We start from the raw sequence: 57671 nt of genomic DNA, 5'->3' as shown, positions 1-57671 counted from the left end.
GATTTTGTTCCCGAAGGAGAATTTGTGTAGACAATGTTGGAGGCTTGTATGCAGGATGAATTTTACCCGATTGAATTCTCTTGTTTGAGGCCAATGTATTGCCACTTTTGCATTCATATTTGATTCCATCTTGGCTATTGTGCCACAGTCCCTATTCTGAAATCTTCTGTGTTTGTCCATGAAAAAACTTTTAGGGTTAGTATTATTTAATTTCTTATTCACCTCCTCAGTTGCATTAGCACAAGAACCACTTTTAGTAGTTTTTCCCCCTACAAACTACCAAACCAGCACAGAAAAAATATTTTTTATCGGTACAGCCCCCCCCAAAGGTCAGGTTTTAATTAATGGTAAGCTGATTAACCTTAGCAAAGCTGGGCATTTTTCCCCTAGTTTTCCCTTGCAGTTAGGAGAAAATATATTTAAAGTTCGTTACCAAAATCAAGAACGAGAGATTAAGATCAGGAGGGTATCTACTCAACCTGAGTTACCCCAAGGTTTAGGCTTTGCTAAGGGTTCCTTGACTCCTGCTGCTGATATTGCCAGATTACCAGGAGAATTAATTTGTTTTAGTGCAGTTGCACCACCTCAAGCTACTGTCTGGGTGAATCTAGTAAATCAAAATATTGCCCTTTTACCCCAACCTTCCCAGGCACAATTACCTCCAAATTCAAGTGTTTTGACAGGGTTAAATCAGCCTAATCTTTCTAGTCTTACCAAATACCAAGGTTGTACAACAGTCGCAAATGCTGCTGATTTAGGAAAACCTCAATTTAATTTACAAATTAATGATCAAAGAATAACTCAAACTGGCTTGGGCAAAATCGAACTTCTGTCCCCGACACAGTTACCAGTTGCGGAAATTGCATCAGAATCGGGCGTTACTCGCACTGGATCTAGTAACGACTATTCAAGACTGACACCATTGCCAAAGGGAACTATGGCAACTGTTACGGGTAAGGACGGTGAATGGTTGCGCTTAGACTATGGAGCTTGGATTAATAGCAAGGAAACTAAAATTATATCAGGTGCGGTTGCACCACAGACGATAATTCGGAGTGTGGGCTATCGGCAATTAGCTGAAGCTACGGAGATTCGTTTCCCCTTAGAAACTGCTGTGCCGGTGAGTGTGGAACAGGGAAAAAATTCCTTTATGCTCACCCTTTACAATACCATTGCCCAAACAGATACTATTCGCCTAGATGATGACCCCCTGATTTCTCGCCTAAATTGGCAACAGGTAAGCCCTAAACAGGTCAAATATACTTTTAACCTCAAAAATATCCAACAGTGGGGCTATAAGCTGAGGTATGACAATACCACGTTGGTTTTAACTTTACGTCATCCACCAAAACTTAAAAATAGCAAACTTTTACCTTTATCTGGCATCAAAATTGTACTTGATCCAGGGCATGGTGGTAAAGAATCTGGTTCAAGTAGACCGACGGGATATTTAGCAAAAGATGTAAATTTGCTAGTTTCTAAGTTACTGCGGGATGAGTTGGCCAAGCGTGGTGCAACAGTGGTAATGACAAGGGATGATGATCAGGATGTTTCTTTGGTGCAACGTCAGGAGATAATTAATCAAGAAGAACCGACCATTTCTCTTTCCATTCATTACAACTTTTTACCTGATAATAGTAATACTGCCAATACTAGGGGTTTAGTCAGTTTTTGGTATCATCCCCAGGCACATAACCCCACAGTATTTTTACATAATTACCTAGTTAATAAACTTCCTCAACCGTCTTTTGGTGTATTTTGGAATAACTTAGCCCTGACTCGTCCTAGTGCGGCACCTGCGGTATTATTAGAATTTCGGTTTATGAAAAATGCTAATGAGTTGGAGGAGATAGTCAACCCTCAACAACAGCAAAAAATCGCCAAGATATTGGCTGATGGAGTGACTGAATGGTTTAAAATGGTGCAATAGTATATTAACTCAAGTTGTTAGTTATCTGGTTGAGCCTGGTAATGGGTAATTGGTAATGGGTAATTGGTGAGTAAATTTCTGTTTTCATCCTGTTAATCCTTTAATCCTGGACATTATCTCGACTTCGCTCGATAACCACCTGATTCTGACAATTTACGTTATTAGTCTTTTTATCTTTTTTGGTTATTTTTACCGTGAAAAAACTTTTAGGATTAGCAGTATTTAGCTTTATTTGTACTCCGTCCATTGCTGTGGCACAATCATCACTTTTAGTGGTTTATCCCCCAGCAAACCATCAAACCAGTACGGAAAAAATATTTTTTATCGGTACAGCACCCGCAACTGGACAAGTCTTGATTAATGGTAAACCTGTTAAACGTAGTAAGGCTGGACATTTTGCTCCTAGTTTTCCCTTACAGTTGGGGGAGAATGTGTTTAAGATACGTTACCAAAATCAAGAACGCGAAATTAAAGTCAACAGGATTTCTACTCAACCAGAATTTCCACAAGGTTTAGGCTTTGCTAAAGATTCTCTGACACCTGCGGCTGATATTACTAGATTACCAGGAGAACTGATTTGTTTTGACGCGATCGCACCTCCTCAAGCTAATGTCTCCGTCAAACTAGCTAATCAAACTGTTAATCTTTTACCTCAACCTTTAACAGCCGAATTACCAGCTAATTCTAGCATTTTAACCGGGCGTAATCAGGCTGCCATTTATAATATTACCAAATACCAAGGTTGTACAACAATTACCAATACTGGGGATTTAGGACAACCTCAATTTAGTTTGACATTGAATGGTCAGACAACAACTGAAACCGGTAAAGGCAAAATTCAAATTCTTGCACCTGTACAGTTACCAGTTGTCGAGGTAATAGCTGCTTCAGGTGTAGCCCGCACGGGTCCAAGTACAGATCATTCTCGACTGACACCTTTGCCTCAAGGAACAAGGGCAACAGCTACAGGTACAGAAGGCGATTGGTTACGCTTAGACTATGGGGCTTGGATTAATGGTAAAGAAACCAAAATTCTCCCTGGTGCAGTTCCCCCACAAACAGTAATTCGCAGTGTCGGATATCGTCAACTAGCTAGAGAAACAGAAATCCGTTTTCCCTTGCAAATGGCTGTACCGGTGAGTGTCGAACAGGGAAATAATTCCTTGGCGCTGACTCTCTACAATACCATCGCTCAAACAGATACTATTCGCCTAGATGATGACTCCTTAATTTCTCGCCTAGATTGGCAACAGGTGACTCCACAACAAGTCAAATACACATTTAACCTCAAAAAGCTCCAACAATGGGGCTATAAGCTGAAATACGACAATACAACTTTGGTATTGACTTTGCGCCATGCACCAAATATTGACAGCAGAAAAAGCCTACCTTTATCTGGTATTAAAATTTTACTTGATCCGGGACACGGTGGTAAAGAATCTGGTGCAACTGGTCCAACTGGGTATCCAGAAAAAGATGTAAACTTGGTAGTTTCTAAATTACTGCGGGATGAATTGGTGAAACGCGGTGCTAAAGTGGTGATGACTAGAGAAGATGATCGAGATGTTTCATTAGTCGAACGTCAGGAAATAATTAATAAAGAAGAACCTGCGATCGCTCTTTCTATTCATCATAACTCTTTACCGGATAATGGTGATGCGGAAAAAACCAAAGGCTTTGGTACTTTTTGGTATCATCCTCAATCACACAGCCTTGCGGTATTTTTACAAAATTACGTAGTTAAAAAACTTGGTAAACCTGCCTATGGTGTGTTTTGGAATAATTTAGCCCTGACTCGTCCCCATACTGCACCGGCGGTATTATTAGAGTTGGGTTTTATGAGTAATCCTGATGAATTTGAGGAAATAGTTAATCCCCAAGCACAGAAGAAAATGGCTAATACTTTAGCTGACGGGATAACTGAGTGGTTTAAAACAGTGAAAGAATAAGACCCCACCCCTAACCCCACCCCGCAAGCGAGGAGGGGGATTGGATTAAAAGCTTTTTTTTACTAAGTATCAAAATGTCGGCGAAAACGGTTATCAATGTTATTAGTTTTTTGCTGATTACAAGTTAAGCAGAGAGTTTGTAAGTTACTAATATCGTTTTTTCCCCCACGAGATAAGGGGATAATATGATCAATACTGAGTTGAGTTTCTTGGGAGATTTTACCGCAGCTTTGACATTGATATTTATCTCTTTGGAAAACGTAGGTTCTGACTTCTGGGGGTATGGGAATGCGTGGGGTTTTGTTCATAGATTAAAATTTCTGTCAGAATCAGGATATCCAGGATTTGAGGATGTAGAGGATGTGATTTGATATTTATATTTTTGAATTTCTTGATTTAATTATTTGTCTGAATCAGGATATCCAGGATTTAAGGTACAGGATGTGATTTAATATTTATATTTTGGGATTTCTGGACTTGATCATTTGAGAATAAAGTTTTTATTTTTCAGGATATTATCTAATTGTACTAATATGTTTTTAGTTAACTACCGATTATAACATAAATTAACTTTTTAGAAAATTATAATTTTGACAATTAATAATCCCATAAATCCTTAAATCCTGGATATCCTGATTTAGACAATTAAGTAAAATCGCATCCACACAAACAAATTCTATCTGCGTGGACTAATTAATTTATGATGTAGCTTCATTTATTTATCTGCGTCGTAAGTCGATCGAGGGGTGATTCTGGACAAAATTCTAAAGAAATTTTCATTCTTATTTTTCCTTTTTGCCAATTTTTACTAGGTTTTAAAATCTGACAATCTACACCTGCACTTGACCAATAAGATTCGTCATAAGATGGAAGTTTACCACTACCATGATCACGGAGTTTATTGTTCAATTCTTCCAGCTTTTTATTCAAAATGATTTCTGTCATTAGTGAAACTAACAGACTTAATTTGAAAGTTTTATTTCCAAAATCAATCACAACATCACCTTGTTCAGAATCTATAATTTTAAAATTATCTTCCATTTCTTTCTTCCTTTGCTTCTTTGCGCGAAACCTCAAAATTAGGTGAACACAGAAAAAACCTGCATTCACCAAAAACATTATACCTCTTCTTCGCCAATTATCGGCAGTAAATGTTCATATAACTGCATCGCTTGTAAACAGCCATTAATTCCCGCAACTGCTGTATTATATTCCTCAATTTTTCCCTCGACCTGACTCAACAAACGTTGATTATTAGCAATCTTTTCCTCTGCTTCTTGTTGCAATGTTTTCTCTAAATAAGCCCGCGCATAAGGATGTTGTTGTAATATCTCATCTGCTTGTTTTTCTCCCATTGGTAATAACTGAATTTTGATAGTTTGGTTGATGGTTTGACGGAAAGATTGACGAATAGTATGGGAAACTTTCGGTTCAAAATCTAACTTTAATAATTGTCTAATTGCAGGTTCAGCGTCAACAATACTTTCTGCATCATAACCTTGCGAAGTTTGTTCTAATACTTGTCGAAATTGATAGATAGAAAAAGTTCCTTCATTATAAAATCTGGGACTTTCGCGGACAAATCTATCACATTCAACACTAGCAACAGTTACCAAAGCTTGAGTAATCAATTTTTCTATCTCTTTTACCTGTAATTCAATTCCCCCATCATTACCCAACAAACGATATAATTGACGGTAATATTCTGCTTTTCTAATCTTTGTCATTAACTGTTGAAATAGATTAGCAATCACTTGTTGACAAGACTCTATTAAAATGTCTTCCAACTGATTTGATAAGTAATAAAAAGCCTCCACCAAAATAGCTAATAAAGGTGCGGTTGCATTGCGAGGATGACTTAAAGTTGCACGACGATAAGCTTCCGCAACGGAAAAGGTATCTAGTAATTCATCAAGACGACGAATCATCCGTGATTGTAATTGTCGAAAATCTGTTTCAAATTCTTCGCAATTATTATTAATTAATCTGTTAACTTCATCATGAATATGCTGATGAAAATCTCTGCCAACTTGCTGGAGTTGCTGATTTAATTTTTGCAACTCATATTCTTTCATACTTTCGATTTCTCGCGGTTGACTATCTAAATCAATTTGCACACTTTGATAGTGGTTCTTGAGTTTGATACAAATATCTTCTAAATCATCTGCGAGATTTTTGAATAATTGGGGACGTTTTTCTTCTGTGAGATAGCGGGTAATTGATGTCCGAAATTCTTCAATTCCACTATCTTGAATAAGTTGATTAATTAACGGTGTTCCCTGTTCGCTTAAAATTCTCACATAGTTGTGATTAGAAGTTTCATAATTATGGAGAGAAATTCTAAATTGACTGGGAGAAAGTTTACCTGAAGCAACGCAGTAGCGATTAAATTCATTTACAAATTGTGGTGTTTCTTCTTTACTATCTAAACCTTTAACACTTTCTGCAAAAATCGAATCTAATCCAAATCTATCTAATCGCGTTGTTTGTTTAACTTGACTTCCATAAAATCCTAACAAACCACTAGTTTTATAAACTCTAGTAGTATCTCGAAATTGACTGTTAATTAAATCTTCTAACCGTTGTCTAAGTTGGTTATTGTACCAAGTTTCATCAATGCGGTTAAAGATATAAAAAACTCTGTCTCTTATCCCCGCATTTTCCCGCATTGTTTCCAACAGTTGGGTTTCTTCCTTTGTCATATCTCCTGCTGAAGCAGGTTTGAGAACACAAACTACTGCTGACGTATCTGGGTGTTGAATTTTTGCATAAGCTAATTGTGCATCTTTTTCGACTGGTGCATCAATTCCTGGTGTGTCTATAATGACGTTACCATCTTCCAAAAGCGGATGATAACAATAATATTCAATTCGTTTCAAAACCGCGCTATTACTACCTCTGCGTGCATATCCCGCAGCTTCTTTGAGGTTCTTAAAATTAAACTGTTCCATGGAATAGGTTGCATTATTAAAGCTGTTAATTCTTTCTTTGTTTGCAACATATCCTTCTAACAATAAAATTAATGCTTTTGCTTGTTTTGCACGTTCTGATTTATTTTCTCCTCCTTCTTGTTGAATAATTGCTGTACAACCTTGATGCAATAAATCAACTACATCTTGTTTATGGATATTTTCTACGGTATTAAATCCCAATTGTTGACACAAAAATACCGCTTGTTCTTGAATTTCTGCTTCACTCAAAAAGGTTAAAACAACTCTTTCTGAATCTACAGGTGCATATTCAATTTTACATTCTGTACCAGTCGCGTGTCCTTCTGCACTATATAATAATTCCCTCTCTAATAGGGCATTAATCAACATTGATTTACCTGCGCTAAAAGCACCAGCAAATACAATTTCAAACTTAGGAGAAACTGCTTTATCCAAAGAAATTTGCACAGATGTAATATCTTGAGAACGCAAAGCTGCTTCTTGCTGTAGAAGTTGGAGAATAGATTCAATTTGTGCTTGCAATTGCTGACACTGAGGCATTAAACTGGACATAGAAAGTAATAAACAAGGTGCATAAATATTGTAATACTACTTATTGCTATTTAGCTAAATCATCCCCAATGCACCACGAGTCACACCTAATTGGTTTTGTAGCTGCAATTCTCTCCACAGTTGCGAACCGATGATTTCTCCTGCGAGTAATTTCTGATAGCTATGTATGGTTTTTTGCACTTGTTCCGGTGTCTCATTGACAAATTCAATCCGTAAGTGCTGTAAACCCAATGAAATCAGCCGTTGTACGTATTCTGCTCCAGTTTGTGCTGTGGCATTATATACTGTATTTCTACATCCTGCGTCAGCTTTGAGAATATGTTCACTACCTACTCTGTCTCTGATTGTAACTGCTTGTGTTTCACAAGGTCTACCACAATTTGTATAATCTGTTCCTTCAGATAAAAAAGCGCAAAATACACAATGTTCCATGTGAAACATTGGTATATGTTGATGAATTGTGACTTCAAAATTTTGTGCTGGGTAATTGGTAATTAGATCTTCCAGTTGATTAATATTTAAGTCGTAAGATGCTGTTAATCGTTCTAAATTAAAGCGGTTTTTAAAGTAATCTGCGGTTAAAGGGTTAGCAATATTTAAGGAAAAGTCACCAACACATCTTTCATTCACAAAATATTCTAATTGATCATAATTTCTAATTAAATAACCATCAGCTTGGGAAGCGAGAACTTGTTTTAAAATCCAGGTTTCTCCAGGTTTGGTTATCCGGGGTGATGCGACAAAAATACTAATTTCCTCCTGTTTTGATTCTCGTACTATTTTTACTACTTCTTTATAGTTGCGAGGATCTTCAAATTCACAATATATAGTTTTGATATCTGTTGTTAATACTGCTTTTAATTGTTCGATGTTTCTCACCAAAACAATCAGGGAAGGGGAAGCGGGAATTTGTGTAGATTTAGAACTAATTAGATCTTGCCATTTTCCATGATGATTTAATTCCCAAAGTTTAGGTCTACTTCTTAATTCCTCTAATTTGCTAACTATCTCCCGACGCATTCGATTTAACTCACTCACAGGTAACATAATATTACCGTTGAGATGATTTATAAAAGTATCTAAATGGAAAGCTGTATTTCCTAACCTGCCAAATTGTTCTTTTAATCTTTCTGTAGAGAGGGGTTTTGTATGTGCCTCAGCTATCAATATTTCTGATTCTACTTGAACTATATTCCAAAATTGATCACGGGATATAGCTATTAGTTTTTCGCCAATTTCTCCATGTAATTCGATATTAATTGGTCTGGTAAATTGGGGATGTTCTCCAGTATAACTTTGACGGATTTGTTTATCTAATTCTGGATCATTTGTCTTCCAAACTTTATCACCTATATGGATATTATGGAAATTTAAATCATTTCTGCCAAAAGTTAAGATGACATCCTGACCATTAGGAATAACTGCATATATTCTTCCCCCTTCTTCCTTCCTTTCTGGGTGTCCGCAATCAAAAACAATCCCATCTCCCGGTTTAACAGGTGCTTCTAACTTTATTGTTATTTCGGCATTTCTAATTCGGGTAACTTCTCCCAAATAAACACCACGTTTTTTACCAAATCTCCCATGTACCAATTCTTGATTATTAATTCCCTTAAACCAACCTGTATATAGTCCGCGAGAAAATGCCATTTCTAACTTATATTGGTCTTTCTCTCGACTAGAAAACGTCTCTACATTTGTTTCTAATAGTTGATTTAAAGCTTGACGATAAACGCGAGTTACATTAGCAACATATTCCGGTGCTTTCAACCGTCCTTCAATTTTCAAAGAAGTCACTCCAGATTTAACTAACTCTGGTAAAACGTCTAAACCTGCTAAATCTTGAGGACTTAATAAATATTTTCTATTACCTAAATTCACAACTTCCCCATCTGCAACTAAATCATAAGGCATTCTACAAGCTTGAGCGCATTCTCCCCGATTTGCAGAACGTCCTCCTAGTGATTCACTGGTTAAACATTGTCCAGAATATGCGACGCACAAAGCACCGTGAACAAAAACTTCTAAAGGTAAAGAAGTATTTTTTTGAGATATTTGTTGTTGAATTTTGTTAATTTCAGAAATCGAACATTCCCGCGCTAAAACTACTAATTGACAACCTAAAGATTTGGCAAATTCTACCCCCGCAGCACTGGTAATAGTCATTTGGGTAGAAGCATGAATCGGAAAGTCAGGGGAAAGATGACGAATCAGCCGACAAATCCCCACGTCTTGCACGATCACAGCATCAACACCAGCAGAAATGATAGTTTTGAGGTATTGCTGTGCTTCCCTTAGTTCCTGGGGGAAAATCAAGGTATTCAGCGTGATATAACCTTTGACTCCCCGCAGGTGCAAAAATTCCATTAATTCGGGTAAATCTGCTTCTGTGAAATTTTCAGCCCGCATTCTCGCGTTAAACTTTTCTAAACCAAAGTAAATCGCATCTGCACCATTTTCTACTGCTGCTTGGGCGCATTCCCAGTTACCCGCAGGTGCTAGGAGTTCGGGGATTTTGAGGGTAGGGGTGGAGATGCTTGTCATTTTGGTTAAGTCAAGGTTATGTCAGCTTATAGATTGTACCTAAATTGAGGGAAAGTTGCCTACAAACTAGAAGTTAGACCCACACGGAAAGTAAAACCAGGACTATATATCCGATTCACTCGTTCATATTGTTCACCCAGAAGATTTTCTAAGTAAAAAGTTAATCCCAAGTTTTTATTTACAGGAATCCGTCCACTCAAATCTAAATTAAAGAAAGACGGGGCAAAATCTGTACTTTTTTCTCCTGCTGCTGCATTATTAAAAACAGAACGACGAGTACCGCTATTATAAGTAGCATATAAATTACCTTGCCATCCATTCTTTTGATAACCAATTCCAGTTTGTAGCCAAGAATAGGGAATTAATCCTAATTGTAATCCCTTTTCTCTGCCAGTTTTGATTTGAGCATCTGTGTAAGTATAGTTGAGAAAAGCTGACCATGCACTGGCAATTTTTAATTGCAATGCTGCTTCTAAACCATTGGTATCTACTAACCCAATATTTTCCCATCTGCCACTAATTATGCCCAAACGATTATCTAAACTATTACCAAAATAAGTAAATTGTCCTAACAAATTTGCAGACAATCTCACATCTATTCCCGCTGTCCAAGTAGAACCTGTTTCTGGTTTTAAATCAGGGTTAGAATTCCAATTATGCACCGTATCAAAAACATATAATTGATCTAACCCTGGATTGCGTTGCGCCCCTGCCCAACTTCCCCGCACTGCAATAGCTGGATTGACTGCATAACGTAACCCCACACTAGGATTAAAATAACTCCCAAATTGACTATCAAAGTTTTGTCTTACCCCTAAATCTGCTTGCAAAGCATCGCTAAGTTGCCAAGTATTAACAGCAAATAAAGCCGTATTAAATGTACTTCTATCTTCTCTTTCGTTTTTAGCAATTAGGGCAGGATTCGTACTCAAAACATCGCCAATTAAATCAGTATTTTTTAAATCTAAACCCCAGCGCAATTGATTATTAGGGGTGATTTTCCATTCATGATCTATCCTAGCTTTTAATTGTTGTGTATCTAAAATTCCGGTTCGGTAAAATGTCACTGCCGTTGGTCCATAAGTGCTAAAATAATCTCGGTTGTAACCTAATGTAGTTGTTAAATTAGAATTGTCTCCCTTACCAAGTCGAGTTTTCCAAGATAACCCAATATTCAAACCATCATGATCTAATCGGTCTCTTTGTAAAGGAAAACCGAAATAAATCAACCCCCGACGACTACTCAGGGTAGTTACATCTAAGTTCAGGGAGTTTTTAGGATCTAAATCTACACCTATGCTACCAAAATAAGTGCTGGTAGCTGTATCTGCATTAAATAAATATCCTTGAGCATCACGATTTGCAGCACCAACAGGAACGCGGTAACGATTATCTATAAAGAACCTTTCAAAGCTAAAGTTGTATTTGACTTTATTCGTTGACCCACTATAAGTTACCTGTTGATTATTTAAGTTTAATGAGCCAAATTCAGCACTAGCATTTAGTTTTGGTTTGCCATAACCTTCTTTGGTAATGATATTGACAACTCCGCCAAAGGCTGAAGAACCATATAGAGAAGAAGCAGTACCGCTATATAATTCGACTCTTTCAATAGACTCTACTGGAATACTATTTAAATCAGTTGCACCATGATATGTACTGATATTACTATTAATTGGTCTACCATTAATCAAAAATACAGATTGATTAATTGAAGCTCCTCGATAGTATGTACCTGTGTGAATATCTGCACCATGTCCCACATCATTAATAGCAAAACCGGGCATTCTTTTTAAAACATCAGCAACACTTGTTGCACCCTGCTTTTGAATTTCTTCTTTTTCAATTACATAAGTGGGAGTAGATTCGGGAAGAACGTCTTTTTCCCCAATGGTTTCTATGGAAATATCTGCATCGTCTGTAGGAGTTAAATCTGGTTCTGGTGTAGATTCTGGCTTAACTTCGTTTACTGTTGGTTGTTGAGTTAATAATTGAGAATTTGTAGCAGGTAATTCAATTTCACTTAAATTAGGAATATCTAAATTTACTACATTTTGATTATTTTCATTATCAGCCGCTACAGCAGGAAATGTCAGCAGTAAACTTAGTAAAGAAACTGGTACAAAAAAACTCTTATTCATATTTTTGGACTCACACCCGGTAATAACAATCACTAATTTCGATTTTCCCCTATGAATAGAAATTCTGTCAAAAGACAAGCTGTCATATTTGTACTTCGGGTATATTGTCGTCTCAATTTTCTGAAATCTTTTGTTATTAGGCTGGTTTTTTTAATTTTCTATTTCAAATATTGTTTGAAAAGTCTAACTTTGTATACTTATATAGCCGGAGGGCGGGGAAACCCCGCCCCTACGGTAACTAAATTAATTTCTAAATTTCAGCTACTGCTCGTTCAATTAAACGTCGTGCTAAAGTCTGCGTTCCTGTGTGTTCATAGTAATTTGTAGACATATCTAGAAATGCTGCTAGATAGTCTAGTTTATCATCAGCAATTTGCGTAAAAGATTGCAAATTACCAATTACTTTTTGTGGGGTTAAATTATGGCTGTTCACAAGTCCACTCATCCAACCGCTAACTGATTGAAAACTGTTACCGATAAAGTCGAGTTTACCAGCATCGCCATTGCCAGGAATAGTATTTTTGATGGTTTGGAAAGTCGAGTTTTGGTTTAAATCTTGAGGATTCATTTGACTAATTCCAGATAAGGCTTTGTTAATAAAGTCGGGTCCCAGGGGAATTAAACCATCAACACAAACTAATGCCACCATGCGGATAAGTGACTCACCGCCATACTCACCTAAAGAGCCAACAAAATCGCCGATACTATCTCCAGGAATACCGTTAATTTGACAAAAGGCGACGACTTCAGCTACCAATTTCAGGGTTAAGTCAATGGTTTGAGCTTTGTCTGGTTTGGGAGTCAGAGAGTTTAAAAAACCGAGCATGGGAATTGATCCCCCAATTTTGTTAGCTAAAGCGGCTGCACCCAGAGCCTTATCTGCACCATCAACGGTTTGATAAAGCCAGAGGGCGGTTTGATATCCTTGGGATTTATCGTTAAATAAATAAATTGCTCTTTCACCAATTTGTTGAATTAAGTCTTCGTCAGTTTCCCCAGTAACGGTTTTAATGGTATTCACAAAACCAACTGTATTGTGCCATTCACCAGGAGTGACAAAATCTAAAGCGTTCAACATGGAAACAGTCAAGTTACTGGTTGGTAGTTCATCAACTAACTGCTGAATTGGTTTACTCACAAAATTCTCCTTATCTATGTTTTGTATTAACGTCGGTTGTTAGCTAGGGAAGCGATTAAACTATTTCAACTTTGCTAAACCATCAAGATTAAATTTTTCTATCCATGTTGCGCGATCGCTCTCAGTAAATGATGGACTTTTAGAAATTACCTTGACTTGGTACTTATCCACCAAAACCGAAGTTTGAGTGTTACCAACTTTTACCGCCGGATAACCGCCTATTTTTTCAGTGCTGTTAGCAAATTTAGCCGCTGCTCCTGGTATGCTACTAGTATCAGAAATAGCGAGTTGGGCAACTACTTTACCACCCTTTTTCAAGTTTGCCTCAGAAAAGCCTTTTTTCTCTTGGGTGTAGACTCGATCATAGCCATCTCCGCCACTGGGGAAGAATTTATTTAATTGACTACCCTGAGTTGCACTTTTAACTACTGCCTGTCCACTTCTTTGCTTTGTACTTTCCTGTTGTACTTGATCAAAACGACTAGGTGCTTTTGTCGCGCAAGCTGTAGTCAGTAGTACTATTGATAGCAGTACAGCAGCTAAAACTTTCCGCCCACGATTTATCACCATTTTTGGCTTCTCCTTGATACTTGAGCTTGTGAGGCAATTATCAACTATTTTGTCACCTACAAACTAGAAAACTCACTTATGAAATACCCACACTGATTAGTACAAAACTAAGCGAGACGTTGAGCTATCACGGCATAAAAAGGATCTCCACCTGCTACTCCCAACCACTGCAAAAAACTTGGTGCTATTGAGGTCGAACAAATCACTTCGGGGGTTGTGAATCCAGGAACTGAGGTAAAATATCCCTTGACCAATTCTACTCTAAAAGCTTCCGAACCATCTCGCCAAGCTTGAATTGCCTTTTGAAAAAACATCCGGTTAGAAAAACTAATAATTGCTATCCCACCGGGTTTCAGAATCCGGTGTATTTCCGAAAATATCGCCTCTGGGTATTGGATATATTGCACAGAAACACAGTTAATAACAGCATCAAAGTCTTGATCTGGAAAAGGTAACTGAAGATTTGTATTGATATTTTGGACAAAATAATGATTTAATCCAGTATTTCGGGCTAGTTCTTCAGCATTTAGTCCATGTCCTTCTACATGAGCAAAATCTATCTCTGTCGGTAGATGCGACACCCAGCTACTCATTATATCAAGAATACGCATATTTGCTTGAAGTCGCTGACGATATAAATCAGTTAATTGTTGAATAAAACCATCATCTACATGAGTGACAAAGCGAGGGTAATCATAGAATAACTGATCATCCGATTCGTCTAACTTAATCCGTTGATTTGGTTGCAGTAGCATAAATGTCTTTTTTACCTGATCTAAAAATTTTGGCTCGTATTTTAATTGGTAAGTTATTTTTGATAACTTCAATTATTTTACATGAAAAATACTATATTTTGCAATTCATAAATGTTTTTTAAATCACCACCAATTATCAATAATATCCAATTAATTCGGCTATTTTGGCAATCACCATATTGCAAATTATTAATTTGGCTACTCCCTTTATTATTATTTACTTCTGGGGAAACCAGTCTCATGGCTCATGATGAAACACTTTATGCTTTGAGAGCTAGACAAATGTTAGAAACAGGTGATTGGGTATCACCTTGGGGTCATCCTCATCATAAAACCCCTGGCTTTTATTGGTTAATTTCTATTTTTTATCATATATTTGGTATTAGTGATACAACCGCGAGAATACCGACAATAATTGCGGGAATTTTGAGCATATTTGTTATTTATAAAGTGGGAGAAATTCTCTTATCTCAAAAATTAGCATTTCTGGGCATTATTATTCTAAGTGTAGAGTTTTTGTGGATACAATATTGTCGGTTATCCACACCAGATTTACCAACTATATTATTAGTATTTATAGGAATTTTCTTCCTATTAAAATCTGACATAAACCCCCAAAAACGACATTTATATGGTTTTATCACCGGGTTAAGTTTTGGTCTAGGTTTCTTGATGAGAAGTTTGATGATTTTTCTGCCAATGTTCGCACTATTACCTTATTTAATCATAGATCATCGTCGTCATCGTCATTTAACTAACCCCATGTTGTATTTAGGGTTTTTAGTGGGTTTAACTCCCACCTTAATTTGGCTTTATTTTAGCTGGTTACGTTATGGTAGCGATAGTATTGGAGCTTTATTAGGATTTGTAATAGAACTAGGTAGTCATGAACAACATAAAAATGGCATTTTATTTTATGTATGGAATCTAGCTTTAAAATCTTTTCCTTGGTTATTTTTTAGTTTATTAGGCATAACATTAGTAATTCGGTATTCAATTTCTAAATATCCATTAATATTAATCGGTTTTCCCATTCTCTTATTTACTGAATTAAGTATATTTTCCACTCGTTTATCTCATTACAGTCTTTGCATTTATCCATTTATTGCTTTTTTATCTGCGGTGGGTTTAGATTGGTTAGGAAAAATTTACCAAAAAGGATTTGATGATCAACATTCATCTCATCAGATGATTTCTTTACCGAGAAATATTAGTTATACTTGGGGAATATTAGGCATTATTTTAGTTTTAGCCGGAATAAGTATTGTAGTTTGGGGTGAGGTAAATATTCACAAATATGCAATTTTAATGATATGTTCTGGTTTTAGTAGCCTAATTGTGCCGTTAGTCTGGATAGGTAAGTTTCATTATCATCGTAAGTTTCTAACTTCTAATTATTGGCTAGGTAGCTTATTAATTAGTTGTTGGTTATCTGTAGCTACAGCAGGTAATTTAGGTTTATTAGGTGATTTTAACCCAGATTTTAGAGTATTTTACAAACAAGAACCAATTAATAGAGTTTTGCAGAATCATCCGCTTAACTTTGTCAAAAGAACAGGATTTAATGATAAAGAATCTTTGTTAATTTACTTTTATACACCCCAGTATGGTAAGAGTGTAGATTCAGTTTCTCAGTTACCTATTTTTAGTTATGCTTGGATTTATCAACAAGGTTCTATTAAAGTACCAAATTATCGGGTTATTGGTAGTTTTAAAAATTATCAATTAATTCAAGTTTTATCTGCAAATAATTATGATAAGTAAAAATATAGGATAAATATGATTAAATCTGGGCTAAGTAGGTGAACGGAAAAAACAGAAATATGTAACGAAAAGTAAAGTTACCCAAAACCTCTTTTCCCTTGTTCCCCATTTCCTTGCCATAACAACAATTTTTAACGTCAACCTACTTAGTGTTAGAATATAGGAATATTCTCAACTATTGTAATTTCACCATGAAAAAATTAATTCCTACAATTTCTATAATCCTTAGCTGTATATCTCTGATAAGTTGCGGTATCACACCACAGGATAGAGTTCCAGAAGATTCGAGTGATACTGTAACACAAAGTCGAAGGGAAAGTTCTTCAGTAGCAGTAGAGGAAAAAGAGGATAACCAAGAATCTTCTCCAGTATCAGAAACTCAGGAAGATGAAACCAATCAGGAAGATGAGAAAAAACTGGTTCGTAAAAACCTAGACAATAATAAAAATACTAATAAAGATGCAAGTAAACAACCAAAGGTGGGAACAGTTACAAAATTAGTCAATGGTGATTTAATGTGTTACGTCACTTTAGTAGATAAAAAAGGAATTGAACACAATGTTGGTGCGACTTTTGAAATTTGCGCTGAGGAAGAAAAGGTTTTAAATAAAAAAATTAATGCCGTTTATGAAATCCAATCACTGAGTGATTGTCAAAGTGCCGAACCTTGTGGTAAAACTCGCAAAGAATCCATTATTACAAAAATGGAAATTGTGAATGAAGGTGCAGAGGAAAAATCACCCAGCGGTGATTCTAAAAATGGTAAATCACAAACTTTAAGCAATGGTAAATGGACAATTACTCTGAGTAATACTGATTCTTGGAATGGCGTTAATGGTACAGGAGATGTCAGTTACCAAGGATGTGATACTAATGGTAAATGTCTCCAGTTAACAGGTGGTAAAGTCTCCTGTCGAGATGGTAAATGTGTTACAGCTTGGCAAAATGGGGATTATGTCTACATTTTAGAACAACCTATAACCGAAGATGGTAATTCTACCTCTACTTTAATAGTAAGAAAAGATAATACTGAAATTTTAAACTCTCCGGGATTGAAAGTTGTCTCTAGTAATTAAGGCAAGAAATTTAAGCAAATCTAGGCAATCACGGGGGGGTTGCCCCTACTCTGGTGTAAAATTTTGATCTAGAAAATTCAGAGCATGATTGCGGAGTTCAAAATATTCTGTGGAGTTACGCATGGCTATTCTATCTCTGGGATGTTCAAAAGGAACTTTTAAAATTTCTCCTATTTTTGCAGATGGTCCATTAGTCATTAAAATAATGCGGTCTGACATATATATTGCTTCGTCCACATCGTGAGTAATCATCATCACCGCTTGCCGGTGATGCTCCCAAATATCTAATACTTGACGTTGTAATTTACCACGAGTTAAGGCATCTAAAGCCCCAAAAGGTTCATCCATTAATAACATTTTCGGACGAATTGCTAAAGCCCTGGCAATACCAACTCTTTGTTTCATTCCTCCAGAAATTTCATCAGGATATTTATCTGCTGCTGGGGTTAGGTTTACCATTGCCAAATGTTCATTAACAATGCTAATTTTTTCAGCCCGATTGGCATTTTTGAGAACTTCATCTACTGCTAAACGGATATTTTCGCGGACAGTCAACCAAGGTAATAATGAATAATTTTGAAATACCATCATTCTATCTGCCCCTGGTTTACGAATCTCTTTTCCATCTAAGCGAACCGAACCAGATGTAGCTTTTTCAAAACCACCAATTATTTTTAATAATGTGGATTTACCACAACCAGAATGACCAATTACAGAAATATATTCATCTTCATTAATAGTCAAATTAACATTATCTAAAACTGTGAATTGTCCTTTATCTTGGGTTGGATAAGATTTAACTAAATTTTCTACTTCTAAAAATCCGTTTCGCTGCAAAGTTTCTGTAAAAGTTTGATGTGGCAGAGCTGTATATTCCATGATTAATTACCTTTGATATAATTAACTATTTTTAAGATTGAAAAAATTGAGCAGGAGCGTTAGCACGGATATCAAAACTATGAAGATATCCTACAGGATCACTAGGATCAAATCCTTTTTTATCTATAAATGCTTCAGGAGGTTCAACTTTATAATCATCTTGGGGACATTCAATTCCCATTTCTGCGGCTATCTCTCGATATAAATCGGTTCTCCAACCTTTTGCGGCTACTTCTTCAGCATTTTTAGGAATTTCCTTGATTTGTCCCCAACGGGCTGCTTGAGTCATTAACCAAATGCTACTAGAACGCCATAAAAATGTGGAATGTTCTCCTATGGCATGGGGAATACTGTTAGGAAGATCATAAAAAATTGTCGTATCATCTGCTTTAATTGTGCGGTCTTTACCATCAAAACCACCATAGTTATAATTGCCAATAATTCCCGGTCCAGTAAACTTAGTAATAGGAACACCGGGCTTTTTAGGTTTTGCCCCGGTAAAAGAACGTTCTGTGAGTAATTCGGCTATTTCTTGGCGATTTTCAGGTTTGCTACAATATTGACAAGCTTCAATCATTGCTTTGACTAAAGATCGGTAAGTTTTGGGATTATTAACAATAAAAGATTCCATGACTCCCAGGAGTCTATCTGGGTGTCCATGCCAAATCTCCTTACCTTGGGCGAAGGTAAAACCGATACCTTCATTACCTGTAATTGCTCTAGTGTTCCAAGGTTCGGCGACCATGTAAGCTTGCATTGCGCCAATTCTCATGTTTGTTACCATTTGCGGAGGGGGAACAATGATCACCCGAAATTCTTTCAAAGGATCAATACCCGCAGCAGCAGAAAGATAGCGAGCAAAGTATTCATAAATGGCAGAACTGAGGACTACAGCCCAAACTTTCTTTTCTGGGGGTTGTTTGTCAAAATAGCCGCGAAAGTCCTTTCCAAATGCTTCTAAAGCCCCATCACCGTATTTTTGTTGATATTCATACCAGGGACGGATGCCATAGTCCCAGATATCCTTACTCATGGTCATAGCGTTACCATGCCGGTGGATGGTCATTGCTGCACATAAGGGAGCATGACGCGCACCTTCTGCACCTATTCTAGCGTTAGTAACAGCGCCAGAGACGACGGGGGAAGCATCGAGACGACCAAAAATTAAGCCGTCGCGGGAGGTAGCCCAACTGGCTTCGCGGTTGAGTGTAACATTTAAGCCATATTTGCGGAAAAATCCTTTTTTCCAAGCGATCGCAAATGGCGCACAATCATTAACAGGAACATAACCAACAGTAATGTCCGGTTTTTCTAAATCTTGGGACTTGACTACAGGTGTCACCGCTAAAGCTTCTTCTGTAAGTCTATTAGCAGACCTATCTCCCGAAACAGCACAGGATGATAATATTATTCCCGCAGTTGTCGCCCCTATTCCTGCAATAAAATCTCTGCGAGTTAAATAATTTTCAGTCATACCTTTTTATCATTTGGGATTTTATGAAAGTTGTTGGATAAATTTCCCAATCTTCTATCTATCATCTAAAAACTGAAGTACAAATTTATCTGCGTTTATCCGCGTTCATCATCTTATATCTGCGGTTACATTTTTAAACTTCCAGGACGGTGAGTAACTAATTCTTGAATTTTGCTTACACCGTAATCTAAAATCAACCCAGTTAACCCAATTACAAACACAGCTAAAAATACAGAACTTAGATTTAAACGACTCCATTCATCCCACACAAAAAAGCCAATTCCTATTCCACCAGTGAGCATTTCTACAGCCACAATTACCAACCAAGCTATCCCCAAACTAATTCGCAAACCTGTAAAAATATAAGGCAAACTTGCAGGTAAAATAATTTTAGTAATTTGTCGCCAACGAGGCATTTCTAGGACTTGTGCTACATCTAAATAATCTTTTGGTACACTAGAAACTCCCAAAGCCGTATTAATAATTGTCGGCCACAGCGACGTAATGAAAATCACAAAAATAGCCGAAGGATCTGCTAAATTGAACAAAGATAAAGAAATCGGCAACCAAGCCAGTGGTGATACAGGCTTGAAAATCTGAATAATGGGATTAAAAGCTAACATTGCCGGTCTAGAAATTCCGATCAAAAATCCCAAAGGAATTGCGACTAATGCACCTAAGCCAAATCCTAATATTACCCGCCGTAAACTTGCTAATAATAACCAACCAACGCCTAAATCACCCGGACCTCTTTCATAGAATGGATGTAATATATAGTCCCAATTAGCAATTAAAGCTTCTGGTGGTGTGGGCATTAATTCATGATTAGCAAGTGCTACCACCCACCACAATAAAATAATTCCTAAACAACCTAATGAGGGAAATAAGAAAGTATCTTGAAAAATTATAGGTTTGGCTTTTCTCCAAACAGTTTGCCCAGCAACTGCAACAATGGCAGCTAAATTTAGTTGCAATATCATTTATTTCACCTCAGCAGAGTTCAGCTTGGGTACGCAAATATTAACTAGTACCAACCTTGGACACTGATAAGATCAGAAAATAATTAAAATTCTGTCTCTTCAGTCTCCTCTCATTGCCTACGAAGTTAGCTGACGGGCTAGGGTTGAGAGATCCCCTTTCTTGCTCAATTTTGAATTATTTTTGAGTTTTAAACCTCAAATTCCTAAACTAATTAAGACAAAAATACGCCCCACAATTTGGTTCCTCCGTTCCAGCAATGTTGATTGTTATTTGCTGGACTAGGCTGACTTACTTGAAATTAATGATAGCATAATAACATTGATATCTAGTGATAACATCAGTATTGGGAATAAATATTGGTTACTTAATTACTACCGTTTTATGAGTATCCTATATTTTCAGTAGTAAATCTTATCTATAATTGTCCTCAGAAAAATCTGTATCTATAGGCATATATACAAGAGTAACTATTAAGAATTATAAAATTAATTCACTTGAGTAATTTTGTTTATTTCTTATTTTTAGGGGATTAATGAAACTTTAAAAGCTCTAGTACCGCAGGGCGTTCGTCAAAAGTCAAAACGAATATACAATGAGCTTTCCAGTAGTTTGGAATGGTCTCGCTACACAAGGCTTTGACTCAGAGGAAATTGCTAGGGAATTTTCCATTTCGCTAACGCATCTTCAGCAGCAGCTTTTTCGGCTTCTTTTTTATTCTTTCCTTTACCTTCTCCCTTTTCTTTACCTTCTACTAATACTTTAGCTCTAAATTCTGGCGCGTGAGATGGTCCCCCTATTTGTTCTGTTACATATTTAGGGGGATTTGTGATACCTTTAGCTTGTACCAATTCTTGAAACCTATTTTTTGAATCTACATTAGAACGGATTTCTACAATGTTTTCTGAGGCAGAATCAAATAATGGTTTAACAATGTCACGAAGTGGTGAAACATTCCGATCATTATCTAAATAGTAAGCGCCAATTACAGCCTCAAAGGTGCTACTTAGTAAGTTAGGATTTTGAAAACCGCCATCTCTAATTGTTCCTTTTCCTAATCTCATTCTAAAGTTTAAACCTACTTCTATCGCAAATTTTGCCAGTTGTTTTTCTTCTACTAATGCGGAACGCAGACGAGTTAATTCATCTTCTCCTTTTGCAGCAAACTTTTCATAAAGATATTCACCGCTTAAAAAATTGAGAATAGCATCACCGAGAAATTCTAAGCGCTCGTTATGTTCCCCTTCTCCGGGGTTTTCGTTAACATAGGAACGGTGGGTGAGTGCTTGACGTAGGAGTTTTTCGTTATTGAATGTGAGAAGTTTGTGCATTTTATTTTTTAGTTTTGTTGGTAAGATGAATTTTATTTAAACATGAAAAAACCGCAAGATGCGGTTATCATAAACCAGTTATTTTAATAAACTGGGATTGTAAAGTTTTTAAAACCGATTTCAAGAGGGTATTTTAGGCAGCTATTTGATTTAATTTAATTAAAAACAACTCCTGATTCTGTTTTCTAATTTTACCTTCCTTGACAACCATATCCACAAATTGTCCAAAGCTTTTTTTTAATTATCGTTTCGCATTAGAACAAAAAGAATCAGAAAGAGTTTTATATGAGTTTTATATTTAGCTGTTCCTTTGGGTGTTTATCACGCTTTCTTTCAATTGCAATTTATCAAAACAGTTGTGGAACATTATCAACTTAAAATTATTGTTTATGATCCGATTCAGGAGGAAATTGTAGTATGGAAAAACTAAAGCAATATCAAAATTATGTTCAACAAGTTATCAGAGAGTATGCTCAAATAGGTTCAAAGAAAGATGAGATTGAGCAACAACTGATTTTTGATCCTGTTGGCAATCATTATCAGCTAATGTATGTTGGTTGGAAAAACAGACGCAGACAGCATGGTTGTGTTTTACATCTTGATATTAAAGATGGCAAAATTTGGATACAACATGATGGAACGGAAATTGCGATGGCCGATGAGTTGGTTAAATTGGGAGTACCAAAAGAAGATATTGTTTTAGCTTTTCATGAGCCTTTGATGAGACAATATACAGGTCTTGCTGTGGGTTAATCTCAGATCCCCGACTTCTTGAAGAAGTCGAGAATATAACTACTTAGTCCAAGCAGGATGAGACAATAAGGAAGACATGACTCGCACCCCACGTAGTTGATTAGAGAGGGGTAGATGACCTCTAGGAGCGCTTAAATTCCAGGTAAATCCGTTCGGGTATCTTGTCCAGTTGTTACCATCCTTCCAGCCAATTTTTGGCCACAAGTTGACCCAATTCTTACTTAAACCTAACCAAATTTCGCGCTGTACGGAAAAGCCAAATTTACCTTCTGAGTGAACTACCCAGAGTTGATTAATGGTGCGTAAGTCTTGAATGGGGAAATTTTCTACTTCTGTAAAGTACAACCATTTTCTTTTTACTGCTTGGGGTCCTGCGGCTTCACACATCTTTTGAATTGTCAAGAGATCCGCTGCTTGAAAATCTTGATCTGCAAGCAACTTTTGCAAAGAATTGTAACTGATCCCACAGTCCGATTTTAGAGGTACAATTCCTTCAGGAAAGTTAGTTTGTAGAAATTCTTGATCTGTCAGTGCATCAGTATTATAGATGACTTGGTAGACTTTACCATCAATCCAAGTTGCTGGGGTATCACGACGTTTCAGCAAAAATTCCTTCAACACATCTAACCCATCATTACCCAAGTCAGCTAACTGCGGGATGATTTGTTGTTGGACTTTTTCGGACCCAGCGATTAACTTTTGGCGGAGGGAGTCGAGATCATTTGTAGTGCCTGATACAATCATTGGGTCTGTCATGCCGTTACTCGTGTTAGCGTGAGCGTGAATAAACTATTTATTGCTATCGGTTATTCTACAAAATGAAGGACGAATAGCGAAAAGTAGTTTACTCCAAATCTTGGGTAAATCTGGAAAGCCTTTGAGTGTGTGTCTAAAAAAGTCACTACTGGTGGCTTATGCGAAATCCTAACTAACAATACTTTATCAGGTAAGGGGTCATAGAATCCAGGGGTTACAATTGCCGAGAGTGCAGTCCCTGGATCTGAGGGCGCAGGACCTGCGCCCCTACGAATGTGTGAATTTCTTGTATTTGGAATGTGTGAATTATGTACGAAAAGATTACTCCTCCCACTGTCGGCGCGAAAATTACCTTCAAAAATGGTGAACCGGTTGTTCCTGAAAATCCGATTATTCCTTTTATTCGTGGTGATGGTACGGGTATAGATATTTGGCCGGCGACGGAAAATGTGCTTGATGCGGCGATCGCTAAAGCATACAAGGGCAAAAGAAAAATTAGCTGGTTTAGGGTTTATGCTGGTGATGAAGCCTGTGATCTATATGGTACATATCAGTATTTGCCGCAGGATACATTGACGGCGATTAAAGAATATGGCATAGCTATTAAGGGTCCTTTGACTACTCCTGTCGGTGGGGGGATTCGGTCTTTAAATGTGGCATTACGCCAAATTTTTGATCTTTATACTTGCGTGCGTCCTTGTCGTTATTACGCTGGAACTCCTTCTCCCCACAAAACTCCTGAAAAACTGGATGTGATTGTTTATCGGGAAAATACGGAAGATATTTATTTGGGGATTGAGTGGAAGCAAGGTAGTGCAATCGGCGATCGCCTGATAAAATTCTTGAATGAGGAATTGATACCTGCTACCCCAGAACACGGTAAAAAGCAAATTCCCCTCGACGCTGGTATCGGCATCAAACCCATCAGCAAAACTGGTTCTCAGCGTTTGGTGAGACGCGCCATCAAACACGCCTTGTTATTACCCAAAAATAAGCAACAAGTCACCTTGGTGCATAAAGGCAATATCATGAAATACACAGAAGGCGCTTTCCGGGATTGGGGTTATGAATTAGCAACCAGCGAATTTCGTCAAGAGTGCGTGACAGAACGGGAATCTTGGATTTTGGGTAATAAGGAGAAAAACCCCAATATTTCCTTAGAAGAAAATGCCCATGAAATTGATCCTGGTTTTGATTCCCTGACTCCAGAGAAAAAAGCGCAAATTGTTAAGGAAGTTGAAACAGTTCTCAATACAATTTGGGACAGTCACGGAAACGGCAAATGGAAAGAGAAAATCATGGTCAATGATCGCATTGCTGATAGTATCTTTCAACAAATTCAAACTCGACCAGATGAGTATTCTATTCTGGCGACAATGAACTTGAACGGTGATTATTTATCCGATGCGGCTGCTGCTATCGTTGGCGGTTTAGGCATGGGTCCAGGGGCAAATATTGGCGATTCCTGCGCGATTTTTGAAGCGACTCATGGGACAGCACCAAAACACGCGGGCTTAGACAGAATTAACCCCGGTTCGGTGATTCTTTCCGGTGTGATGATGCTGGAATATATGGGTTGGCAAGAAGCCGCAGATTTAATTAAAAAAGGATTGGGTGATGCGATCGCTAATGGTCAAGTTACCTATGATTTAGCGCGGTTAATGGAACCACCTGTAGAACCATTAAAGTGTTCTGAATTTGCAGACGCAATCATCAAATATTTCGGTTAATAGCAATTAACCGTAGGGGCGGGGTTTTCCCGTCCTATTACAGCAAATTGTCATCAAACCTGGAACAAGAACCCCACCCCCAACCCCCTCCCCGCAAGCGATGAGGGGGCTAAGATGTAGCTTATATGATTGGAAATCGCTGTAACTATTAACATAGACTCAGGGGTATGTTATGATGTAACATCAATATTGTAGCTAATTTAATTTTAGGATACGTTGTGCGATAGCTCGCGTTGTTATACTTATTGAGTTATTGAGATCCGCTAAACAGAAAATCTAGTTAATATTTAATGTACAAATTAATGTACAAATCTAAATTTCAAAAAAATCTTGTGGGGTGGGCATCCTGCCCGCCCATTAAAAAAATCCCCCACCTCACGGCAGGGGATTTTTAATTACCTAAAACCAGTAGTTAGGATCAACCAAACTTACCAGCAGTAGAGGCAATGAGGAACGCTGCGTAGGTGACGATGTAGCCAACAGTGAAGTGAGCTAAACCAACCACACGAGCTTGAACAATGGATAGAGCAACGGGCTTGTCCTTCCAGCGAACCAAGTTAGCTAAAGGAGTACGTTCGTGCGCCCAAACCAAGGTTTCAATTAACTCTTGCCAGTAACCTCTCCAAGAGATGAGGAACATGAAACCAGTTGCCCAGATTAGGTGTCCAAAGAGGAACATCCAAGCCCAAACAGACAAGTTATTCATGCCGTAGGGGTTGTAACCGTTAATCAACTGAGCAGAGTTAGCCCAGAGGTAGTCACGGAACCAGCCCATCAGGTAGGTAGAGTTTTCGTTGAACTGAGCAACGTTACCTTGCCAAATACCTAGATGTTTCCAGTGCCAGTAGAAGGTTACCCAACCAATGGTGTTCAACATCCAGAACATAGACAGGTAGAAAGAGTCCCATGCGGAGATATCGCAAGTACCGCCACGGCCTGGACCGTCGCAAGGGAACGCATAACCGAAGTCCTTTTTATCGGGCATCAGTTTAGAACCACGAGCATCTAAAGCACCCTTAACGAGTACCAAGGTGGTGGTGTGGATAGCCAAAGCGAAAGCGTGGTGAACCAAGAAATCGCCAGGTCCAATTGTTAGGAACAAGGAATTTGTTCCAGAGTTGATGGCATCTAACCAGCCAGATAACCAAACGTTACCAGCATTGGGGTAAGCGGTGTAAGCAATACTGTCGGGGTTAGACAACAGTACATTCAAGCCATACAGAGCTTTACCTTGAGCAGCTTGGATGAATTGAGCAAATACTGGCTCAATCAAGATTTGTTTTTCAGGAGTACCGAACGCAACAACTACGTCGTTGTGAACATATAAACCTAATGTGTGGAAACCTAAGAAGAGAGATACCCAGCTAAGGTGGGAAATAATCGCTTCTTTGTGTTGTAACATCCGGTCAAGGACATTACCTTTGTTTTGTTCGGGGTCGTAGTCACGAACCCAGAAAATTGCTGCGTGAGCAAAAGCACCAACCATCAAGAAACCAGCAATGTACTGGTGGTGGGTGTACAGCGCTGCCTGTGTAGTGTAGTCCTTAGCGATGAACGCATAAGGAGGCAGCGCGTACATATGCTGCGCTACCAAGGAACAGATAGTTCCCAAAGATGCCAAAGCTAATGACAACTGGAAGTGCAGGGAGTTGTTGATGGTGTCGTAAAGGCCTTGGTGGGGCAGGTTGAACTGACCTTCGCTCTTGCTACCGGGAATTAAACCGGATTTGGAGTTCAGCATTTCTTTGATGCTGTGACCAATTCCGAAGTTAGTCCGGTACATATGACCGGCGATGATGAACAAAACTGCGATCGCCAAGTGGTGGTGAGCCATATCAGTCAACCACAAGGATTCTGTTTGGGGGTGGAAACCGCCCAAGAAGGTAAGAATCGCAGTCCCAGCGCCCGTGGAAGTACCAAATAACTGGCCAGCGGTGTCAGGGTTTTGAGCGTAAACGCCCCAGTTACCTGTGAAGAAAGGAGTTAAACCTTCTGGATGGGGAGCTACAGTCAAGAAGTTATCCCAACCTACGTGGATACCACGAGATTCAGGAATAGCAACGTGAACCAAATGACCTGCCCAAGCTAGAGAACTAACACCGAACAAACCAGCCAAGTGGTGGTTCAGACGGGGTTCAGCACTCTTGAACCAAGAGAGGCTAGGACGGAACTTGGGTTGTAAATGTAACCAACCAGCAAACAGGAACAATGCTGCCAACAAGAGCAAACCAACAGAACCAGTATATAGTTCGCTGTTTGTCCGCATCCCGATGGTGTACCACCAGTGATAAACACCAGAGTAAGCAATGTTTACAGGGTTGCTTGCACCGGCTTGAGTGAAAGCTTCAACTGCGGCTTCACCGAAGTGAGGGTCCCAAATTGCATGGGCAATGGGACGGACGTGAAGGGGATCTTTAATCCACTGTTCAAAGTTACCTTGCCAGGCCACGTGGAACAGGAGGCTGGATGCCCACAGGAAGATGATTGCCAAGTGACCGAAGTGCGTAGCGAAAATCTTTTGGTAAAGATTCTCTTCCGTCATGCCATCGTGGCTTTCAAAGTCGTTGCCTGTAGCGATCGCATACCAAATCCGACGAGTAGTCGGGTCCTGTGCGAGATCCTGGCTAAATTTTGGAAATTTTGTTGCCATAGGTGTGATCTGTCCTCTGACCTTTAGCCATTATTTGTCAGCAAAATTTTAGATTTTAGATTCTGGATTTTGGATTAAATCTCAAATCCAAAATCCCTACGGGTTCGGCAGTCGCTCATGGGGGAAACCCCCAAGACCGCGCTGCCTCACCAAAATTCCACTGATTCTTATCCTACTGAAAGGATGTGTGCGTGGAAGAATGCCCAAGTGGTAGCAATTCCTCCTAATAGGTAGTGAGCCACACCTACAGCCCGACCTTGAGTAATGCTCAGTGCGCGAGGCTGAATTGTTGGGGCTACTTTCAGTTTATTGTGCGCCCAAACAATGGACTCAATTAATTCTTGCCAGTAGCCACGACCACTGAACAGGAACATTAAGCTGAACGCCCAAACAAAGTGAGCGCCTAAGAACATGAGTCCGTAAGCGGACAATTCAGTTCCGTAGGAGTTGATTACCTGTGTAGCTTGCGCCCACAAGAAGTCACGTAACCAACCGTTGATGGTGATAGCACTTTCAGCAAAGTTGCCGCCAGTAATATGATTTACTGTGCCATCTGCATCTACTGTTCCCCATACATCAGACTGCATCTTCCAGCTAAAGTGGAAAATTACAATTGATAAGGAGTTATACATCCAGAAGAGTCCGAGGAAGATGTGATCCCAACCGGAAACTTGGCAAGTACCGCCACGACCTGGACCATCGCAAGGGAATCGGAAGCCTAAGTTAGCCTTGTCTGGAATCAGACGAGAACTACGGGCATACAGTACACCTTTGAGCAAGATGAGAACAGTAACGTGAATGGTGAAAGCGTGGATGTGGTGAACCATAAAGTCCGCTGTACCCAATGTAATGGGCATCATAGCGATCTTATCGCCGATAGCAACAATTCCACCACCAAAAGCATGACTAACTACTTGAAGAGCGTTAGGTGCTGTATTACCAGGAGCTAATGTGTGCAGGTTTTGCACCCATTGTGCAAATACTGGTTGTAGTTGAATTGCACTGTCGGAGAACATATCTTGGGGACGACCCAAGGCACGCATGGTGTCATTGTGGATGTACAAACCAAAGCTGTGGAAGCCTAAGAAAATACAAACCCAGTTGAGGTGAGAAATGATAGCGTCACGGTGACGAATCACGCGATCTAGAACGTTGTTTTGGTTAACAACGGGATCGTAATCGCGCACCATGAAGATGGCTGCGTGAGCAGCACCACCAACAATCAAGAAACCACCTATCCAAATATGGTGAGTGAAGATACACAATTGTGTTGCGTAGTCAGTTGCCAAGTAAGGGTAGGGAGGCATCGCGTACATATGATGCGCGATGATGATTGTCAAGGAACCCAAGAAAGCTAGGTTAGTAGCTAATTGAGCGTGCCAAGAAGTGGTGAGGTTTTCGTAAAGACCTTTGTGACCTTCGCCAGTGAAAGGACCTTTATGCGCTTCTAGAATATCTTTAATGCTATGACCGATACCCCAGTTGGTACGGTACATATGACCAGCAATGATGAACAGTACAGCGATCGCTAGGTGGTGATGAGAAATATCAGTCATCCACAAGCCGCCTGTAACTGGGTTTAAACCACCCTTAAATGTGAGGATATCAGCGTAAGCCCCCCAGTTTAAGGTGAAGAAAGGTGTTAAACCACTAGCGAAACCAGGGTAAAGTTCTGCCATTTTTGCTGTATCAAACAGCAACTCATGAGGCAGAGGGATGTCCTTAGCTGCTACACCTGCATCTAACAATTTGTTGATTGGTGCAGAAACGTGGATTAAGTGACCAGCCCATCCTAAAGAACCACAGCCTAGCAACACTGATAAGTGATGATTCAGCATTGACTCCACATTCTGGAACCATTCCAGTTTAGGAGCGCGTTTGTGGTAATGGAACCAGCCAGCAAATAAGAACAAGCCTGCTAATACCAAGCCGCCAATTGCAGTTACATATAGCTGGAAGGAGCTAGTGATACCCCAGCCACGCCATACTTGGAACAAGCCAGAGGTGATTTGAATGCCGCGGAAACCGCCGCCCATATCACCGTTCAAAATGTCTTGACCAACAATAGACCAAACTGTTTGGGCGCTGGGCTTAATGCCTAATGGATCAGCCAGCCAAGCTTCGTAGTTAGAGAACTTAGCGCCGTGGAACAACATTCCGCTCAACCAGATTGCTACTACAGCCAAATGGCCGAAGTGAGCGGCGAATATCTTGCGGGAAATGTCTTCTAAATCACTTGTATGTGTATCAAAATCATGGGCGAGGGCATGGAGGTTCCAAATCCAGGTTGTGGTTTTTGGACCTCTGGTTAAGGATCTGTCGAAATGTCCTGGCTTTGCCCATTTTTCAAATGAGGTAGGAACCGGGTCATTGTCAACGATCACTCTTGCTTTTTTTTCCTCTCGCTCCGGAGGACTAATCGTCATTCGACCTCCTCTCTATAAGGAATGGGGAATCATGAATACCACCTAGAATAACACAGTCGCCGTTTTCAGATTGCTCTGGATTAGCGATGGGGTTGCCGTGTGGAAAAGAAAAGTTGTTTCTGTTGAATTATAGAGTCTGAACTTGCACATTGTTATAGACCTGTTAACAATAATTAAAAATAGCCAAATTTATTGTCTAATCGGCTTTATAAGTTCCTATACATTGTCCAAAAGTCAATAGACTCTTCATTTAATTTACAAAGAACAACAATTTGGAAAACTTATGATTCATACGCAAAGCCGCTCAAACTACTGCTATTTGGCTACTTTTATCTAAAATCAGCGGTCTGAAACCAAATTTATTTTCTGAGAATAAGTCAAAAAAATCACTTATTCGACATTTTAATCAGATAAAAGTAGGTAAATTTATAACTTTGGTAGTAGATTTATGCTCTTATCCATAGTCCATGAGTCATAATTTGCGTCACAATAATGGCGTTAATTGTTAAAAACTATTACGGAATAAAAACATGAACACTGGGTGCAGAAAATTTTTTGATCAACTTTTTTCCAAGAGATTCCCAATTATTAAGTGGCTTGTTACATTAGTGCTAGTTTTAAACTTAAGTAGTTGTGTTGAAGCAGCAAATAGCCAGGAAGTATCCACCAATCCTTTCATGAAAACGCTCCCAGCCTCAGAAATTTCTGGGACTTTTTCAGAAACTGCACCACCTGATGTTATTCAAGCATTGCGTCCTAGCCTAGAGGGTTATCAACCCCAAGTCAGCATCCTCAGTCCCCAGGTAGATGAAATTCTTCCAGACAATATAGTTAAAGTCCGTTTGCAGGTTAAGGACTTACCGATATTTAAAGACCCTCAATGGCAACTTGGACCCCATTTGCACCTAATTTTGGACAATCAACCTTATATAGCTGTTTATGACTTAAATCAGCCGGTGGTATTGTCAGATTTATCTCCAGGTACACATACTCTTCGCGTTTTTGCTTCTCGTCCATGGCATGAAAGTTTTAAAAATGAAGGTGCTTATGCTCAAACTACATTTCACGTTTTGACGAAAACTGAGGAAAACAACCCAGATTCTAAATTACCCCTACTTACTTACAGTCGTCCCAATGGTGGTTATGGCGCAGAACCAATTATGCTGGACTTCTACCTAACTAATGCACCATTACACAGTATTGCTGAAACTAATCCTGACGATACGATGAGTAATTGGCGCATTCGCAGTACAGTTAATGCTGAAAGCTTTATTCTTGATCGTTGGCAACCTATTTATCTTAAAGGCTTTAAACCTGGTAAAACCTGGGTAAAACTGGAATTCCTTGATAATGAAGGACAACCTGTGAAAAATGCCTTTAATACTACTATCAGACTAATTAATTACCAACCCAATGGTCAAGATACTCTTTCTAAAATTGTCAGAGGGGAATTGACAGCAGATGAAGTTCGGGGTATTGTAGACGCAACTTATACAGCTAAGATTCCAGGCGCTGAATCTACCGCTACACCAACTCCAGAAACCAAAGTCGAAAAACAACCAATTCCTGAAGTTAAACTTCCTGATGTTACACCAACTCCAGAAACTAAAGTCGAAAAACAACCAATTCCTGAAGTTAAACTTCCTGATGTTACACCAACTCCAGAAACTAAAGTCGAAAAACAACCAATTCCTGAAGTTAAACTTCCTGAAGTTATACCAACTCCAGAAACAAAAGTCACAGAAACAAAAGAATTGAATCTGGATAAACCAGATATAGGTTCACCTAAGCAATCTCAAATTCAGGAGTAATTAACAAAAAATACTCAGTTGCAAATTTTGAGATAAAGTTTCCATTAGTGCTAAACCAGCTATAGGATTACCTACAATATCTAAAGCAGGACTGTAGCTGGCAATAGCAGCGCTCGCCGAAGGCATCGCTCCCTGATTTGGTATGATGGCAACAAGTCCACCACCAATACCCGATTTTATCGGTAAGCCAATTTTTACAGCATATTCTGCGGAAGCTTCATATAAACCGCAATTTAACATTACCGTATTCACGATTTGACGGTGTTTGTTATTTATAATTTCGCTTTTACAGGCTAACATTCTTCCCAGTTTAGCTAAATCTTCTACCCGTCCAGATATACAGCATATTTGTTCATAAACGTCTAGAGATAATTCAATATTATTTAAATTTCCAGATTCGTAGAGATAGTTGGCAATATCTATATTTATTTGAGAGTGACTAGCACGAACTGAAGCTAGAATATCTGTGTCTATATATATTTGAGTACCTGCTAATTTATTTAACCAATTACAAAACAATTGTGTACATTCGTTTCCATTTTTTCCTGGTAGCTTATCAGCGAGGGTAATAGCACCACTATTAATCATGGGATTGCGAGGATATCCATAATCTTCTTTTAGTTGCAATAAAGAATTAAAAGGCGCATCCGAGGGTTTAACCCCAACCCATTGCAAAACCCGTTTTTCTCCGTAATATTCCAGTAGGTATAGTAGAGAAAATGGTTTAATGACACTCATGAATGGAAATACACAATCGGTATCTCCTAAACTATAATTTTCTCCTGATTCACAACTTATATAAACAGCGAATGAGTTAGGATTAACCGTAGCTAATTTGGGAATGCGTTCAATAACTTTACCTTCTGCTGCTTGGGTTTTGGCTTGTTCTACCCAAATAGATAAATTATGTATATTAATGCTTTTTATTCCTAGCACAAGCCTAAACCTCAAATCAGAACATAATCTGGATTATATCTTAATGAGTATTTACTCTAATTTTATGTAATTAATTTTAAACGCAAAGCCGAAAACTTACGTGATATTAGTGATTACGGGTAATTAGTAAAAAGCTACCTATTCCCTGTTCCTTGTTACCTGTCACCCGTTCCCTGTTTCCTCTTCTTAGATAAGATAGACTGATTAACAACCAAGTTGTCGGAAAAGATAAGTTGGTTTATTTCCCTAATAACAAGGTTTTTAACAGTACATGAACAAAAGATTTATTTTAACTTTGATTTCTAGCCCAGTTTTGTTCTCATCTATGTTATCTATGGTGATGATGGCTAGACCTGCTCATGCTAGTCAAACAGGTGACACTGCTGGTACTCATGAATCTTGTGTCATGTCTCCCCATTCAGCAACTCCGAAAAAGGTATGTATACAGGTGAGTAATACTCCTTTGAGCGTTGCTAAAGAACCTATGCAAGTGGCACAAGCGGATACAAATAATTCTAAAGAACTAGAATTTTCCGATGCTGAAAGTGATCTTGCTATCAAGCTATTTGGCTGTGATTGTCCAGTTTGCATCAATGCTGCTCGGCAATTGAATGGTTCAGCACCTTTGCCAGTTTAGCACGATCTGGTGTTAGTTAAAAAGGGCGGGGAGACCCCGTAGCAATTCTCATTTTAAGGTTTCATGACATTTAAACCCTTACATTCATAGGGGTTTACAATTCTTAACAAATCCGGCGATCGCTGAAATGGCGCAAACTCGTTTCAAGATGAGAATTGCTGAGACCCCACCTTTAATACTTCTCTGATTATTTCTGTTGGTACTTCGTCGGTAACTTTGACTGTACCAATTTGGGTTGGTAGGACAAAGCGGACTTTGCCAGATTTAACTTTTTTGTCTAATTGCAAAGCATCAATAAGAGCTTCAATATCTAAATCTGCGGGTATCTGGGTGGGTAAACCTGCTTTTTTGATTAAGGCGTTTTGACGTTCTGTGTCTGCTTGTGTCCAAAGTCCTAATTTTACAGCAATGTCTCCGGCTGCTACCATACCAATACCGACAGCTTCACCATGTTTGAATAAACGGTATTCGGTGAGGCTTTCTACTGCATGACCGATAGTATGACCATAATTTAAAATTGCTCTGATTCCAGATTCTTTTTCATCTTTGCCGACAACATCTGCCTTTGCTTGACAGGAATGAGTTAATATGCTGTTTATCAGGTCGGATTTCACATAGCGGAGTTGGTCAAGGTGTTTACTTGCTGTTAGTTGAGTAAACAGTTCGGTGTCCCAAATGATACCGTATTTGATCACCTCTGCCATTCCTGCTCGAAATTCCCTAGCGGGTAAGGTTTTTAAGACTTCTGGGTCAATTAAAACTAAACTGGGTTGATGGAATGCACCAATCAAGTTTTTGCCGTGGGGATGATTTACGCCAGTTTTTCCACCAATAGCTGAGTCTACCATTGCGAGGAGACTGGTGGGGACTTGCACGACATTGATGCCTCTGAGCCATGTGGCGGCGGCAAAGCCTGTCATATCACCGATTACACCTCCTCCTAATGCCACCATTGTGGAGGAGCGTTCTAGGCGATTTTCGAGGGCAATGTCGTAGAGTTTGTGAATGGAGTTGAGGGTTTTGTAGCGTTCACCAGGGGGTAGGTTGTAGCTGACGACTTGAAAACCGGCTTTTTCTAAAGAGGCGATCGCTCTTTCGCCATAATATTTAAATATCATCGGGTTGGAAACTAGCAATACTTTCTTACCTAGTTTCAAACTCGCCATTTGTTCACCTAGTTGATCTAAACTCCCAGGTGCAATGGTAATATCATAAGATTTTTCTGGTATATCTACTTTAATTACAGAACTCATTCCCTAACCCTAATATAATCACTCGTCTGGGTATTTTACCCCAAGTTGACAACCTCTTTTCTATTCCCTGTTCCCTTTAATAATTATTGATGATTGAATAGAAATAAGTAACTAATCTGGAGCAAAACAAATGGCTGTAGTTGAATATATTGTCTTTTTAGGCGTGTTTATGGGCGTAGCTGTAGGCTTGTTATTCGGTCTACGCGGAGCTAAGATCCTCTAATCCTAGAATTAGACGCTAATTAAACCCACTTTATGTGGGTTTAGGTATCGGTTTCAATCAGATTATCAAATGTCTATTTATTACTTTGCTGTTTGATTGCAAGTTTTCACCACTTCGATCTCTAACTCAAGTATCCAAGCAATTTGTTCTACAGTTAGTCCCTCATTTAATAAACCAATTCTCAATTATCAGATCCTCAAAATCCTGAAAATCTGCCACATTATTTGTTACTAAAATCAAGTCATTGCAGAAGGCAATACTGGCAATTTGTCCATCAATAAAAGCAGGTGTTTTACCAATTTTCGATAATCTAGCTCTTTCCTGTGCGTGCCATTTTGCAGCATTGATATCATAATCAAGAACTGGCATTTTAACAGGTATTTCTTCAATATAATCTTCTAAAAAACGTCTTCTTCCAGATTCAGGAGGTAAACGTAAACAGCCAAATAATAATTCATGAATAACTACCGAAGCTGTAACTACTTCACCTTGGTACTGATTCATTTTATCAACAACTAATTTATTGGGAACTTTTTTGTTAATTTCCGAAATAATATTAGTGTCTAAAAGGAAACTAAAAGTCACAGTTCTACCTCTCGTCCTGGACTACGATCTCTAAGATTGGCAAAATCATCATCTGTAAATTCTATACCTTCTCTTTCCATCCGTTCCCGAAATCGTAAGGTCATTTCCCAGAAATTTTCACCGTCAGAATTAAAAGTTGGTTTTTTTGGTGGTAATTTATGTTTGAGAAATTGAATGAAATCTAAAACTTCCTGTTGTTTATCGGTTGGTAACTCTCGCAGGTTTTCTAAAACCGCTTGTTCAATGGTCATAGTTTCACCTCTACTACTCGGCTATTATTCTATTATAAATGACATCAGCATTAATTTTTATTTTCTCCTCCATTGTTGATATCAATTCCTAATATTGCAAATTATTGATTTATCCAATCTGTAGAGGAAAATCAATTTATTCATATAAATTCAGCTTAATCTTAAAAAGGATTATCATCAATTTCTTGTTTTTGCCGCAAATATTCCCAAGTTTCCGTTTGTTCTTCTTGTTCTCCTTCTTCTAACCACTCTTTGGTTAATTCTTTGAGTAATTGATGCTGTTGATTTAAAATTTGTTGTTGTGCATCTATTTCTAGCTGAGAATGGTTAAAAATCTCAGGTTTAAAAGTAACACTTTCTCGAAATACTCGCATTATTTGTAAGAGATTTGGCCAATATTCTTTAGGTGTTGCTTGAATTTCTCGTAAAATTTCTATGAGATGATTTTCTTTGGTAGTGTTACTTAATTCTGGTTTATTGATTAAATCGGATTGAGACATAATTATTTATTCCTCATAATGTTGATAAAGCGTAATTAGTCATGGGAATCCTATCTTTATATTATGACAAAATTTGCCGTGATAGTAAGCTGTTAGATTGATCAGGGAAAATATATATAAATATTATAGCGGTTCTCGATTGAGTGAGATACAAGAACCCCACCCCCAACCCCCTCCCCGCAAGCGATGAGGGGGCTATGATGTATCTCATGCAAGTGCATACCGCTATATACAACAGGAAATTAACTAATGATGCTTTTGATATCAATTCCTAATATTGCCAATTGCTGATTTATCCAATCTGTAGCTGTTGCTTCATCGGTTTCTATCGCTTTTTCTACTCCTATTTTAGCAATTTCTAGAAGTTGTTTGGATTTTTGCTTTAAATCAAAACTTTCGAGCAATTTTGAATTAATATGCTGTTGAAATTGAAAATCAAAAATAGGTATTGGTAAAGATTTTATAGAAGTTTGAGTTACAAGCGGTTGAACAGAACCAAAGCTAGTGTAGGGGGCTGTTATAGCAGTTCAAATAACACGCTGGGGAGATTTTGTAGTAATGTCTAAAATATCAAATATTGTGACTGTCTTCATATCTTGTTGTTAACTATTATTCTAACGGAAAACTGCCATATTTTTCAATAATTTGATCAATATCTTCCATAATCTGAATAGTTTCCGATATGATGGAAATAATATTTTGATAATGGCTAATATCATCAAAATTCAGTTCTCGTCCTTTTCTATCTTTTAGCCATTTTTGACAAACTTGATAACCACCTATATAAAAATTCCAAATTTGTTGCGGAACTTGATCAAAATACTGTTCAGAATTAATCCATATTTGTTGATGATTTTCATTATATTTCACTTGTTCCACAATATCAGAACCAGGAATAGGATAGGTAGAAATTTCTGTTCCTGTTTCTTTCATTAAATGATATTTGACTAATTTATCACCTTTGATTACTAATTCCCAAAAAAGCGCAGTATTGGAAGTTAAAGGAACACGCGGAAAATCAATCTTTAAAAATTCGGCGTAGCGTTGACGGTAGTTAGGAGAATGAAAAACAGCATAAATGTAATTAAAAATATCCTCTGGTCCAAAGGTTTTAGTTTTATCTCCTTTTCCATCTACAATAAATTCTAAATCTAGTTTTTGGTAAAACTCTGTAATAAATTCTGGGGATAAATTGGGGCGGCGATTCATCCCCATATCTCTTTCTGCTTGAGTTTCAGGATAGATATAGAGAGGAAAAATATTAATACCACCTCTTCTAAATATATTAGTATCAATTACATTTTCAAATGCAATAATTAAAGACCATAATGGGTCATTTACAGCAATTCCCTGACGACCTACGCCTAACCCCAAATTTTCATGATTAATCATGTGGCGCATTACACTATATCCTGCACCACCACGTTTGATTTGAATGAGATTTATTTGATATAAAAGCCATCTTTTATCAAAAGCTCTGTAAAGGTAGGGAATAATATTATCTGACCAGTTAACTGATCTAATTTTCGATCTCTCTCGATTTGTATTCCAATAATCATCATTACTCAATTGATATTTTTGATTGATTTCTTCATCTGAGTATTTATATTGAGCTAAATCTTCTATTCTTTTTATTAAACTTGAATTATCAATATCAACTAATAATTTATCTCTATTTGTTTTCACTCCAGTTAGATTGATAGGTAAAACTTCTGTTATTTTCCAGCATTGATCATATTCTGGCAAAAACTTTGTATTTTGAAACTTGAATAAATAAAATGGTGTATTTGGTTCTAATTGTTTCCATTTTGTTAAACTAATATCATTTTCTGCTAACCAATGATACTTACCACCAACTAATTCTTTATTATCATAAACCTCTCTCATACCCCATAAATCAGCATGATAAACCGTTGCTAATTTTTGCTGACTATTTTCATATTTAATAAAAATACTGATTGCTACACCTTGCTGAATGTCAAAAACATTTTTATCTTGTGAACCGTCAGGACAAACTTCTTTTTTCTTACTATTACCATGTAAATCTAAAACATAAATCTCATCAAAAGTTTCCATCAAATTTTGACGCATTCCCCGAAAAGTGGGATTATCTAAATAACCATGATTCGTAATTAAAGCCACAATACCATAACCCGTTTCGGAAACTCGATGTTGAGCAAAACGGATAAATTTTACATAATCATCTAATAAACTTTGCGAATTATATTCTTTGAGTGCTTTACCATCAAGTTGATAATAATCCCTGACTAATCCGACAATCCAAGGATCTGTATTTGCTGAAACTGCTGAATAGGGAGGATTTCCTAAAATTACCATCACAGGAACATCTTGTTTTATATCCTTTGCTGCTTCTGCTTCATCTCTAATTCTGTTCATAAAACCATCAGCAGCAGGAATTTGAAAAGCCTCTTGTAATGTATTAGTTAAATAAATCCTTAACCGTTCCTTAGAACTAAAATCATAACCCAATTCTTGCAACTGTAAACCTAATTTCATGTGTGCTACAGTATAGGGTGCCATCAACAATTCAAACCCAAATAATCGGGGTAATAAATGTTGACTAACATAACTTGACCACATTCCTTTTTGAGATTTAAACTTATCATAAATAAAATCAATCACACTGTGCATAAAAGTTCCCGTACCCACCGCAGGATCTAAAATCAAAACTTGATGGGTTTCTATAATTCCCTCCCCTTTAGGATTAGGAATTTTAATTTTTTTAGAATCTGCTAAACCTTTACTAATATTAAACTTATGTTTGAGAATATAATCTACACTTTTAACAATATAATTAACCACAGGTTCAGGAGTATAATAAACCCCTCTTGATTCTCGCATTTTTGGATCATATTCTGCCAAAAATGTCTCATAAAAATGCACAACAGGGTCTTCCCTACGGGTACGTTTACCAAAATCTTTGAGAATTTCTGCCATTTCCGTTTGTTGCAGAATATTCGCTAAATTATCCACAGCCCAACTAATTCTATCATCTAAATCTGGTCCGGCTATTTGTCCAAAAATACTCCTTAAAAAAGGGTTAGTTTTCGGTAATTTAAAAGCTGCTGTTTCCCGCGAAAAAGTATTAACATTATCAGTGTTACACCGCGCTGCAAATAACCCATAACAAATAGTTTGGGCGTACATATCTGCAAACTGTTCCACCGTCAAATCTTTAATTAATACTCGTTGAAATGACTCTAGCTGCTGACGTAACATTCCCCCATTATCCACATCATTTAACGCCGTTTTGATAGCATCTCTCATTAATTGGGCTAAACTAGCCATACGTTTAGCTAAATCCTTCGGTGTGGTCACTTGGGGAACTTTAGCTAATAAAAATTGCCGTAAAAGTTGATCAACTTCCTGTATTCCTTGTTTATCAACTTTGATTTTTTTGTTTTTATCAATAGTTCCTAAAGAAGCAGATAATTTTAATTCTCCTTGAATATACCAGCGAAATTCTAAATAATCAGTTAAAATCAAATTACCTAAAGCCTGAAAATAACGCCCCATTTGGGCAGTTTTTTCTACTTTCTTGAGAGAAACACCTATATCTTTAGCTTCAATATGTCCAATTTCTAAAATACCATTTTTCACTACAAAATCTGGCGCACCGCAAGCTATTCTTTTTGGTTCATTAATAGCTTGAATTTGAGAATCTAAAGATTCCATTAATTTTTTTAATGCTGGGCGATATGTATGTTCTGTGGCATTTTGTTGTTGATAAACTTGTGTAACTTCTTGAATGTAGGTTTGTAGATTATTCATATAATATATAGGATTTGAAAACAATTTAGATTGAATTAAGTAATAAGTAACTCAACTTTAAAAATGACCTTTCTCTCCAAATCTTCCCTCAATCATATTCTGCCACTAACTCCCGTTTCATTAATGCCATAAATATGATGAATGACATGAGGATACTTTTCTCTGGCCATTTTACTGGCTACTTCCTTATCTTGATCAATAAAATAATCACCGCTATCAGGTTCAATAGCAATATACCAACCATAATATTTATCTAATATTTCTGGTTTTAAACGCTCAAAAATTACCCAACAACGATCAGAAAATGCCTGTCTTCTAGCTCTATCTTGAGCTTTTTGTTCATCAGTCCACTGAATTTCGGGAAATACTCGACCACGACGGACAACTCTTTGGGGTGTGGATTGTGTCATCTTCATCACCTGCTTAAAGTTCACCCTAAATTCTAGCATATTCGAGTCCTCTCCCAGTCAGGGAGAGGTAATTTTCAATTGTTATATCATCGCTGGAGTTGGTGTTTTTTCCTGCTTTTGGAATGGGGGACGCATTTCCAAACCAAGCAAATTCAACATTTCTTTATCTGCGTCATAATCAGGACAGGGAGTTGTCACCGTCAACATTTTATTATCATCGCTGGAGAAGATGGAATTTGCACCAGCCATGAAGCATAAAGCTTGTTCTACTTGGGAAAGTCTCGCCCTACCTGCACTTAACCGCACGTCAGATTTAGGCATAATAATTCTAGCAGTGGCAATCATCCGCACTACATCCCAAATGGGGACATCTGGTTGATTTTCTAAAGGTGTACCGGGAACTTGGGAAAGAATATTGATGGGTACGGATTCGGGGTGAGGCTGTAAATTTGAGAGAGTATGTAACATTCCGACTCTATCGCTAATATTTTCCCCTAAACCGAGAATACCGCCCGAACATACGGTAACATTGGTTTGGCGAACATTGGCAATCGTATTCAGGCGATCGCCATAAGTTCGAGTTGTAATTACAGTGCTGTAATATTCCTCTGAGGTATCAAGATTATGGTTATAAGCATATAATCCCGCATCCTCTAACCGCTTGGCTTGGTTTTCTGTCAACATTCCCAAGGTACAGCATACCTCTAAACCCATGCCAGTTACATCCTTGACCATATCCAGAACTTCCTCAAATTGGGAATTATCCCGGACTTCTCGCCAAGCAGCACCCATACAAACCCGACTTACACCGCTTTCTTTGGCTGTTTTGGCAATATTGATGACTGTTTCTTTTTCTAACAGTGCTTCGGGTTTTACCTCGGTTTTGTAGCGGGAAGATTGAGCGCAATAACCGCAATCTTCTGGACACGCACCGGTTTTAATAGAGATAAGCTTACAAACTTGTATTTGTTCAGGTTTGTGATATTGACGATGCACAGTAGCAGCTTGATAAATTAGCTCTAGAAATGGTGTATTATATATTGTCAATATCTCTGTTGGTTGCCAATTGTAACGTATTTCCACTGTTATGATCCTTTTTGTAACTAGCCCAGGCGATTAGAAATCGCGGCTACACAGACGAAACCCACCTTCGTGGGTTATAAGAAGTTAACTTTTTTATTAGTCCGCGAAGGCGGACTTTAGTTGTGTAGTAGCGATTTCTAATCGCCATAAACTTTTAAAACTAAAATATTTAAATTTGATTATATGACATCAGAGCCACCAATTCTGACAAGCGATCGCCTAATATTAAGAATGGCAGTGATAGAGGATATTCCTTACATACTCAAATATTTTACGGAAAACAAGGAATATCTTACGCCATTTTATCCTAAATGGGATGAAAACTTTTTCACTGACGATTATTGGGAGTATCAAGTAGAAACCAGTTTCTGGGAATTTGTGAACAACTATTCATTAAAACTATTTATTTATCTGAAACATCAGCCTAGAAAAGTTATGGGAACAGCTAATTTTAGCAGTTTTGTCTATAGTGCTGCTCAATTTTGTCAATTAGGATACAGTTTAGCAGAATCAGCACAAGGTTATGGTTACATGACAGAAGCCTTGTCTATTTCCACTAAGTATGTTTTTCAAGAATTAAATCTGCACCGCATTATGGCTAATTATATGCCACATAATCGCCGGAGTGGGAATGTTCTTAAAAGGGTCGGTTTTGTAGTTGAAGGATATGCTAGGGATTATTTAATGATTAATGGTAAATGGGAAGATCATATTTTCACCAGTTTAACAAATCCCCATTGGCGACCAAATTTATAATAACTCAGATACCCGAATTATTGGAAAACTTGGGAATCTGAAGATAATTATGGAGAGATAAATTATGTCAATATATAATGATCGCGTGGCTATTTTGGCGACAATGCACAATAAAGAAAAAGTAATTTCTCCTTTATTGAAAGAACATTTAGGAATTAATTTGATAGTTCCTCAAGGCTTAAATACTGATATTTTTGGGACTTTTACGAGAGAAATTAAACGTCCAGATACACAGGTTGTTACTGCTAGATTAAAAGCTAAAAAAGCCTTAGAGGTGTATGATGAAAAAATAGCCATCGCTAGTGAAGGAAGTTTTGCACCTCATCCCCTAATTCCCTATATTTATGCTAATCGAGAAATAATTATTTTTCTAGATCAAGAAAATGATTTAGAAATTATTGGTGAAGTATTTTCTATAGAAACTAATTTTAATCATCAGATTATATCTAGTTTAAAAGAAGCTGAAGAATTTGGAAAGAAAGTAGGTTTTCCCGAACATGGTTTAGTAATTTCATTTGATGATATATCCAGAGGAAGAACAGAATTTATTAAAGGTATTATCAGCCCAGAAAACCTGATCAAATCAGTAGAAATTGCCATAAAAAACACAAACGGTAAATTTAATATAGAAACAGATATGAGAGCAATGTATAATCCTACCAGAATGGAAAATATTGCTCTCGCTACCCAAGACCTAATTAATAAAATTAATAGTTTATGTCCCCAATGTAATACGCCTGGTTTTAGGATCAATCAAAAAATACCTGGACTGCCTTGTGAACTTTGTCATCAGCCAACTTCATTAATTAAAGCAGTAATTTTTCAATGTCAAAAATGCAATTTTAGCCAACAACAATTATTTCCTAACAATCAAGAATTTGCTGATCCTAGTTTATGTGAATATTGTAATCCTTAGAGGGTGTTTTGAAAGTATTGGGCGAATATAAATAATTATCATAAGCTTCTCGTTGCTGTTCCTCAGAAAAATACTGTAATAATGGGTTTTTATCTAGTCATTTCTCAGCGGTGTCTTGCTTCGTCTTTGAGTACAGTAAATTGCTAGTTTTAACCATCACCCCAGCCCAAAAAGCGCAACATCTGTAGAGTTTACCGCAAAAATCACCAAAAGCAACAAAATCATGTTTGCCAATTTGACACTTTGTTACAAATAAACCCAATGTCTAAAACTCTTTCACTTTGCGCCTCTGCGCCTCTGCGTGAGAAGAACCCATCAAGTTATTAAATAGAAATATGGTAAGGTTTTTTGTCTATTATTAAAGAAATATCACATTAAGCGTAATTTTTATGGCTCTGGATGAAACTCCCAATCACACCCCTACCACTAATCCTTTACTTACCCTCAATTATGAATCAGCCTTAGAATCTCTAGGTGATGACTACTATGATCAAGTTGTCGCCGAGGAATTTCCCCAACATATTTTACGTTGGCGCAATGACGCACTACTACCACGCTTAGGAGTTGATCCCCAAGTAGTTAAAGACGAAGATTTTATTAACGCTTTTGGTAAATTTGAGGGACGAGAACCCCTGTTAGCACTACGTTATCACGGTTATCAATTTGGACAATATAACTCCCAATTAGGTGACGGTAGAGGCTTTCTCTATGGTCAAGTGCGGGGTATTGATGGGGAATTATACGATTTTGGCACAAAAGGTTCGGGAAGAACTCCCTACTCCCGTGGTGGTGACGGAATGTTAACCCTTAAAGGGGGAGTGCGGGAAGTTCTCGCCGCTGAAGCACTTCATTATTTAGGGGTTCGCACTTCTCGCTGTTTGAGTATGATTGAAACGGGTTTAGGTTTGTGGCGCGGTGATGAACCTTCGCCAACTCGTTCTTCTGTAATGATTCGCATGAGTAAATCTCATATTCGTTTTGGTACGTTTGAACGATTAAACTATTTTAAAAGACATGATTTAACTCAAAAACTGTTAGATCATGTCATTGAACACTATTATCCCTATTTACAGACTGAAAATGATAAATATGCTTTATTTTATGCTGAATTAGTGCGGCGCGTCGCTGAATTAGTAGCTCAATGGATGGCAGCGGGTTTTTGTCATGCAGTTCTAAATACTGATAATATGTCAATTACCGGGGAAAGTTTTGACTATGGACCCTATGCGTTTATTCCTACTTACGATCTCCAATTTACGGCTGCATATTTCGATTATTATAAACGTTATTGTTACAGTCAGCAACCAGGGATTTGCAAGTTGAATTTAGAACTTTTTCAAGAAACTTTAAAGGCAATAATTGATCAAGGTGATTTGGATGCAGCTTTATCTAAGTTTGCTGAATATTATCAAACTGAATATCGAGCTTTAATGTTGAGAAAATTGGGTTTTAAAAATTTACAATTAGAGGAAGCCGATGAATTTTTGCGGTTAACTATTACCTTTTTACATGATAGTCAAGTTGGTTATCATCAGTTCTTTGCTGATATAGCGGATACCTTTTCTAGTAAATGGCGAGATGATCCAGCTTTGGTAATGAATGGTTCAGAAATTATTCCCTCATTAGGAACATCAGCAATTTTTGATAATTGGTGTTTCCTCTATCATAAAATTCTCAATCATTTTGATCTGGATCAAATGGATAAAATTGGTAAAACTCTGGCTGAATCTAATCCCAAAACAGCTTTATTAAGACCTGTAATTGAGTCTGTTTGGGAACGAATCACTGACGACGATAATTGGCAACCTTTTTATGATTTAGTGGAAACACTACAGAAAGGGAAGTAATTTATCTGTAGGGGCGGGTTTTCCCCGCCTACGAATCAGGAAAATTGCTTTTTAATCACAAGTATTTAATAAGGAAATAATATGATAAACAAAAAACTAATTGACTGTTGGCCATTCCAGGAAATTCTTAAAGAATTAGAAATTACAGAAGATGAATTTAATAATCTCAGATAGGTTTTCTGATTTTTCCAAAACTATGATCAGCATTAATTTCAATTACGAAATCAACTGCGGATGATTGAATTAAAGGATTAATGAATAATTCTGGGTGTAAAGAACGCCAAAAGTAATGAACAAATTCTTCTATTTGTGCTTCAGACATTCCTGATTTACCAGTAGTAATCATTTGTCTTTCTGCTTGCTTGCGCCATGTTAATGAATAACGGTAATCTGTGGGATAAAGAACTATTAAACTATCTAATTTTTCCCAGAGTGGTAAATAACTTTTGAGTTGATTATTCATATCAGAGGCAAATTGTCTATCTGCATCTGTAAGAATAGGTGGTGGTGGAGTTAATAATGCTTGGGGAGGAATTGGTTTTACACCCACAAACCAACCTTCAAACAGAACAATATCTATGGGATTTGTGATAATCTCAGAAGTAGTGCGATCGCCTGCACCCCCATGAGCAGATTTATCAAATCGAGGAACTATCACAGGACTCTTGCTTTGGTGAATCTGATCTAGTACACTTAAGGCTAGGTGAATATCGTGGGTTCCGGGCGGACCTCGCCAAACTAAACGGGGATCTTGCTGCATTAAAGCCAAGCGATCGCTATAAGTTTTGTACAAGTCATCCAAAGACAAGCTTAAAGTCCTATATCCCAAGCGCTGGAGAATCAACTTCAGTACCCCGGACATTGTGGTTTTACCCGTGCCTTGTGCGCCTAAAATTCCCTGAACCAAAGGTTTCCCTAACTCTTGACGCTGTGCTGCAATTTTCATTCCCACAGGTAGCCATACATCCCACAACACCTGCAACATTCCTTGAGGATCAGTTTTTAGGCTAGTTTGACAAAATTGACTAAAATCAGGGAAAACTAACTTCAGTAAATCCCCTCTGTTTTCCATAATTTCAGCCACATGATCAGAAGTAATATTAAACACCTTAGCTCGCAAAGGATCTGCCAATGCTGCGGCTTGCGCTAATACTTGCCAAGATGTGTCCGTTGTCAAAATCTTACTCAACCATTCGCCACTCATAAAATCACGAACCCAGTTTCAAGGCTTCTAGAAATAGACTGTAGATAAAACCAACCTTGAGATAGTTGAGCGTTGCTACCCAAAACACTTGCCGAGCAAAAAAACTACGACTGTAAAATATCCTACTGGTGATTTCAGTTAATAGCACTAAAAATCCGGCTACTACGATGTCTAATTCTGCCTTCTGTCCAGCGGTTGTTGATACTGCTGATCCCAAAAAAAAACCAAACAAAAAACTAATTAGTAGTAATGATAACCGTCGCCAAGGATTCAGAAACCATTCACTCAAGCTTCTATAAATTGTTTCTAATAGGTTGTTTAGACGAGTATTTTGCATGAAGAAATAAACAGGGAATAGGGACAAAAACAATAACCAATCACCAATCATTTGGGTTTAACTGACAAAAAATCTTATTTCTAAATCTATATCATTATGAAAAACTTCCTCTATCGCTATCGTAATTTCATTATCGGTTTTTCTGTATTAGGATTCATGGGGATCATAACTGGATGCTTAGACATGAGAGTATCATTTGAGTCTACAAATCCAGAAAAAAATTCAGCTATGGTGACGAACACGGTTAATAGCACTGATGCAACCAATTTAGATAGTACACCAAGTGAATCAGTAGAATCAAGTTCACAAAAAAATCAATCTACGGTTGTAGCCTATCGGTTTGATTCGGATAGTAAAACCAAGACTACTGGATTATTTCGTATGAGCAACAAAACTACTCAACCTGTCCGTCTAGCATTATTAGCCAGACAATCATCTCAAAAAAGTGCCACTGCCAATAAAAATAAATCTGGTATTCCGGCTCATTGGGATTTTGCTCCCCAAGAAGGAAATGAGAACGGGTTAATTTTATCCTTACCTCAAGGTAATTTAAAGCTAGAGAAAGGTGATATTTTGGTGGCTTTTGCTCAAGATGGTTCTCGACGCTATTGGGGTCCCTATGTTGTGGGAGAAACTTCTTCTCCACAATGGAATTCCCAAACTCAAGAATGGCAATTGGTGTTAGAAAATAGGTGATGGGGTTGGGATCTCACAGGTGTAGGTTTTTTACATTCTGGTGAGGGCAAGACTTGGGCGACAAGGTGACAAGGGAGGAAAACCCTACAGGATTATGTTTTTTTGTAACAATAACACACCGTTAAAAGACTATTGTGCGGATAAAATCTTCCTTGTCTACTTTCCCTCCAAGTCTTCCCAGTCTTGCCTTCACAGACAATATTAAAAACCTACCCTTGTGAGGAAGGAGTCAGGAGGAAGAAGGAGTTTTTTTGAAAGTTCATTTCTCACCTATTGTATATTGGGAGGACATAATTACCGTGTTTTTAAGTATAAATGTATGAGTATAAAATTGAGTGTTATTGATAAAGTGGTTGATAAGTGGTTAAAGAATTTACAACAGCGTCCAGTTCTGGCTGTGGCTGTTTCGTCCTTGTGGTTGTTGGTGATTGGTTGGATAGCTTTTGGCTGGAATTTGGGGAATGTGGGCTTAATTGATGAAACTGAGCCGCTGTTTGCTGAAGCTTCCCGGCAAATGTTGGTAACTGGTGATTGGATTACGCCGTTTTTCAATGGTGAAACTCGCTTTGATAAACCTGCTTTGATTTATTGGTGTCAAGCGATCGCCTACTCTATGATGGGAGTAAACGAGTGGGCTGCTCGTATCCCTTCAGCATTGGCAGCAATGGGTGTAATTGCTTTGGCATTTTATACTGTGCAGTGGTATTTTGCCAAAAAAGACGAATTAGAACAAGTTACCAACTTGCCCAGACGTTACTTTACAGCCGCCATAGCCGCAGCCTTAATGGCACTCAACGCAGAAATGATTGTTTGGGGCAGAACTGGCGTTTCCGATATGTTGCTTACCGGCTGTATCGGTTCAACATTATTATGCTTCTATTTGGGATATGCTCAAAATCAAGCTCCTATAGTCATTGCTAATTGGCGACTTCCCAATAAATGGTATTTAGCAAGTTATGTATTAATTGCTGGGGCAATATTAACGAAGGGTCCAGTAGGTATTGTTTTACCAGGACTGATTATGATTGCCTTTGCCATATATGTCGGGAAATTTTGGGAACTGTGGCGGGAAATGCAGCCAATTTTGGGCATGGGGATCGTTTTAGTGTTATCACTTCCCTGGTATGTTTTAGTAACTTGGCGCAACGGCTGGAATTTTATTAATGCCTTTTTTATCTATCACAATATAGACCGTTTCACCGAAGTCGTTAATGGTCATTCAGCCCCTTGGTATTTTTACTTTTTAGTCGTTTTGTTGGGGTTTGCACCTTATTCAGTGTACATCCCGGCGGCTCTAGTTAGAGTCAATATTTTGCAGCGATCGCACTGGTTAAACCAAGAACGCTCTCAACAACTAGGTTTATTTACCTGTATATGGTTTCTGGGTGTGTTTGGATTTTTCACAATTTCCGTCACCAAACTGCCCAGCTACGTATTGCCATTAATGCCAGCAGCGGCAATTCTTGTGGCATTATTTTGGAGTGATCTTTTCCCCAGTTCACTAACTACTACCCTAACGCCTCCCAAATTTTTACGCATCAGTGCTTGGATAAACGTAGGATTCTTGACTATTCTGGCGATCGCTCTCTTTAATCTTACCCGAATTGCTGGACCTGATCCCGCTGCTCCCGAATTATATGTACAAATGGAGAAATCAGGAATCCTCAAATTTGGAGGCATAATTTGGTTATTATCTACAATTACCGCCGCCATTCTCATCTTAACTCACCGTTACCGACAGATCATCACCATTAACTTATTAGGATTTATCGCCTTTATTGCGATCGTTTTAATGCCTGCTGTTGCCATCATGGATCAACAGCGTCAACTCCCTCTCAGAGAATTATCCGCCCTCATTGTTGAATCAAAACAACCCAACGAAGAATTAATTATGGTTGGATTCAAAAAACCTACCGTGACTTTCTACACGCACAAAAATGTTAATTACATCAAATTTGCTCAACAAGCTCTTGAATATATTCAAAAGCAAGCATCCCAACCAACTAAACCACTATCATTATTACTCTTAGTTGAACAGGGAAAATTTCAAGAAATGGACTTACCACCCGATAATTACAAAAGTCTAGCTATCAAAGGTGCTTATCATCTGATTCGCATTCCTTTGAAAACAGCCAAACCAGAAAATATCAACTTGTCTTAAACTATGATTTTTTTGATTGATGTGATTTATAAGCTGTCACGCATTTAACCTACATTTCGAGTAAATAAATGACACAGTTGCCACTCATGCTTTTACTTCTTCTTCTTGACTCCTGACTTCTGACTCCTGACTCCTGACTTCTGACTCCTGACAAATCATACTTTAATTTGCTAAAGATTGATTGATCTGAATTAATAACTCTTCCATTGAAATAGAACGAGGTAATATCTGAGTAGCAATTCCTCGAACCGCAGTTTCCACAGAAGATGTATACCTTTGTTTCCGAGATTTTGCCGCATTTTCATAATTCTGCTCATTTAATTTTTGGTCAAGTACCAAAATTGGTGGCAAATTTAACGGTAAATTCCCCAACGATTCAATAGCCTTTTGTACTTCTTTATTGATTGCCGTTTCCTGCCAGCAGATTAACAGTAAATCAACATTTTTATGGCTAACTTGTTGGACAACTTCCGACCAACAACTGGCAATAGAAGCTCTAAATCCAGCAGTTTGTAAGTATTGAATTAAAGCTTGAAACCACTCATATCCCCGATTAATTTGCTCATCTTCAAAATTGAGAAAACAATTTTTGACTGACTGATCATCCTTGATTGGTTTGCGTTTTGCTTTGGGTAAATCACTCAGCATACTTATATCTACCACTAAAATATTGATTGGGCAACAAATACCAGCAGCAATTTGTAATACAGATGACAAAGCACTTTGTCGATAATTTTGATTATTATTTTCCTGAGTCAAAGGACTTAAACAAGGAAATACAGACAAGCCAGGTATTTGAGAAGCAGCTAAAGTAGTCGCAACATCACAAGTTACCAATGGCAAAGTTGCCAATCTTTGGTGTTTAGTTAATTGTTGTAGATAAGTGCGAGCAGTAGAAATTCCCATATCTAGCAAAATTACATCAAACTGCCAAACTCGCGCTAACAAATCTGCTTGATCTAAATCATCCACTTCAATAACCCGATGTTCTCGCAGAGAAGGATAGAGATTAATTACCTCTAATTCTGGATGTACTAACCTAAGAATTCGCAAAGGAATATTTTGAGAATTGATACTATTATTTTCCAGTTCTGAACGATGAAATTCGCTCGTTATTGATATTTTTTCTAAAAATGATGCTAGTGCTTGATGCTTAATTGGTAAAGTTAAAAAACCATCAGCTTGTTTAGTAAATGCTTGTTCTTTTTCAGCCGCTGTGGCTGTGACAATCACATGAATATGACGAGTTAAAACATCAGATTTCAGTAAAGTCATCACATCCCAACCAGAAAGTAAAGGCAGTAAAGGATTTAAAAATATCGCCTTTGGTTGCAAGCGGCGAGCCTTTTCTAGTGCCTCTGTTCCTGATCTAGCAATAACAACACGATAACCTAAACCTTTGAGTTGTTCAGTTAATTCCTCAATATATTGAGCTACTGCTTCCACTACTAAAACCAATCTTTGGGAAGAACTATTGAGATTTTGAGGGGAAGAATTAATGACATTGCCTATTTCTATCTTAGGAACTATATCTTCAGACTCATTAAAACTAGATTTTGGTGGACTGGGAGGTAAAAGCAGAGTAAACTGACTGCCTTTACCCTCACGAGATAAGAAACTGACATCTCCACCATGCAAACGAGCTAAAGCTCTAGTTAATACTAATCCTAAACCCGTTCCTTCAAATTGACGAGTGAGAGGATTTTCTAATTGCTGGAATTTTTGAAAGATTAAATGTTGTTGTTGTTCAGGAATACCAATCCCTGTATCCCAAACAGTAAAGGCAATCCAACCTTCCCAACGGCTTACCCGTAAGCCAATTTCCCCAGATATTTCTGTGAATTTAAAGGCATTAGAAAGTAAATGTACTAACATCTGTCGCAAGCGTAATTCATCTGCCACCATTTCTTCTAAACCTGGTTCAATTGCTAGGCTAAATTGGTGATTAGATAAAGTGTGATTGTCTGATGGGGATACTTGTTTAGCTTTGTTAGTTTGATAATGAATGTTTTTAACGTCTGAAAAAGCCCTTTCACATACTACTTGAATTTGGACTGGAGTCAGGGTAAGTTCCATCTGTCCCGTTTCCATTCGAGTTAAATCTAAAATGTCATTTACCACAGTCATCAAATGTCTGCCACTTTGATGAATTAATCCAGCATAACGAGCTTGACGCTCATTTAGTTGTCCCAGTTGTTGATCTACCAAAAGGCGGGATAGTCCTAAAACTGCCGTTAATGGTGTTTTTAATTCATGACTAATGCAAGCTAAAAACTCATCTTTTAAGCGATTGAGTTGAATCAAATCAGCATTTTTTGCTGCTAATTCTTTACAAAGTTGTTGTTGTTCAGTTACATCTGTGGCTAATATTAACCATAGTTCCTCTGAATTTTCTGGTAATTCTGATTCGGAAACCACAATTTTTAACTCGTTACTATCTAAAGGAATTTTGGCAAACTGCCAAATCCGTTCCTGACCAGTTTTAATTTCAACCACACAAGTACAAATACCCAATTGCGTATCTAAAACGCAGTTGTTAGAACTGTCCTTTACTGGTAGAGGTGATTCTTGTAAAAAAGGGAAAGCTGATAGTGAGGTTCTTTGTCTATGCGTTGTGGAAATATTGGTTTTCTGGTTTTCTTGAGGATTAGCATAAATATATTTGGGAGTAAGTATAGTCTCTACCTGTTTTCTAATGCCTTCAGGATCTTTTAATGCTCCCAGTTGTTGCCACCAAGCGATATTTTGCGTAACTACTTCGCCTTGACTAGTTTGTAACATAATTGGCCAGGGTAATTTAGCCAATAAGTGGACTATGGATTTGTGTATTTTTGGCTGATATTTATTGGCTGTATGCTCGATGTTTTTTTGGTGGTGAGAAGTTTTGGTGTTTGTTGCATACTTGTGACTTTCTTGTTCCTTGGATGAGCTAAGGGAAATTTTCTTCTGAGCTAACAATGTTAATAGGCGTAAAGTATTTAAAATTCCCAAATATTTACCATCTGAATCAACTAGCACCCAATCTAAATTACTTTGTTGTTGAGTTTCTTGATCCTTGAGAACCAAACTGAATTTTTCCAGATTTGTTGCTGCTGCTATGGTCTGTATTGGTTCTATAAGGGATTTATCCACCTGTGAGAGTGGTTGTTGCAAATTTAAGAGGTTATTATCAGTATCCGCTGCTAAAAATTGTGGCAGTAATTGAGCAGAATACAATACACCAAGTGGACGTTGTTGGGAATTGACTATTACTAAGCGATCGCACTGTTCTTTAACAAAAATATCCAACGCTGCTGCCAGAGTATTTGTTTCCCAGCACATTGGCACAGTTGCTATAAATTCATAAAGTGGGTACTGTAGCATTAAAATAAGTCCTCGGTGGTCTTTCTTCTTGTGATCAACTTCGGCATCACCATCAGCACTTGGGTTAGATGGTCTTCAAGCCTGAAGCAATATCCTCCAAGAATATTTAGAATGGCTACGCCACACTATCAGCGATTCTGGTTACAATTGACAGACCTCTTCAAACTAGCCATTTTAGCTATGACTTTCGGTCACACTCCGCCATAGACATTCATTGTCTCGCCGCCAATTACCAATGTTTTTACCTTTCCGGTGCAAGATGTGAGTTTATCTCCTCAGCAAGCCACTATCTTCAGCAACTTGCTACTGGTATTGAAAGTCGTCATTTTTTATAGTGACAACTACAACAATAATTATGGCTCCAAAGATTCGCTTTAGAACCTTGAGGAATTATAATGATTTAAAATGCGACAATTCTTTAAGTTCGTTTAAGTATCTTATCAATAAGTGAAATAATGTAATCTATCTGCCGCTAGATATGCTATCACACACTATCCATCAGTCATAACTCTCCCTGAGTTTAATGCGTCATCAAAGAATTTGCCAGTCATCCTACTTAGTGTAAGTAAGTATCATTAATTATAGTCCAATATAAGTAGGTTGGCGTTAAAAATTGTCGTTGGGGCAAGGGAACAGGGAACAGGGAACAGGGAACAGGGAACAGGGAGAGAGTTTTGGGCGATTTTACTTTTCTTCATATACCTTTAAATTTTTCGGTTCACCTACTTATCTCACGCTCAAAAATTCATGATCTATAAAGAGTAGATGTTATTACCTATATTGCTTTTACAAACAAACAGGACTTACGCAACTGGCACAGCGATCGCTAATTATTAGTATATGTGTACTGCAATAATGAAGATGTTATTGAATCAGACTGATTGAGAATTGTTAATAGTAATAGATTAAATAAATGACGGGTATTAATTTTATGAGAGAATGATGATAGGGTGCATTAAGAAATTAATTAACGATGAAATTTACTAAACTTAATTACTGCCAGTATTTACTTAGCAGTCAAATCAACTACACAATGACTAATCTAGCAGAACATTTAGACAATATTAGTCACGATAAAATTAATTATTATTTAAAAAATGAGAAATTGACTCCTCGGTTACTTTGGGATAATGTGAAAGATATAATTGTCCGGGACGAGAATGCTTATATTATATTTGATGACACAGTTTTAAACAAAAGATTTTCAGAAAAGATTGAAATAGTGCGAAGGCAATATAGTGGAAATGAGCATGGCATCGTCAAAGGAATTGGAATAGTCAATTGTATATATGTTAATCCTAAAACTCTCAAATTTTGGGTAATAGATTATCGTATTTTTAACCCTGACAATGATGGTTTAAGTAAAGTTGACCATGTGAAAAATATGTTGCAAGGGCTTGTATATCAAAAGGTTCTGCCATTTGATACAGTTTTAATGGATACTTGGTATGCAGTTAACAATTTAATGCTTTATATTGATAGTCTAGATAAAGTTTATTATTGTCCTTTAAAGATTAATCGTTTGGTTGATGATAGTTTTGGCAAAGAAAAATATAAAAATATTGAATCATTGTCATGGAGTGAAGATGAGTTAGAATGTGGTAAAATTATCAAGATAAAAGCATTCCCCTCCGAGAAAAAAGTGAAGCTATTCCGGGTTACTATCTCTACCGATAGAACGGACTATATCGCAACTAATGATATATCTCAAAGTTCTATGGATGTTACACAACAGGTGTGTAAAATCCGTTGGAAAATAGAAGAGTTTCACAGGGAGATAAAACAATTAACTGGCATTGAATCATGTCAGTGTCGCAAAGGTCGTCTTCAAAGAAATCATATAGCTTGTGCTATGTTGGTTTGGCTAAGACTAAAAAACTTAGCTTACAACACAGGTCAAACTATTTATCAAATTAAGCATAATTTGCTTTCTAATTATTTAATAGGACAACTAAAACGTCCAGATATTGCTATGTCAATGGTTTAGTCTTTAGGCGCTCGGTGCAGCGTAGCCGCACCATCGCTTGTGCCAGTTGCGTAAGTCCTAACAAATATAAAACAAATTCTCGATAGAACATTTGGAGAAAAGAAGTACAAAAGTTTAGTTTGGCAAATTTGGAATTTTCTTGAGGGAATAATAACTCAATGTTACTGGCATCCGATACCTTATCAGATATGCTATTTGTCCCATTTTCATCCACAAAACCCTCTGCCAAAATTAGATATTCAAGATAATCATATCTTGGCTTTTGGCAAACAGAAAAAGAACCAAATTTTTCAGGATATGACTGCTAACGAAAAACAGGAACTGTTAGCAGAACTTAAGGCAGATTACCGTCAAATTATTATAAATTATTTTATCAGTGACAAAACATTACAAGAAAAACTTGATAAATTTATTAATGCTCTATTTTATACCAGTATTCCCATACCACAAATTATAGAAATGCACATGGAAATCATTGATGAATTTGCCAAGCAATTAAGAATAGAAGGCAGAAGTGATGAAACACTGCTCGATTATCGTTTAACCTTAATAGATATTTTGGCACATCTTTGTGAAGTTTATCGCTGTTCTGTTGCTAAAATCAGTTGAATGCCACAAAGTAGAATTTTTATTTACATTCATGGTAATTTATACTTGAATGTGTATGTAATCCTACGTTTTTTGTCTTTTACCTCTATATTTTTAGGAGTTGATATTGTATGAATGAAGCTAAAAAAACCTATGTTCTCAAGCTATATGTAGCAGGAAATACCCCTAATTCAATGCGGGCTTTGAAAACACTCAAAAATATTTTAGATGAAGAATTTCAAGGAGTTTATGCATTAAAAGTAATTGATGTCCTGAAAAACCCTCAGTTAGCCGAAGAGGATAAAATACTCGCTACACCAACACTATCCAAAATTTTGCCCCCTCCTGTGCGGAAAATTATTGGTGATTTAACAGATAGAGAAAGAGTATTAATTGGGTTGGATCTGCTTTACGAAGAATTGAATGAAGAATATGGGAAAGAATAATACAAAATGTAGGATTTAGAAAGCAACAAGTAATAATTCCGAGTAAAGTCGTGGCGTTAGCCACTTTTTGATGAAAATTTGGGAATTTATTTACCTGCAATTTGGTATATTTATTTAGTTATTAAAAATAATTAAAAACTTTCTTGATTTTAAAAACCTGGGTTGAATATCCATATTAGATAAACCATGAATAAAAAAGAGCAACCTGAACAAAAAAAAATACCTATTGGTGTCGAAAAAATTCGCACGATGATCGAAGGCTTTGACGATATCAGTCATGGCGGTTTACCTGTTGGTCGAACTACCTTAGTTAGTGGAACTTCAGGAACTGGCAAAACTTTATTATCACTGCAATTCCTTTATAATGGCATCACCTACTTCGACGAACCAGGAGTATTTGTTACCTTTGAAGAATCACCCAGTGACATTATTAAAAATGCCCATATTTTTGATTGGAATTTACAACAGTTGATTGATGAAGGTAAATTATTTATTCTCGACGCATCTCCTGACCCAGAAGGTCAAGACATAGTAGGTAATTTTGATTTATCTGCCCTGATTGAACGTTTACAATATGCCATTCGTAAATACAAAGCTAAACGGGTTTCCATTGATTCCATGACAGCCATATTTCAACAATATGAAGCTATCGGAGTCGTGCGGCGGGAAATTTTTCGGTTAGTAGCACGGCTAAAACTACTGAATGTGACTACCATCATTACCACTGAACGGGGTGAAGAATATGGGCCAGTAGCATCCTTTGGAGTCGAAGAATTTGTTTCCGATAATGTAGTAATTTCTCGTAACGTTTTAGAAGGAGAACGCCGCCGCCGAACTATAGAAATTCTCAAATTACGGGGAACAACCCACATGAAAGGTGAATATCCCTTCACAATTACCAATGAAGGAATTAATATATTTCCCTTGGGAGCAATGCGTTTAACACAACGATCTTCTAATGTGCGTGTATCTTCGGGAGTAAAAGTTCTTGATGAAATGTGTGGTGGTGGTTTCTTTAAAGATTCGATTATTTTAGCCACAGGAGCTACAGGTACTGGTAAAACTTTATTAGTTAGTAAGTTTATTCAAGATGGCTGCATTAATGGTGAACGAGCAATATTATTTGCCTATGAAGAATCTCGCGCCCAACTTTCCCGCAATGCCCATTCTTGGGGCATAGATTTTGAAGAATTAGAACATCAAGGATTACTGAAAATTATTTGTACCTATCCTGAATCAACTGGTTTAGAAGATCACTTACAAATTATTAAATCAGAAATCTCCCATTTTAAACCTGCTCGTATTGCCATTGATTCACTTTCTGCAATGGCTAGAGGTGTTAGTAATAATGCTTTTCGTCAGTTTGTAATTGGTGTCACAGGTTATGCTAAACAAGAAGAAATTACTGGTTTTTTTACCAATACCACAGACCAATTTCTGGGTTCTAATTCCATTACTGACTCCCACATTTCTACGATTACAGACACAATTTTGATGTTACAATATGTAGAAATTCGGGGAGAAATGTCACGGGCAATTAAC

47 protein-coding genes and 1 riboswitch (1 of these 48 only partly in view) are annotated in these 57671 nt (G+C 37.6%); of the genes, 19 read left to right on the top strand and 28 right to left on the bottom strand.

Annotated features, from left to right (window positions below; genetic code table 11):
• Positions 1-178 precede the first annotated feature (178 nt).
• Positions 179-1930 (top strand): N-acetylmuramoyl-L-alanine amidase, encoded by a 1752-nt coding sequence (locus CA730_RS23580; protein WP_096671038.1) that lies wholly within the window; start codon positions 179-181, stop codon positions 1928-1930.
• Positions 1931-2124: 194 nt separating this feature from the next.
• Positions 2125-3879, top strand: coding sequence for an N-acetylmuramoyl-L-alanine amidase (locus CA730_RS23575; protein WP_096671766.1), 1755 nt, complete (start codon positions 2125-2127; stop codon positions 3877-3879).
• 62 nt (positions 3880-3941) lie between these two features.
• Here the strand turns inward: CA730_RS23575 and CA730_RS23570 are convergent, their stop codons facing one another.
• The 8 genes from CA730_RS23570 to CA730_RS23535 all read right to left on the bottom strand — a co-directional run bounded on the left by CA730_RS23570 (position 3942) and on the right by CA730_RS23535 (position 14530).
• Positions 3942-4187, bottom strand: coding sequence for an HNH endonuclease (locus CA730_RS23570; protein ID WP_096671036.1), 246 nt, complete (start codon positions 4185-4187; stop codon positions 3942-3944).
• 403 nt (positions 4188-4590) lie between these two features.
• Positions 4591-4920, bottom strand: coding sequence for a KGK domain-containing protein (locus CA730_RS23565; protein WP_157750051.1), 330 nt, complete (start codon positions 4918-4920; stop codon positions 4591-4593).
• Positions 4921-4997: 77 nt separating this feature from the next.
• Positions 4998-7382 carry a dynamin-like GTPase family protein gene (locus tag CA730_RS23560; protein WP_096671032.1) on the bottom strand — a complete coding sequence of 795 codons (2385 nt, stop codon included), beginning with the start codon at positions 7380-7382 and terminating at the stop codon, positions 4998-5000.
• A 54-nt stretch (positions 7383-7436) separates the two neighbouring features.
• Positions 7437-9926 carry a U32 family peptidase gene (locus tag CA730_RS23555; RefSeq protein WP_096671030.1) on the bottom strand — a complete coding sequence of 830 codons (2490 nt, stop codon included), beginning with the start codon at positions 9924-9926 and terminating at the stop codon, positions 7437-7439.
• Between the two features lie 59 nt (positions 9927-9985).
• Positions 9986-12067, bottom strand: a complete 2082-nt coding sequence (locus CA730_RS23550; RefSeq protein WP_096671028.1) for a TonB-dependent receptor plug domain-containing protein — start codon at positions 12065-12067, stop codon at positions 9986-9988.
• Between the two features lie 250 nt (positions 12068-12317).
• The gene (locus CA730_RS23545; protein ID WP_096671026.1) at positions 12318-13205 is read right to left on the bottom strand and encodes a hypothetical protein; all 888 of its coding nucleotides are present in this window, start codon (positions 13203-13205) and stop codon (positions 12318-12320) included.
• A 60-nt stretch (positions 13206-13265) separates the two neighbouring features.
• Entirely contained in the window at positions 13266-13775 is a 510-nt protein-coding gene (locus CA730_RS23540) for a hypothetical protein (RefSeq protein WP_096671024.1), read from the bottom strand.
• 107 nt (positions 13776-13882) lie between these two features.
• Complete coding sequence (locus tag CA730_RS23535; RefSeq protein ID WP_096671022.1) at positions 13883-14530, bottom strand: class I SAM-dependent methyltransferase; 648 nt, start codon at positions 14528-14530, stop codon at positions 13883-13885.
• A 111-nt stretch (positions 14531-14641) separates the two neighbouring features.
• Between CA730_RS23535 and CA730_RS23530 the strand changes: the two genes are divergently transcribed.
• Both CA730_RS23530 and CA730_RS23525 read left to right on the top strand, forming a co-directional pair.
• Complete coding sequence (locus tag CA730_RS23530) at positions 14642-16294, top strand: ArnT family glycosyltransferase (RefSeq protein ID WP_096671020.1); 1653 nt, start codon at positions 14642-14644, stop codon at positions 16292-16294.
• A gap of 191 nt (positions 16295-16485) precedes the next feature.
• Positions 16486-17370, top strand: a complete 885-nt coding sequence (locus tag CA730_RS23525; protein ID WP_096671018.1) for a hypothetical protein — start codon at positions 16486-16488, stop codon at positions 17368-17370.
• A 45-nt stretch (positions 17371-17415) separates the two neighbouring features.
• Here the strand turns inward: CA730_RS23525 and CA730_RS23520 are convergent, their stop codons facing one another.
• The 4 genes from CA730_RS23520 to rnc form a co-directional block, all read right to left on the bottom strand.
• On the bottom strand, positions 17416-18249 hold the full coding sequence (locus CA730_RS23520; protein ID WP_096671016.1) for an ABC transporter ATP-binding protein: 834 nt from the start codon (positions 18247-18249) through the stop codon (positions 17416-17418).
• Between the two features lie 31 nt (positions 18250-18280).
• On the bottom strand, positions 18281-19723 hold the full coding sequence (locus tag CA730_RS23515; protein WP_096671014.1) for an ABC transporter substrate-binding protein: 1443 nt from the start codon (positions 19721-19723) through the stop codon (positions 18281-18283).
• Between the two features lie 125 nt (positions 19724-19848).
• Complete coding sequence (gene ntrB, locus CA730_RS23510) at positions 19849-20703, bottom strand: nitrate ABC transporter permease (RefSeq protein ID WP_096671012.1); 855 nt, start codon at positions 20701-20703, stop codon at positions 19849-19851.
• Between the two features lie 99 nt (positions 20704-20802).
• Positions 20803-20999, bottom strand: a riboswitch (cyclic di-AMP (ydaO/yuaA leader).
• 358 nt (positions 21000-21357) lie between these two features.
• Positions 21358-22032, bottom strand: a complete 675-nt coding sequence (gene rnc, locus CA730_RS23505) for a ribonuclease III (RefSeq protein WP_096671010.1) — start codon at positions 22030-22032, stop codon at positions 21358-21360.
• Positions 22033-22342: 310 nt separating this feature from the next.
• On the opposite strand from rnc, the gene CA730_RS26545 reads away from it, so the two are divergent.
• Together CA730_RS26545 and CA730_RS23495 are read left to right on the top strand one after the other, a co-directional pair.
• The gene (locus CA730_RS26545) at positions 22343-22462 is read left to right on the top strand and encodes an element excision factor XisH family protein (RefSeq protein ID WP_407919758.1); all 120 of its coding nucleotides are present in this window, start codon (positions 22343-22345) and stop codon (positions 22460-22462) included.
• Entirely contained in the window at positions 22450-22785 is a 336-nt protein-coding gene (locus CA730_RS23495) for a XisI protein (RefSeq protein WP_096671008.1), read from the top strand. The genes CA730_RS26545 and CA730_RS23495 overlap by 13 nt, the downstream gene beginning before the upstream one ends.
• A 39-nt stretch (positions 22786-22824) precedes the next feature.
• Here the strand turns inward: CA730_RS23495 and CA730_RS23490 are convergent, their stop codons facing one another.
• Positions 22825-23541 (bottom strand): GUN4 domain-containing protein, encoded by a 717-nt coding sequence (locus tag CA730_RS23490; RefSeq protein WP_096671006.1) that lies wholly within the window; start codon positions 23539-23541, stop codon positions 22825-22827.
• 308 nt (positions 23542-23849) lie between these two features.
• Here CA730_RS23490 and CA730_RS23485 point away from each other — a divergent pair, with 308 nt between their 5' ends.
• On the top strand, positions 23850-25271 hold the full coding sequence (locus tag CA730_RS23485) for an NADP-dependent isocitrate dehydrogenase (protein ID WP_096671004.1): 1422 nt from the start codon (positions 23850-23852) through the stop codon (positions 25269-25271).
• Between the two features lie 418 nt (positions 25272-25689).
• Here the strand turns inward: CA730_RS23485 and psaB are convergent, their stop codons facing one another.
• A complete protein-coding gene (psaB, locus tag CA730_RS23480) occupies positions 25690-27921 on the bottom strand; it encodes a photosystem I core protein PsaB (RefSeq protein WP_096671002.1) in 2232 nt (743 codons plus the stop codon).
• Between the two features lie 167 nt (positions 27922-28088).
• A complete protein-coding gene (gene psaA, locus CA730_RS23475; protein WP_096671000.1) occupies positions 28089-30347 on the bottom strand; it encodes a photosystem I core protein PsaA in 2259 nt (752 codons plus the stop codon).
• A gap of 530 nt (positions 30348-30877) precedes the next feature.
• On the opposite strand from psaA, the gene CA730_RS23470 reads away from it, so the two are divergent.
• Entirely contained in the window at positions 30878-32158 is a 1281-nt protein-coding gene (locus CA730_RS23470; RefSeq protein WP_096670998.1) for a hypothetical protein, read from the top strand.
• Here CA730_RS23470 and CA730_RS23465 read toward each other — a convergent pair whose 3' ends face one another.
• Positions 32159-33094 (bottom strand): glutaminase, encoded by a 936-nt coding sequence (locus CA730_RS23465; RefSeq protein WP_096670996.1) that lies wholly within the window; start codon positions 33092-33094, stop codon positions 32159-32161. It abuts the gene before it with no gap.
• Between the two features lie 271 nt (positions 33095-33365).
• Between CA730_RS23465 and CA730_RS23460 the strand changes: the two genes are divergently transcribed.
• Positions 33366-33731, top strand: a complete 366-nt coding sequence (locus CA730_RS23460; RefSeq protein WP_096670994.1) for a hypothetical protein — start codon at positions 33366-33368, stop codon at positions 33729-33731.
• Positions 33732-33874: 143 nt separating this feature from the next.
• Here the strand turns inward: CA730_RS23460 and aroB are convergent, their stop codons facing one another.
• The gene (aroB, locus tag CA730_RS23455) at positions 33875-34984 is read right to left on the bottom strand and encodes a 3-dehydroquinate synthase (RefSeq protein ID WP_096670992.1); all 1110 of its coding nucleotides are present in this window, start codon (positions 34982-34984) and stop codon (positions 33875-33877) included.
• Positions 34985-35114: 130 nt separating this feature from the next.
• Here aroB and petL point away from each other — a divergent pair, with 130 nt between their 5' ends.
• Entirely contained in the window at positions 35115-35207 is a 93-nt protein-coding gene (gene petL / locus CA730_RS23450) for a cytochrome b6-f complex subunit PetL (RefSeq protein ID WP_035081422.1), read from the top strand.
• Positions 35208-35369: 162 nt separating this feature from the next.
• Here petL and CA730_RS23445 read toward each other — a convergent pair whose 3' ends face one another.
• The 7 genes from CA730_RS23445 to bioB form a co-directional block, all read right to left on the bottom strand.
• The gene (locus CA730_RS23445; protein ID WP_096670990.1) at positions 35370-35792 is read right to left on the bottom strand and encodes a type II toxin-antitoxin system VapC family toxin; all 423 of its coding nucleotides are present in this window, start codon (positions 35790-35792) and stop codon (positions 35370-35372) included.
• Complete coding sequence (locus tag CA730_RS23440; protein ID WP_096670988.1) at positions 35789-36043, bottom strand: DUF2281 domain-containing protein; 255 nt, start codon at positions 36041-36043, stop codon at positions 35789-35791. The genes CA730_RS23445 and CA730_RS23440 overlap by 4 nt, the downstream gene beginning before the upstream one ends.
• Before the next feature lie 161 nt (positions 36044-36204).
• Positions 36205-36543 carry a hypothetical protein gene (locus CA730_RS23435; RefSeq protein WP_096670986.1) on the bottom strand — a complete coding sequence of 113 codons (339 nt, stop codon included), beginning with the start codon at positions 36541-36543 and terminating at the stop codon, positions 36205-36207.
• A 242-nt stretch (positions 36544-36785) separates the two neighbouring features.
• Positions 36786-36947, bottom strand: coding sequence for a hypothetical protein (locus tag CA730_RS23430; RefSeq protein ID WP_168636101.1), 162 nt, complete (start codon positions 36945-36947; stop codon positions 36786-36788).
• Positions 36948-37152: 205 nt separating this feature from the next.
• Positions 37153-40335, bottom strand: a complete 3183-nt coding sequence (locus CA730_RS23425; RefSeq protein ID WP_096670982.1) for a type ISP restriction/modification enzyme — start codon at positions 40333-40335, stop codon at positions 37153-37155.
• Positions 40336-40427: 92 nt separating this feature from the next.
• A complete protein-coding gene (locus tag CA730_RS23420; RefSeq protein ID WP_096670980.1) occupies positions 40428-40745 on the bottom strand; it encodes a hypothetical protein in 318 nt (105 codons plus the stop codon).
• Between the two features lie 81 nt (positions 40746-40826).
• On the bottom strand, positions 40827-41834 hold the full coding sequence (gene bioB, locus CA730_RS23415) for a biotin synthase BioB (protein ID WP_096670978.1): 1008 nt from the start codon (positions 41832-41834) through the stop codon (positions 40827-40829).
• 177 nt (positions 41835-42011) lie between these two features.
• Here bioB and CA730_RS23410 point away from each other — a divergent pair, with 177 nt between their 5' ends.
• From CA730_RS23410 to CA730_RS23400, 3 genes are all read left to right on the top strand, one after another.
• Entirely contained in the window at positions 42012-42584 is a 573-nt protein-coding gene (locus tag CA730_RS23410) for a GNAT family N-acetyltransferase (protein ID WP_096670976.1), read from the top strand.
• A 64-nt stretch (positions 42585-42648) separates the two neighbouring features.
• Positions 42649-43500, top strand: coding sequence for a DUF6671 family protein (locus CA730_RS23405; protein ID WP_096670974.1), 852 nt, complete (start codon positions 42649-42651; stop codon positions 43498-43500).
• 389 nt (positions 43501-43889) lie between these two features.
• Positions 43890-45347, top strand: a complete 1458-nt coding sequence (locus CA730_RS23400; RefSeq protein ID WP_096670972.1) for a protein adenylyltransferase SelO — start codon at positions 43890-43892, stop codon at positions 45345-45347.
• A gap of 166 nt (positions 45348-45513) precedes the next feature.
• On the opposite strand, the gene CA730_RS23395 is transcribed toward CA730_RS23400, so the two are convergent.
• Both CA730_RS23395 and CA730_RS23390 read right to left on the bottom strand, forming a co-directional pair.
• Positions 45514-46551 (bottom strand): glycerate kinase, encoded by a 1038-nt coding sequence (locus tag CA730_RS23395; RefSeq protein ID WP_096670970.1) that lies wholly within the window; start codon positions 46549-46551, stop codon positions 45514-45516.
• Positions 46552-46555: 4 nt separating this feature from the next.
• Positions 46556-46888 (bottom strand): DUF565 domain-containing protein, encoded by a 333-nt coding sequence (locus tag CA730_RS23390; protein ID WP_096671764.1) that lies wholly within the window; start codon positions 46886-46888, stop codon positions 46556-46558.
• A 96-nt stretch (positions 46889-46984) separates the two neighbouring features.
• On the opposite strand from CA730_RS23390, the gene CA730_RS23385 reads away from it, so the two are divergent.
• Complete coding sequence (locus CA730_RS23385; RefSeq protein WP_096670968.1) at positions 46985-47584, top strand: hypothetical protein; 600 nt, start codon at positions 46985-46987, stop codon at positions 47582-47584.
• Positions 47585-47903: 319 nt separating this feature from the next.
• Positions 47904-49745 (top strand): ArnT family glycosyltransferase, encoded by a 1842-nt coding sequence (locus tag CA730_RS23380; protein WP_096670966.1) that lies wholly within the window; start codon positions 47904-47906, stop codon positions 49743-49745.
• 162 nt (positions 49746-49907) lie between these two features.
• Here CA730_RS23380 and CA730_RS23375 read toward each other — a convergent pair whose 3' ends face one another.
• Entirely contained in the window at positions 49908-53108 is a 3201-nt protein-coding gene (locus CA730_RS23375; protein WP_096670964.1) for an ATP-binding protein, read from the bottom strand.
• Between the two features lie 973 nt (positions 53109-54081).
• Here CA730_RS23375 and CA730_RS23370 point away from each other — a divergent pair.
• Positions 54082-55095 carry an IS701 family transposase gene (locus CA730_RS23370; RefSeq protein WP_096665083.1) on the top strand — a complete coding sequence of 338 codons (1014 nt, stop codon included), beginning with the start codon at positions 54082-54084 and terminating at the stop codon, positions 55093-55095.
• Here the strand turns inward: CA730_RS23370 and CA730_RS24760 are convergent.
• Positions 55079-55324, bottom strand: coding sequence for a hypothetical protein (locus CA730_RS24760; protein WP_157750050.1), 246 nt, complete (start codon positions 55322-55324; stop codon positions 55079-55081). The two genes, CA730_RS23370 and CA730_RS24760, sit on opposite strands and share 17 nt — an antisense overlap.
• Between CA730_RS24760 and CA730_RS23365 the strand changes: the two genes are divergently transcribed.
• From CA730_RS23365 to kaiC, 3 genes are all read left to right on the top strand, one after another.
• Positions 55291-55704 (top strand): circadian clock protein KaiA, encoded by a 414-nt coding sequence (locus CA730_RS23365; protein WP_231939927.1) that lies wholly within the window; start codon positions 55291-55293, stop codon positions 55702-55704. The two genes, CA730_RS24760 and CA730_RS23365, sit on opposite strands and share 34 nt — an antisense overlap.
• Positions 55705-55814: 110 nt before the next feature.
• Positions 55815-56129 carry a circadian clock protein KaiB gene (gene kaiB, locus CA730_RS23360; RefSeq protein ID WP_039201202.1) on the top strand — a complete coding sequence of 105 codons (315 nt, stop codon included), beginning with the start codon at positions 55815-55817 and terminating at the stop codon, positions 56127-56129.
• Positions 56130-56315: 186 nt separating this feature from the next.
• On the top strand, positions 56316-57671 hold the 5' portion of the coding sequence (gene kaiC, locus CA730_RS23355) for a circadian clock protein KaiC (RefSeq protein WP_096670962.1). Its footprint extends 201 nt past the window's final position; the window shows 1356 of its 1557 coding nt (coding positions 1-1356); it begins with the start codon at positions 56316-56318; the stop codon falls past the right edge of the window.

Origin of the sequence: Dolichospermum compactum NIES-806 (assembly GCF_002368115.1) — a bacterium.
GTDB lineage: Bacteria > Cyanobacteriota > Cyanobacteriia > Cyanobacteriales > Nostocaceae > Dolichospermum > Dolichospermum compactum.
Note: the sequence above shows the minus strand (reverse complement) of the source record. Positions and strands in the feature narration are given on the sequence as shown.

Excerpts from the sequence above, each read along its gene's own strand:
- CA730_RS23435 (WP_096670986.1), bottom strand. The coding sequence starts at position 36,543 with ATGTCTCAATCCGATTTAATCAATAAACCAGAATTAAGTAACACTACC.
- CA730_RS23370 (WP_096665083.1), top strand. The coding sequence starts at position 54,082 with ATGAAATTTACTAAACTTAATTACTGCCAGTATTTACTTAGCAGTCAA.
- CA730_RS23420 (WP_096670980.1), bottom strand. The coding sequence starts at position 40,745 with ATGACACAATCCACACCCCAAAGAGTTGTCCGTCGTGGTCGAGTATTT.
- CA730_RS23525 (WP_096671018.1), top strand. The coding sequence starts at position 16,486 with ATGAAAAAATTAATTCCTACAATTTCTATAATCCTTAGCTGTATATCT.
- CA730_RS23490 (WP_096671006.1), bottom strand. The coding sequence starts at position 23,541 with ATGACAGACCCAATGATTGTATCAGGCACTACAAATGATCTCGACTCC.
- CA730_RS23565 (WP_157750051.1), bottom strand. The coding sequence starts at position 4,920 with ATGGAAGATAATTTTAAAATTATAGATTCTGAACAAGGTGATGTTGTG.
- CA730_RS23570 (WP_096671036.1), bottom strand. The coding sequence starts at position 4,187 with ATGAACAAAACCCCACGCATTCCCATACCCCCAGAAGTCAGAACCTAC.
- CA730_RS23580 (WP_096671038.1), top strand. The coding sequence starts at position 179 with ATGAAAAAACTTTTAGGGTTAGTATTATTTAATTTCTTATTCACCTCC.
- CA730_RS23440 (WP_096670988.1), bottom strand. The coding sequence starts at position 36,043 with ATGACCATTGAACAAGCGGTTTTAGAAAACCTGCGAGAGTTACCAACC.
- CA730_RS23550 (WP_096671028.1), bottom strand. The coding sequence starts at position 12,067 with ATGAATAAGAGTTTTTTTGTACCAGTTTCTTTACTAAGTTTACTGCTG.
- CA730_RS23515 (WP_096671014.1), bottom strand. The coding sequence starts at position 19,723 with ATGACTGAAAATTATTTAACTCGCAGAGATTTTATTGCAGGAATAGGG.
- CA730_RS23555 (WP_096671030.1), bottom strand. The coding sequence starts at position 9,926 with ATGACAAGCATCTCCACCCCTACCCTCAAAATCCCCGAACTCCTAGCA.
- rnc (WP_096671010.1), bottom strand. The coding sequence starts at position 22,032 with ATGCACAAACTTCTCACATTCAATAACGAAAAACTCCTACGTCAAGCA.
- psaB (WP_096671002.1), bottom strand. The coding sequence starts at position 27,921 with ATGGCAACAAAATTTCCAAAATTTAGCCAGGATCTCGCACAGGACCCG.
- ntrB (WP_096671012.1), bottom strand. The coding sequence starts at position 20,703 with ATGATATTGCAACTAAATTTAGCTGCCATTGTTGCAGTTGCTGGGCAA.
- CA730_RS23560 (WP_096671032.1), bottom strand. The coding sequence starts at position 7,382 with ATGTCCAGTTTAATGCCTCAGTGTCAGCAATTGCAAGCACAAATTGAA.
- CA730_RS23405 (WP_096670974.1), top strand. The coding sequence starts at position 42,649 with ATGTCAATATATAATGATCGCGTGGCTATTTTGGCGACAATGCACAAT.
- aroB (WP_096670992.1), bottom strand. The coding sequence starts at position 34,984 with ATGAGTTCTGTAATTAAAGTAGATATACCAGAAAAATCTTATGATATT.
- CA730_RS23535 (WP_096671022.1), bottom strand. The coding sequence starts at position 14,530 with ATGCTACTGCAACCAAATCAACGGATTAAGTTAGACGAATCGGATGAT.
- CA730_RS23425 (WP_096670982.1), bottom strand. The coding sequence starts at position 40,335 with ATGAATAATCTACAAACCTACATTCAAGAAGTTACACAAGTTTATCAA.
- CA730_RS23460 (WP_096670994.1), top strand. The coding sequence starts at position 33,366 with ATGAACAAAAGATTTATTTTAACTTTGATTTCTAGCCCAGTTTTGTTC.
- CA730_RS23530 (WP_096671020.1), top strand. The coding sequence starts at position 14,642 with ATGTTTTTTAAATCACCACCAATTATCAATAATATCCAATTAATTCGG.
- CA730_RS23495 (WP_096671008.1), top strand. The coding sequence starts at position 22,450 with ATGGAAAAACTAAAGCAATATCAAAATTATGTTCAACAAGTTATCAGA.
- CA730_RS23470 (WP_096670998.1), top strand. The coding sequence starts at position 30,878 with ATGAACACTGGGTGCAGAAAATTTTTTGATCAACTTTTTTCCAAGAGA.
- CA730_RS23520 (WP_096671016.1), bottom strand. The coding sequence starts at position 18,249 with ATGGAATATACAGCTCTGCCACATCAAACTTTTACAGAAACTTTGCAG.
- CA730_RS23400 (WP_096670972.1), top strand. The coding sequence starts at position 43,890 with ATGGCTCTGGATGAAACTCCCAATCACACCCCTACCACTAATCCTTTA.
- CA730_RS23375 (WP_096670964.1), bottom strand. The coding sequence starts at position 53,108 with ATGCTACAGTACCCACTTTATGAATTTATAGCAACTGTGCCAATGTGC.
- CA730_RS23410 (WP_096670976.1), top strand. The coding sequence starts at position 42,012 with ATGACATCAGAGCCACCAATTCTGACAAGCGATCGCCTAATATTAAGA.
- CA730_RS23485 (WP_096671004.1), top strand. The coding sequence starts at position 23,850 with ATGTACGAAAAGATTACTCCTCCCACTGTCGGCGCGAAAATTACCTTC.
- CA730_RS23390 (WP_096671764.1), bottom strand. The coding sequence starts at position 46,888 with ATGCAAAATACTCGTCTAAACAACCTATTAGAAACAATTTATAGAAGC.
- CA730_RS23380 (WP_096670966.1), top strand. The coding sequence starts at position 47,904 with ATGAGTATAAAATTGAGTGTTATTGATAAAGTGGTTGATAAGTGGTTA.
- kaiB (WP_039201202.1), top strand. The coding sequence starts at position 55,815 with ATGAATGAAGCTAAAAAAACCTATGTTCTCAAGCTATATGTAGCAGGA.
- CA730_RS23385 (WP_096670968.1), top strand. The coding sequence starts at position 46,985 with ATGAAAAACTTCCTCTATCGCTATCGTAATTTCATTATCGGTTTTTCT.
- psaA (WP_096671000.1), bottom strand. The coding sequence starts at position 30,347 with ATGACGATTAGTCCTCCGGAGCGAGAGGAAAAAAAAGCAAGAGTGATC.
- CA730_RS23395 (WP_096670970.1), bottom strand. The coding sequence starts at position 46,551 with ATGAGTGGCGAATGGTTGAGTAAGATTTTGACAACGGACACATCTTGG.
- CA730_RS23540 (WP_096671024.1), bottom strand. The coding sequence starts at position 13,775 with ATGGTGATAAATCGTGGGCGGAAAGTTTTAGCTGCTGTACTGCTATCA.
- petL (WP_035081422.1), top strand. The coding sequence starts at position 35,115 with ATGGCTGTAGTTGAATATATTGTCTTTTTAGGCGTGTTTATGGGCGTA.